Genomic DNA, 57,671 nt, shown 5'->3' with positions numbered 1-57,671 from the left:
GTCCGGGGCCGGGCAGCGAGTCCGGCTCGACTCCCCACACCTCGGCCACATGCCGCCGCGCCGCCGGGTCGTCCAGCTTGCGGTAGCCGGGCAACTGGTCGGCCTTCTGGCCGTGTTCGCGCCCGCCCTGTCCGTTGCCCTGCCCGGTCAGACAGCCGTACCCGGAGAACGGCTTCCCCGCCCGGCCCGTCGCCAGGCACAGGTTGATCCAGGCGCCCACGGTGTCCGTGCCCTTGGACTGCTGCTCGGGTCCGCGCGCGGTCAGCACCATCGCAGCCTCGGGCTCACAGAACATCCGTACGGTCTCGCGGAGTTGGGGCACGGGAACGCCGGTGATCCGCTCCACGTACTCCGGCCAGTGGGCCATCGCCGCGGCGCGGGCCTCCTCCCAGCCGGCCGTGCGCTCGTCGACGTAGGCCTCGTCGACCTGCCCCTCGGCGACGACCAGGTGCAGCAGGCCCAGCGCCAGCGCGAGGTCGGTGCCCGGGCGGGGCATCAGATGCAGGTCCGCCTGCTCGGCGGTCTTGGTGCGGCGCGGGTCGATGACGATGAGCGTGCCGCCGTTCTCGCGCAGCTCGTTGAAGAAGCGCATCGACGGCGGCATGGTCTCGGCGGGATTGGAGCCGACGAGGATCACACAGCCCGTCTTCGGGATGTCCTCCAGCGGGAACGGCAGCCCCCGGTCCAGGCCGAACGCCTTGATTCCGCCGGCCGCCGCGGAGGACATGCAGAAGCGGCCGTTGTAGTCGATCTGCGAGGTGCCGAGGACGACCCGGGCGAACTTGCCCAGCGTGTACGCCTTCTCGTTCGTCAGGCCGCCCCCGCCGAACACCCCGCACGCGTCCGGACCATGCTCCGTACGCGTACGCCGCAGTTCCCCGGCGATCCGGTCCAGCGCCTCGTCCCAGGTGGCGGGCACCAGCTTGCCCTCGGAGCGCACCAACGGGGAGGTCAGGCGCACCCGGGACGAGAGCACCTGGTGCGCTGTACGGCCCTTGCCGCACAGCGCACCCCGGTTCACCGGAAAGTCCGCGCGCTCGGTGACCTCCACGCCCCCGTCCGGGACGGGCGTGAGATTCATCCCGCACTGCAGGGCGCAGTAGGGGCAGTGGGTGGGCGTCGCGGAGTTCTGCATGCTCCTCAGCGTGCTTCCGCCGTGTTACGTGCGCGACGGCTCCCTGTTACGCGAGCGGGACGGCGACCTCCCCGCCGGACGCCGGGCGCGGTGAGGCTGCCCGGCCGGGCGCACAGGTGCCCACCCCGAGTCGCCGCCGACTGTGGCGAAAGTTGCCTCTGCTGTGAAAGACGTCACATGTGGCTCGTTCCGCCTCGCGGTTGGCCGATGACGCGTCGTTGAGAGTTGAAAAACCGGAGCTACAGTCGAGCGCGGATCCAGCTTGGCGCCAGGCAATCTCTCACGCGAAAAGCCAGCCAGGAGGTTTCCCCAGCATGCCCCTGCGCCATTTAACCCCCCGCGACCAGCACCTCTTCCACCGGTACGGCTTCGGCCCGGCCGTCCCCGTCCCGGATCCGCTGATCCACCACGCCGTCGAGCGACAGGCGGCCGCCGCCCCGCATGCCGTCGCCGCCGAACACCTCGGCGCCCGGATCACCTACGGCGAGCTCGACCGCTGCGCCGACGCCCTCGCCGCCCGTCTGATCCGCCAGGGTGTGCGCCCCGGCGATAACGTCGGTCTCTTCGTCCGCCGCTCCGTGCCGATGCTCGTCGGCCTCCTCGGCATCCTGAAGGCGGGCGCCGCCTACGTCCCCCAGGACGTCGGCCTCGCCCCCGCCTCCCAGCTCGCCCACGTGATCCGCGCCGCCCGCACCCGCGTCGTGCTCACCGTCGCCGAGCACGCCCACCGCGTCCCGCTGCCGCCGGGCCACCATCTGATCGCCCTCGACGAGCCGCTGCCGTACGTCCCGGGCCCCCGCACCGCCGCCCCCGGACCGAGACCGGACGTCCGGGTACACCCCGACGACGGCTGCTACGTGCTGTTCACCTCCGGCACCACCGGCCGCCCCAACGGAGTGAAGGTCACCCACCGCAACGTCGCCAACATCCTCCTCACCGCCTCCGGCGACCTCGGCATCCGCCCCGGCGACCGGGTCGCCCAACTCCTCAACATCGCCTTCGACATGGCCGCCTGGGAGATCCTCGGCTGCCTCGCCCACGGCGCCACCCTCGTCATCCGCGGCAAGGACATCACGGCGGCGGCCCGCGGCGCGGACGTCGTCATCGCCACCCCGACGGTCCTGTCCGGCATCGACCCGGCGAGGTGCCCGCGCGTGCGCACGGTGGCGGTGGCGGGGGAGCCCTGCCCGCGCCCGCTCGCCGATAGCTGGGCCCGCCAGGCGACGTTCTACAACTGCTGCGGTCCGACGGAGACGACCATCGTCAACACGATGCGCCGCCACGAGGTGTCCTCCCAGCTCCTCACCATCGGCCGCCCCACCCCCAACAACACGGTCTACGTCCTCGACGCCGACCTGCGCCCGCTCCCCATCGGTGAGGTCGGCGAGATGTGGGCGGGCGGCGACTGTGTCTCGGTGGGCTACCTGGAGAACGACCGGCTCAACGCGGAGCGCTACGCCCCCGACCCCTTCCTCGGCGCCGGCCACCGCATGTTCCGCACCCGGGACCTCGGCCGCTGGACGCCCGAGGGCGAACTGGAACACCTCGGCCGCACCGACGACCAGGTCAAGGTGCGCGGCTTCCGCGTCGAACTCGACTCCGTCTCCTCGGTGCTGGAGTCGGTCGAGGGCTGCCGGCGTGCGGTGACCCTGAAGCAGGACGCCCGCACCCTGGTCTCCTTCGTCACCCCGGCCGACGTCGACCCCGACACGGCAAGGCGCGCGGTGGCGGACGCGCTGCCGTACTACTGCGTGCCCGAGAGTGTCATGGCCCTGAGGCATCTGCCCGAGACGGACCGCGGCAAGATCGACAAAGCGGCGCTGCTACGGCTGGCCGAGGAGCGCACGGTGGTGTCCCGATGACGACCTCACTCGAGCGCCGGTCGGTGGAACTGCCCCCGCGGACCCCGGCCCCGCGCCGACTGCTGAAGCACCCGCGGCTGATGCACCACAACCGCCTGGCGGCACTGGTACTGACGGCCAACCTGGTCTTCCTGTACGCGAGTTGGACCCCCTCGACCCGCACCATGGGCCACGCGGCCCTCGCGAACCTCGCGCTCGCGATCCTGGTCCGCCAGCAGTACGTCATCAACCTCCTCTTCAAGCTGGCCACCTGGGCGCCGACCAGCTGGCCGCTGAAGGTCCGCTGGACGCTGGGGAAGGTGTACCACTTCGGCGGAGTGCACGTGGGCGGGGCGCTGGCGGGGGCGAGCTGGTTCCTGGCGCTCACGATCAGCACCACCGACGGCCCGCTCATGGCGGTGGGCTGGACCCTGACGGCCCTCCTCGCGCTGATCATCGCCACCGCCCTGCCTCCCTTCCGCTCCCGCCACCACGACCACTTCGAGAAGATCCACCGCTTCGGCGGCTGGACGGCCCTCGCCCTCTTCTGGACGCACACGCTCCTGGCGGCCCCGGGTCCGGTGGAGGTGGCGGTCCTGTCGGTCGTCACCTTCAGCGTCGCCCTGCCGTGGCTGCGCCTGCGCAAGGTCGACGTACGCGTCGAACGCCCCTCCCCGCACGTGGTGCTGGCCCGCTTCGACCACGGCGAGACCCCCTTCGCGGGCTCCTCCACGGCCATCAGCCGCAGCCCGCTGAAGGAATGGCACTCCTTCGCCAACGTCCCGGCCCCCGGCGAGCCCGGCTTCCGGCTGACGATCTCCCGGGCCGGTGACTGGACGGGCGACTTCATCGACGACATGCCGAACCGGATCTGGGTGAAAGGCATCACCACGGCCGGAGTCGCCAACATCGAGACCCTCTTCACGAAGGTGGTCTACGTGGCGACCGGCAGCGGTATCGGCCCCTGCCTCCCGCACCTCCTGGCCGCCGAGGTCCCCTCCCGCCTGGTCTGGGCGACCCGCGACCCGCGCACCACCTACGGCGACGCCCTCGTCGACGAGATCCTCGCCGTCCAGCCCCACGCCCTGATCTGGGACACCTCCCGCGACGGCAAGCCCGACATGGTGCGCCTCGCGTACGCCGCCTACCGCGACTTCGGCGCCGAGGCGGTGATCTGCATCAGCAACAAGAAGCTGACCTGGCAGGTGGTGCACGGCCTGGAACAGCGGGGGATTCCGGCGTACGGCGCGATCTGGGACTCGTGATTCCACGGAGGAGAAATGAACACGCTAAAGATCGAGCGCTACGGCCGTGTCGTGGCCGTACGCCTGCACCGCCCCCACGTCCGCAACGCGCTGAGCGGCGAGCTCCTGACCGAACTCCTTGACGCCCTGCGCCCGTTGGACGCGGACCCCGAGATCGGCTGCTTCGTCGTCACCGGCTCGGAGAAGGTCTTCGCGGCGGGCGCCGACATCAAGGAGATGGCCGCGAGGACGGCCGTGGACATGGCCGCGGAGGACTACTTCCGCGCATGGGAGGAGTTCGCGGACCTGCGCACCCCGAAGATCGCCGCCGTCAACGGCCATGCCCTGGGCGGAGGTTGCGAACTGGCGATGATGTGCGACCTCGTGATCGCGGGGGAGTCGGCGGTGTTCGGCCAGCCCGAGATCAAGCTCGGCGTGATCCCCGGCATCGGCGGCACCCAACGCCTGACCCGTCTCGTCGGCCGGGCCAAGGCCATGGACCTGGTCCTCACCGGCCGCACGATGGACGCGAGGGAGGCGGAGAGCGCCGGCCTGGTCTCCCGGGTCGTCCCCGACGAACGGGTCCTCGCGGAGGCCCTGGAGGCGGCCGAGACGATCGCCTCGTACGGCCGCACGGCGGTCAGGGCCGCCCGCGACTGCGTCGACCGGTCCCTGGAGACGGGCCTGCGCGACGGCATCCGCTACGAACGCCGCGTGTTCCACGCCCTGTTCGCGACCCACGACCAGAAGGAGGGCATGGCCGCCTTCCTGGAGAAACGCGCCCCGCGCTTCACCGGGCGCTAGCGAGCGCCTGTCCGACCCCCGGTTCCTCGGGGCCCAGGAACCGGGGATCCGGCTCGAAGACCGCGTCCAGGGCCGCCTTGCCGGCCGCGATGACCTCCCGCACCCCGCCGTAGTACCAGGTGGCGTCGTGCTTGGCCTCGACCCCGATGCCGTACGACGTCACACCGGCCTGCTGGCACAGCGCGACGGCCCGCCGGATGTGGAAGCCCTGACTGATCAGGACGGCCCGGTCGACGCCGAAGATCTTCTTGGCGCGGACGCAGGAGTCCCAGGTGTCGAACCCGGCGTAGTCGCTGACGATGCGCCGGTCGGGAACGCCGTGCTCGGTCAGATAGGCGCGCATGGCGTCGGGCTCGTCGTAGTCCTCGCGGCTGTTGTCGCCGGTCACGAGGACGACCTCGATCCGGCCCTCGCGGTACAGCTTCGCCGCCGCGTCCAGCCGGTGGGCGAGGTACGGCGACGGCTCGTCGTTCCACAGCCCCGCGCCGAAGACGACGGCGACCTCGGTGTGCGGCACGTCCGCGGTCGTGCGCAGCCGGTCGCCCGTCACGACGTACATCCAGGTCGCCGGCAGCAGCGCCAGTACGCACCCGAGCATCACGGCCTGCACCAGCCGCCGCTGCCCGGTACGGGTGCGGGGGATACGTGGCCTCCGCGGCCTGCGCAGTCTCACGGGCGGTCCCTCCCTGGTCGTCCTTCGACAGTCAGGGACGTGATGTAAGCCTCCGCGGTTCGCCGAAGGGCACGTGACCAGCCTCACCAGCGCCAGCGAAACCGCAGGTCAGGCCGCCTCACAAAGCCCTACCACCCCACCGTGAACCCACGGAAAATCCCCGTTATCTTCGCGCAACGGGGCGGCAACCTCCCGCCGCCACCATCGGTCCATGACGGCGTCGAGTAATTCGGTAGCTCCTCGCGACGAGTCCAAGGCAGTCCACTTCGACAGTACGGCGCACCTCATGAACCGGATCAGCAGCCAGCTCGCCAGCCAGCTCAGCCTCGTGTCGCTCGACGGCAGGCGGCGCCCCGAACCGCCCGCGCTCGTCGTCGTCGCCCACGGCAGCCGCGACCCGCGTGCCCTGAGCACCGTACGCACACTCCTCGACAAGGTCCGTGCCCTGCGCCCCGGTCTGTCCGTCCAGCTCGGCCACATCGAGCTGAACGAGCCCCTGCTGCCCGACACCCTCGCCGCCCTCGGCGACCGCGAGGCCATCCTCGTCCCGCTCCTGCTCAGCCGCGGCTACCACGTCAAGCGCGACATCCCCGAGATGGCCGCCGCGACCCGGGTACGCGCACGCGTGGCCGCCCCGCTGGGCCCGCACCCCCTCCTGGTGGAGACCCTGTACTCCCGCCTGGTCGAGGCCGGCTGGGAGGACACCCCGCGCGCGGGCAGTGCGGTCGTCCTGGCGGCGGCGGGCTCCCGGGACCCGGAGTCGAAGGTCGACACGGCTCGTACCGCCTCTCTGCTGTCGACCCGCCTGGGCGTCCCGGTGGTCCCGGCCTTCGCCACGACGGCGGCGCCCAGAGTCCCGGATGCCATAGCCGCCCTGAAGGCCCGAGGCTTCGACCGCGTAGCGATCGCCTCCTACTTCACAGCCCCCGGCCGCTTCGCGACGGAGTGCGCGCAGGCGGCGCCATGGATCGCATCGGCCCCGCTGGGCACGCATCCCGCGATGGCGCGGTTGCTCTTGCACAGGTACGACCAGATGACCCACGCAAGGGGCGCGGGGAACGGCGCGATCAGCCACGAACTACCCGCGCTCGCGGGATAACAGAGCCCGGCAGACGCGAAGGCGCACTCCGTTTGTCAGTCCCTGCCCGTACTGTCGAGACATGTCGTACGACCTGGAGTCAACCGAACGCTGGGCCCCGGAACCGGACAAACGCCCCGGCCGCACCGCCTTCCAACGCGACCGCGCCCGCATCCTGCACTCATCGGCCCTCCGACGCCTAGCCGGCAAAACCCAGGTCGTCACCCCCGGAACCCGCAGCCAGGCCTGGGACGCCAGTCCTCGCACCCGTCTCACGCACTCCCTGGAATGCGCCCAAGTAGGCCGCGAGCTGGGCGCGGCCCTCGGCTGTGACCCGGACCTGGTGGAAGCCGCCTGCCTCGCCCACGACCTCGGCCACCCCCCCTTCGGTCACAACGGCGAACAGGCACTGAACGAATTCGCCGAGGACTGCGGCGGCTTCGAGGGCAATGCCCAGTCCCTCAGACTCCTCACCCGCATCGAACCCAAACGCTTCACCCCCGAAGGCTCCGTCGGCCTCAACCTCACCCGGGCCGCCCTCGACGCGGCCACCAAGTACCCCTGGCCCAGAGGCGCCCACCCCACGGACCCCAAGAGCCCCAAGTTCGGTGTGTACGACGACGACCGCCCCGTCTTCGACTGGGTCCGCAAAGCCGCCCCCGGCACCCGCACCACCTTCGAGGCCCAGGTCATGGACTGGTCCGACGACGTGGCGTACTCGGTCCACGACGTCGAGGACGGACTGCACGCCGGCCACATCGACCCCAACTACCTGCACGCGGAACCCGAACGCGAGGCGGTCTTCGCGGTGGCCCTCGGCCGGTACGTCCCGCAGGACACCGACCCGGCGGAACTCGCGGCGGCCCTCGACCGGCTCCAGGACCAGCCCTGGTGGCCGCACGGCTACGACGGCTCGGCCGTGGCCCAGGCCCGCCTGAAGGACGCCACCAGCCAGCTCATCGGCCACTTCTGCCTCGCCGCGGAGGCCGCCACACGCGCGCGGTACGGCACCGGGCGCCTGACCCGCTACACCGCCGAACTCGTCGTACCGCACGAGACCCGGCTGGAGTGCGCGGTCCTCAAGGCGGTCGCCGACCGTTACGTCATGCAGCGCGCCGAGCAGGAGCGGCTGCGCGCGGACCAGCGGATCGTGGTCGCCGAACTCGCCGAGGCGCTCACCCGCCGTGCCCCGGACGGCCTGGAGCCGCAGTTCCGCGCGATCTTCGACCAGGCCCCCGACGACCGCGCCCGCAAGCGCGTGATCGTCGACCAGATCGCCTCCCTCACCGACGCCTCGGCCCGCTCGCTGCACGCACGGCTGACGGGCCAGGCATGACAGCGCTGTCGTGTGCGCGTGCTCCTGGCCGGGTACTCGTGCGACATATGTGCCATGGGTGACGCCAAACGCGCCCGATCGTGACCCTCCGTGGCCTGATCGGGCCACTCCCTCTTCCCCCATCACGCTCCGTGCGGGACGCTCCCATGTGGCGGCACCCTTACGAGGAGGCATCAAGTGGTCGACGCGGATCAGACATTCGTCATCGTCGGAGGCGGTCTCGCCGGCGCCAAGGCGGCCGGGACGCTCCGCGCGGAGGGCTTCACGGGCCGCGTGATACTGATCTGCGACGAACGCGATCACCCCTACGAGCGCCCGCCCCTGTCCAAGGGCTATCTGCTCGGCAAGGAGGAGCGCGACAGCGTCTTCGTGCACGAGCCGGCCTGGTACGCGCGCAATGACATCGAGCTGCACCTCGGCCAGACCGTCGACGCGATCGACCGCACGGCGAAGACGGTCCGCTTCGGCGACGACGGCACGCTCGTGCACTACGACAAGCTCCTCATCGCCACCGGTGCCGAGCCCCGCCGCCTCGACATCCCGGGCACGGACCTCGCGGGCGTCCACCATCTGCGCCGCCTCGCCCACGCGGAACGGCTCAAGGGAGTGCTGGCCGCGCTCGGCCGGGACAACGGCCACATCGTGATCGCCGGCGCCGGCTGGATCGGCCTGGAGGTCGCGGCGGCGGCCCGCGAGTACGGCGCCGAGGTCACCGTCGTGGAGCCCGAGCCGACCCCCCTGCACTCCGTGCTGGGCCCCGAGCTCGGCGGGCTCTTCGCCGACCTGCACCGGGAGCGCGGCGTCCGCTTCCACTTCGGCGCGAAACTGACCGAGATCGTCGGCCAGGACGGCATGGTGCTGGCCGCCCGCACCGACGACGGCGAGGAACACCCGGCGCACGACGTCCTCGCCGCGATCGGCGCCGCCCCGCGCATCGCCCTCGCCGAGGCCGCGGGACTGGAGATCGCCGAGCGCGCCGGCGGCGGCGGGATCGCGGTCGACGAGCGGCTGCGCACCTCCGACCCCGACATCTACGCCGCCGGCGACGTGGCCTCCTTCCACCACGCCCTCTTCGACACCCGGCTGCGCGTCGAGCACTGGGCCAACGCCCTCAACGGCGGCCCCTCGGCGGCCCGCGCGATGCTCGGCCGTGACCTCGCCTACGACCGCGTGCCCTATTTCTTCTCCGATCAGTACGACTTGGGGATGGAGTACAGCGGCTGGGCGCCCCCGGGGTCGTACGACGAAGTGGTGATTCGGGGGGACGCAGGAAAGCGTGAGTTCATCGCGTTCTGGGTGAAGGAGCGTCGCGTGCTCGCCGGGATGAACGTGAACGTGTGGGACGTCACAGAGCCCGTCCAACAGCTGATTCGCTCGAAGACACAGGTGGACACCGAGGCACTGGCGGACCCACACGTTCCGCTCGAAAACCTCGTCCCTTAGTTGTCAGTTCTGCCCCGTAGACTCACCTCGTGGCAGGACGGATCAATGACGAGGACGTGAAGGCGGTACGGGACGCGGTCCCGATCGACGCCGTGGTGTCCGAGTACCTCCAGCTGCGGAACGCGGGTGGAGGCAACCTCAAGGGCCTGTGCCCCTTCCATGACGAGAAGTCGCCGTCCTTCCAGGTCAGCCCCAGCAAGGGTCTCTTCCACTGCTTCGGCTGCCAGGAGGGCGGCGACACCATCACGTTCGTGATGAAGGTCGACCACCTCTCCTTCTCGGAGGCGGTCGAGCGCCTCGCGGGGCAGGCCGGCATCACGCTGCGCTACGAGGAGGGCGGCTACAACCCCTCCCACCAGCGCGGTGAACGGATCCGCCTGGTCGAGGCCCACAAGATCGCCGCCGACTGGTACGTGGAACAGCTCGCCACCAGCCCGGAGGCCGACACCGGCCGCAAGTTCCTCGCCGAGCGCGGCTTCGACCAGTCCGCCGCCGAGCACTTCTCCGTCGGCTACAGCCCCCAGGGCTGGGACCACCTCACCCGCTTCCTGCGCGGCAAGGGCTTCACCGACAAGGAGCTCTTCCTCTCCGGCCTCTCCCAGGAAGGCCGCCGCGGCCCCATCGACCGCTTCCGCGGCCGTCTGATGTGGCCCATCCGCGACATCGGCGGCGAGGTCGTCGGCTTCGGCGCCCGCAAGCTGTACGAGGCGGACACCGGCCCCAAGTACCTCAACACGCCCGACACGCCGATCTACAAGAAGTCCCAGGTCCTCTACGGCATCGACCTCGCCAAAAAGGACATCGCCAAGGTGTCCCGCGCGGTCGTCGTCGAGGGCTACACCGACGTCATGGCCTGCCACCTCGCCGGTGTGACCACCGCCATCGCGACCTGCGGCACCGCCTTCGGCGGCGACCACATCAAGATCCTGCGCCGACTGCTGATGGACAACGGCTCGGCCCGCGTGATCTTCACCTTCGACGGCGACGCGGCCGGCCAGAAGGCGGCCCTGCGCGCCTTCGAGGACGATCAGAAGTTCGCCGCCGAGACATACATCGCGATCGCCCCCGACGGCATGGACCCCTGCGAGCTGCGCCTCGCGAAGGGCGACGAGGCGGTGGCCGAACTGGCCGAACCCCGCACCCCGCTCTTCGAGTTCGCGCTGCGCCAGATCGTCGTCCGCTACGACCTGGACACCCCGGCAGGCCGGGCGTCCGCCCTGGACGAGGCCGCCCCGATCGTCGCCCGCATCAAGAACAGCGGCGCCCAGCACGAGGTCGCCGTCCAGCTCGCCGGCATGCTCGGCATCCTCGACACCCAGTTCGTGGTCAAGCGGGTGGCCCAGCTGGCCCGCTGGGCCCGCGACCGCGGCGGCAAGGGCCCGGCGCCGGCCGCCCGCGGCCCGCAGCAGTACGACTCCGCACCCCGGCCCCAGGCCTCAGGACCGGCCCTCAACCTCCGCAACCCCGTCTACGCCACCGAACGCGAGCTCCTCAAACTAGCCCTCCAGCGCCCCGAGTTGGTCTCCCCGGCCTTCGACGCGTACGGCATCGACGAGTTCACCGCCGCGCCCTACGCCGCCGTACGCCAGGCGATCACGGAGGCCGGCGGCGCCGAGTACGGCGTGCAGGACTCCCAGGACTACCTCGTGAGAGTCCGCGAGGCCGCGCCCGACGACACGGTCCGCGCGATGGTCACGGAGCTGGCCGTCGAGGCGATCATGCGCAAGACCGTCGACGAGATCTACGCGGGTGTACAGCTCGTGGCGGTCCGCCGCCGCGCCGTCGAGCGCCGCATCATCGACATCCAGTCCACGCTCACCCGTCTGGGAACCCACGGAGATCCGGCGCAATTGGCCGCGGTCCAGAACGAATTGTGGGTGCTCCAACAGTACGACCAGGCGCTGCGCGGGCACGGAGCCGCAGCTCTCTGAGGGGTTTGCGTCCGACAGGGTAACCACCCGGTCACGGACCGGACTCAAAAAGTCACCGCACGCCCCTCGTGGCGGCGATGTGTCGTACTCCACACTGGGTTCCGGTGCCTGAGTCCTCGGAGCGCGGCCGATCCGTCCCCAGCGGGTCCCACACCCCGCGGTTCCGCTCATCGCGTACGGGACGGACAGCGGCGAGGCCGTCGACTCCGCCCCCGAAACAGCGCTGCCGCTCACTTCTGCAGCGATCATCCTGGAGGTCGCCCCCGTGCAGACCCAGACCCTCAACAAGACCGACGCCAGTACAGACGGCGCGGAGCAGGATACGGAGACCGACGTTCTCACCGCGGTCCCTCCGCAGAGCCGTGTCGTGCACCACCCCGAGGCGGAGCCGGACGAGCCGCCGGCCGACGCCCTGGAGACCGTGGAACCCGCTGAGCCGGTCGAGGCTCCGCAGCCCAAGAGCCGCAGCCGCGTCGCCGACACCAGTGGTCCCTCCTCCGATCTCTTCCGTCAGTACCTCCGCGAGATCGGCCGTATCCCCCTGCTCACGGCAGCCGAGGAGGTCGAGCTGGCCCGCCGCGTCGAGGCCGGCCTGTTCGCCGAGGAAAAACTTCTCAACACCCCTGATCTGCAAAGCCAGTTGGCGATCGACCTGGACCGCCTTGTCGTCATGGGCCGGATGGCCAAACGCCGGCTCATCGAGGCGAATCTGCGGCTCGTGGTGTCGGTGGCCAAGAGGTACGTCGGCCGCGGCCTGACCATGCTCGACCTGGTCCAGGAAGGAAACCTGGGCCTGATCAGGGCCGTCGAGAAGTTCGACTACGCCCGCGGCTACAAGTTCTCGACCTACGCGACCTGGTGGATCCGCCAGGCCATGTCCCGGGCTCTCGCCGACCAGGCCCGCACCATCCGGGTCCCGGTCCACGTCGTGGAGTTGATCAACCGGGTCGTCCGTGTGCAGCGCCGCATGCTGCAGGAACGCGGCTACGAACCGACCCCGGAAGAGGTGGCCGCCCACCTCGACCTCGCCCCGGAACGCGTCAGCGAGGTCCTGCGCCTGGCCCAGGAGCCGGTCTCCCTGCACGCCCCGGTGGGCGAGGAGGACGACGTGGCCCTCGGCGACCTCATCGAGGACGGCGACGCGACGTCGCCGGTCGAGTCGGCGGCGTTCCTGCTGCTCAGGGAGCACCTGGAGGCGGTGCTGTCCACTCTGGGCGAGCGGGAGCGGAAGGTCGTACAGCTTCGTTACGGCCTGGCTGACGGCCGCCCGCGCACGCTGGAGGAGATCGGGCGGATCTTCGGCGTGACGCGGGAGCGGATACGGCAGATCGAGTCCAAGACCCTGAACAAGCTGCGGGACCACGCATTTGCGGATCAGCTACGGGGCTATCTGGACTGACGACCGGTGCGGGCGGTCCGTGGCTGGTCGCGCAGTTCCCCGCGCCCCCGAAGGGGCGCGGGGAACTGCGCGACCAGCCCCCACACACCCGCAGCCGACCGACGACCCGCCCCTCAGTCGACCTCGGCCACCGCCTGCGCGAACTGTGCCTTGTACAGCCGCGCATACGCCCCGTCCGCCGCCAGCAGGTCCCCGTGCGCACCCTGTTCCACGATCGAACCGTTCTCCATCACCAGAATCGTGTCCGCGTCCCGGATCGTCGACAGCCGGTGGGCGATCACGAACGACGTCCGGCCGTGCGCCAGCTTCGCCATCGCCTTCTGGATCAGCACCTCGGTCCGGGTGTCGACGGACGACGTCGCCTCGTCGAGGACCAGGATCACCGGGTCGGACAGGAACGCCCGCGCGATGGTGATGAGCTGCTTCTCACCGGCGCTGACCCCCGAACCCTCGTCGTCGATCACGGTGTCGTACCCCTCGGGCAGCGTCCGGACGAACCGGTCCGCGTGCGCGGCCCGCGCGGCCTCCTCGATCTCGCCCCGGGTGACCTCCCGTGAGGCCCCGTACGCGATGTTCTCCGCGATCGTGCCGCCGAACAGCCAGGTGTCCTGGAGCACCATGCCGATCCCGGCCCGCAGTTCGTCACGGGACATCCGCGCGATGTCGACCCCGTCGAGAGTGATGCGCCCGCCGGAGACGTCGTAGAACCGCATCAGCAGGTTGACCAGCGTGGTCTTGCCCGCGCCCGTCGGACCCACGATCGCGACCGTGTGCCCCGGCTCCACCTTGAGCGACAGATCCTCGATGAGCGGCTTCTCGGGGTCGTACCGGAAGGACACGCCTTCCAGCGCCACCCGCCCCCGCAGCTCGGCCGGCCGCTCGCCCGGCATGGGGTCGGCCTCCTGCTCCTCGGCGTCGAGCAGCTCGAAGATCCGCTCGGCCGAGGCGACCCCGGACTGCACCAGGTTCGCCATCGACGCGACCTGCGTCAGCGGCATCGAGAACTGGCGCGAGTACTGGATGAAGGCCTGCACATCACCGATGGACAGCGTGCCGGAGGCGACCCGCAGGCCACCCACCACCGCGACCAGCACATAGTTCAGGTTCGACACGAACATCATCAGCGGCTGCATGACCCCGCTGTTGAACTGCGCCTTGAACCCGGCCTCGTACAGCGCCTCGTTCTGCTCGGCGAACTGCTGCGCCGACTCCTCCTGGCGCCCGAACACCTTCACCAGCGTGTGCCCGGTGTACATCTCCTCGACGTGCGCGTTGAGCTTGCCGGTCGAGCGCCACTGCTGCACGAAGTGCGGCTGCGACCGCTTGCCGACGCGCGTGGCGATCACGAACGACAGCGGCACGGTGACGAGCGCCACCAGCGCCAGCAGCCACGACACCCAGAACATCATCGCGAGCACCCCGACGATGGTGAGTATCGAGTTGATGAGCTGGCCCATCGACTGGTTGAGGGTCTGCCCGATGTTGTCGATGTCGTTCGTCGCCCGGGACAGCACCTCACCGCGCTGCCTCTTGTCGAAGTACGACAGCGGCAGCCGCGACAGCTTCGTCTGCACGTCCTCCCGCATCCGGAACATGGTCCGGTTGACGACCCGGTTCACCAGCCGCGTCGCCACCAGCATCAGCAGCCCGGCGACGACGAACACGACGAGCGCGATCAGCAGGATGTTGCCGACGGCACCGAAGTCGATGCCCTCGCCCGGGGTGAAGTCGGTGCTGCGGAGCATGTCGGCGACCTGGCCGTCCCCGCGCTCCCGCATCGCCTGAAGCACCTGCTCCTTCGAGGCGCCGGGCTCCATCTGCCGTCCGACGATGCCCGCGAAGACCAGGTCGGTGGCCTCGCCGAGGATCTTCGGCCCGACGACCGACAGACCCACGCTCACGAACACACAGAACACCAGCGCGTAGACCGTGAACCGCTCCGGCCGGAAATGGGCGACGAGCCGCCGCCCCGACACCTTGAAGTCCATCGACCGGTGATCGGGGCCGGTCCCGGCCATCATGCGCCCCATGGGCCCGGCCATCAGGCAGCCTCCGCTTCCGTGAGCTGGGAGAGCACGATCTCCCGGTAGGTCTCGTTGTCCGCCATCAGCTCGTGATGCCGGCCGGTGCCGACGACCCGTCCTTCGTCGAGTACGACGATCCGGTCGGCGTCCCGGATGGTCGCCACCCGCTGGGCGACGATCACGACGGTCGCCTCGGCGGTCTCCCGGGACAGGGCCGCGCGCAGGGCCGCGTCGGTGGCGTAGTCGAGGGCGGAGAAGGAGTCGTCGAAGAGGTAGATCTCCGGGCGCTGCACGAGCGTACGGGCGATGGCGAGCCGCTGCCGCTGACCACCCGAGACATTGGTGCCGCCCTGGGCGATGGGGGAGTCGAGCCCGTTCTCCAGCCCCTCCACGAAGTCCTTGGCCTGCGCCACCTCCAGCGCGTGCCACAGCTCCTCGTCCGTGGCGTCCGGATTGCCGTAGCGCAGATTGCTCGCCACGGTCCCCGCGAAGAGATACGGCCGCTGCGGCACCATTCCGACGGTCCGCGCCAGCAGCTCGGGCTCGATGCCCGCCACGCTCTCCCCGTCGACCAGCACCTCACCGTCGGTGGCGTCGAACAGCCGGGGCACGAGCCCCAGCAGCGTGGACTTGCCGCTGCCGGTCGACCCGATGACGGCGGTCACCTCACCGGGCCGGGCGACGAGATCGACGGCCTTGAGCACCGGCTCCTCGGCACCCGGGTAGCGGAAGCCCGCCCCGCGGATCTCCAGATGGCCATGGCGCCGCAGCTCCAGCACCGGAGCCTTGGGCGGAACCACGCTCGACGAGGTGTCCAGCACCTCCTGGATCCGCTCGGCGCACACCTCCGCGCGCGGCACCATCATGAACATGAAGGTGGCCATCATCACGGACATGACGATCTGCATCAGATAGGCGAGGAACGCCGTCAGATCACCGATCTGCATCTGCCCGCCGTCGATCCGGTGGGCGCCGAACCACACCACCGCGATCGACGACACGTTCACCACCGTCATGACCATCGGGAACATCAGCGCGAGGTACTTACCAGTACCCAGCGACATCTCGGTGAGCTCGGCGTTCGCGTGCCGGAAGCGGTCCTTCTCGTACTCGTCGCGCACGAAGGCGCGGATCACCCGGTTGCCGGTGATCTGCTCGCGCAGCACCTGGTTCACGGTGTCGAGGCGCACCTGCATGGCCCGGAACAGCGGGCGCAGCCGCCGCACGATCAAGGTCACGCAGACACCCAGCACGGGGACGACCGCGACGAGGACCGCGGACAGCGGCACGTCCAGGCCGAGCGCCAGCACGATGCCGCCCACGCACATGATCGGCGCGGACACCATCAGCGTGAACGTCATCAGGGCCAGCATCTGGACCTGCTGCACGTCGTTCGTCGTCCGGGTGATCAGCGAGGGCGCCCCGAAGTGGCCCACCTCGCGGGAGGAGAAGGACTGCACCCGGTCGAACACGGCGGCCCGCACGTCCCGGCCCAGGGCCGCGGCCGTGCGTGCGCCGTAGTACACGGCACCGATGTTGCACACGACCTGGATCAGCGAGATACCGATCATCAGGGCGCCGAAGGACAGGATGTACCCGGTGTCGCCCTTCACGACGCCACTGTCGATGATGTCCGCGTTCAGCGTGGGCAGATAGAGGGTGGCGCAGGTCTGCAGGAACTGCAGCACCACCAGGAGGGCGATGGGTTTCCGGTAGGGCCTGAGATAGGTCCGCAGAAGTCGTATGAGCACGCTTGGTCTCTCGGAGTCGGCGGTAGGAGCAGGGTGGTTGCCCCTGGCCCCTATCGTCGGACACTCCCCCCGCGTTACCTCAACCGATTAAGCCGACAGCAGTGGTTCGTACGGCCTTCCGGGTACAGAAGCGCCGGTTTCCTACCGGTCTCTTACCTTCCGCTACGACCGGAACGCCCCCGGATGCGTCTGATCCCGCACCGACACGAACTGCTGCCGCACCGCCTGTCCCACCGCCAGGTCCTCACCGGGCTCCAGGATCTGCGCGGCCGCCCCCTGCCAGGCCGGCGGGTTCCGCGGGTCGAGCGTGCCCTGCGACACACCGAGTGCCCAGGCGGCCTGCCGGGCGGCACCGCGCGCCGCGTAGTCCGCGGGCTGCGGTACGACGACCTGGGCCCCGAAGATCGACGGCGCCGCCGTCTGCACGGCCGCCAGCTCGGCCGCCGCCCCCAGCAAAAAGACCCGCCGTACCTCCACACCGCGTCCACGCAGCACGTCGAGCGCGTCGGCGAGCCCGCACAGCATGCCCTCGAAGGCGGCCCGCGCGAGATGCTCCGCCTTCATCGACTCCCGCCGCAGCCCGGCGAGCGTCCCGGCGGTGTGCGGCAGGTTCGGCGTCCGCTCGCCTTCCAGATACGGCAGCAGTACGAGGCCGTGGGAGCCCGGCGTCGACTTCATCGCCAGCTCGGACAGGCTCTCCAGGTCGGGCAGCCCGAGCAGCTCGGAGGTGCCGCGCAGGGTGCGTACGGCGTTCAGCGTGGTGACGACCGGCAGGTGCATGCCGGTGGCGTCGGCCAGCGACGTGATCATCCCGGTGTTGTCGACGAGCGCCTCGGGATGCACGGCCATGACCGAGCCGGAGGCGCCGAGCGAGACGACGGCGTCGCCGAGCCCGATCCCCAGCCCGAAGGCGGCGGCCATGGTCTCGCCGGTGCCGGCGGAGATCAGCAGCCCCTCCGGCGTCGTACCGGCCGCGTCGGAGGGGCCGATCACCTCGGGCAGCATGGCCTGGTGACCGAGCGCCAGCTCGACGAGGTCGGTGCGGTAGCCGCCGGTGGCGGCGGACCAGTAGCCGGTGCCGGAGGCGCCGCCACGGTCGGTGGTCCGGCGGACCGGCCTGCCCAGGAGCTGCCACACCAGCCAGTCGTGGGCCTGGAGGAGGACGGCGGTGCGGGCGGCCGCGTCGGGCTCGTTCTTGACCAGCCAGCGGAGCTTGGTGACGGGCTGGGCGGCCTGGGGTACGCACCCCACCGCCTGTGCCCATGCCTCGCGCCCGCCGAGCGCGTCGACCAGATCGGCCGCCGCGACCTGGGCGCGCTTGTCGCCGCCGACGAGTGCGGGACGCACGGTGTTGCCCTGGGAGTCCAGCGGCACGACGGCGTTCTGCTGGGACGACACGCCGATGGCCTGCACGCCCTCGAGGAGACCGCCGCCGGCCGCCTCGCCGAGGGAGAGGAGCCAGGCCTGGGGGTCGACGTCGGAGGGGCGGCCTTCCACCGGATGCGGGGCATACCCCTGTTTGAGCACGGCACCGGTGTCCGCGTCGCAGACGACGATGCGAGTGAAATCGGGCGAACTGTCCAGCCCGGCGACTATCCCCATGGCGGAAATTCTATGGGCCACGCGCCGCGGGGGTGCGCGGGCGCTGTCGGGCGCGGGTGCGGCGCGGCATCTCGCGCCGTTTCCCGCGCCCCCAGGTCTGCTTCCGGCATCGCCTGCCTATGTGTTGCTGGTGCCCCAGTCGTCCTGTGCTGCACCATTCGTGTTCCTGTCCCGCAGGGAGCGCACCTTCTGGGTCACCGACTCGGGAACCCGCTCGCCCACCTTCTCGCTCACCACGTGGTACGCCTTGCCCGCGAACTGGCGGCCCTGCTGGGCTGCCGACTCGGCGGTGTTGCGGACCGCGGGGTTCTGGGACACCTGACGTGCCGACTTCTTCAGCTGTTCGTAGCGTTCCCGTCCGGCCCGGGTGCCCAGCACGTAACCCAGTGCCAGCCCGGCGACGAACGTGAGCTTGTAGCGCATGGCGGAGCCACCCTTCCGTCGTGGAGGAGTACCGATTGGCGGAGCACCCCCCTGCTTGCGCTAATGTATGTGTCGCAGCGAACGCCCGCCCCCTGGCGAATACCCAGGGAGGTACGTTCGATGCAACGAGGCATTCCTCCGTAGCTCAATTGGCAGAGCAGCCGGCTGTTAACCGGCAGGTTACTGGTTCGAGTCCAGTCGGGGGAGCTTCGATCTTCCGTAGCTCAATTGGCAGAGCAGCCGGCTGTTAACCGGCAGGTTACTGGTTCGAGTCCAGTCGGGAGAGCGCGTTGAACAAGGACCCCCGAAGGGGTCCTTTTTCATGTGATCACCCTTGCCCCGGGAACCGTGCAGGTCACAGCGGAGTCCTTGAGGGCATGCGAAGTCGACCATACGAAGCAGGAGATCGTATGAGCGGCTATGCTGCGGCAGACGGCGCGCACACATGTACGCGACACGCCGCTATGGGGCGGTAGCTCAGCCGGTTAGAGCAGCGGACTCATAATCCGTCGGCCGTGGGTTCGAGTCCCACCCGCCCCACCTGCGCAGGCTTCTGACCTGCGGAAACGTTCATTTTTGGGTGTCGGGGCGTCAACTTTGCCTGAACGGACTGGATCCGCTGCTCGTGAGTTCGGAGTCCGGCGGCACTCGGGGGAGCTCTAACTCATCTGACCTGCGGCGGAGTAGGTGATCGAGGTTGGCTCCGGGTGTCCGAGAGGTTGTCTGGAGGCTCGGTACCAAGATCCAGGGGCCGTACAGGGGCCGGGAGGGCGCGGCCGTGTCCAGGTTGACGGTGTCTCCGGGCCGATTCGTTGTCCTATTTGCTGGTCGCGCGGCGCGGGCAGGACGACGTCGGCCCGGTCGAATTGGCCGCTCGTAGCGTTTCGCGGAACACCGGGTTGGATGACTCATGAGGTTCCTGTTTCTCGTGACGCTCGCCGTGCCCGGCGCGAGCTTCGCCGTCGTCGTCACGGGTATCGCGACCGCTTCGTCCGTCCCTGACCGCCGCCGCACCCATGGCCTGCTCCACCTCGCCGGCACCCTGCACTTCGACGGCACGAACGCCACGCTCCTCGCCGCCTGCCCGGCGTTCGGCTTCGCGGGCCTGACAGCGGCGAGTGCGGCGAACCACCCGCTGCCGCGCACGGTCGCGCGGGAGACGGGACCGAGGCCGGCCGTACCGCACGCGGCTGGAGCAGGGGTGGCCGGCAGACGTTTCCGGAACAGGGCAACCTCCAACGGTACCCAGGTTGTTGACGGCATGGAGGCGGTGGCCCCGCGATCGTGCGGAGTCGTCTGCCCTGTGTCCGAATGCCGAGCGACCGAAGGCTGCGTCCATGCGTTCCCACCGATCTGATGCGTCACCTCGCCGACGCGGGCCGCGCGCGCCGCTGACCGTGGCGGTGATCGCAGCCACGGTGGCCGCCGTGCTGCTGGCCGGCGTCCATTTCCTGGGAGGTCCGTCGACGGCGGAGACGGGCGGGTCGGCCTCTCCGGCGGTGAGCGGGCCAGACGGGTCCGGGACGGGCGAGCCGGGCCTGTCCGGGGAGAGCAAAGCGGTGTACTCGTACCAGAAGGCCGTGCGGGAGAGCGTCTGGGTCGGCACCGGACTCGACTCGGACGGCGACGGGAAGGAGGACCGGGTCGCCGTCGACATCGTGCGTCCGGGCGAACCCGCGGCTAAGGGCCGCAAGATCCCGGTCGTCATGGAGGCCAGCCCCTACTACTCGTGCTGCGGCCGCGGAAACGAGAGCCAGAAGAAGACGTACGACGCCAAGGGCCGTCTGATCCGGATGCCGCTGTTCTACGACAACTACTTCGTGCCCCGCGGCTATGCCTTCGTCGCCGTCGACCTCCCCGGCACCGGCCGCTCCGACGGCTGTACCGACGCTGGTGGACGTATCGACGTGCAGTCCGCCAAGGTCGTCATCGACTGGCTGAACGGACGTGCCCACGCCTACACCACCCGTACCGGATCCCAGCGTGCCGCCGCGTCCTGGACCAATGGCGCCACCGGCATGATCGGCAAGAGCTGGGACGGCTCCGTCGCCAACGGCGTCGCCGCCACCGGTGTACGCGGGCTGAAGACGATCGTCCCGATCAGCTCCATCTCCTCCTGGTACGACGCCTACTTCTCCCAGGGGGTCCAACTGGTCGGCAGCGCCCCGACCCCTGGCACGCTGATCCGCACCGTCGAGACCGACGCCACAGGCGCCCGCTGCGCCGCCGTGAACAAGCCGCTGGGCGACCAGGCGGCCCGGTCCGGTGACTGGTCGCCGATCTGGAGCGAACGGGACTACGTGGCCGCCGCGGGCAAGGTCAGGGCGAGTGTCTTCGTCGTGCACGGTCTGCAGGACCTCGCCGTTCGTCCCAAGGAGTTCGGCCGGTGGTGGGACGCCCTCGCCAAGGCCGGGGTGCACCGGAAGATCTGGCTCAGCCAGACCGGGCACGTCGACCCCTTCGACTACCGTCGCGCGCAGTGGGTGGACACGCTGCACCGCTGGTTCGACCACGAACTCCTCGGCTACGACAACGGAATCGACCGCGCGCCGATGGCTGACGTGGAGCGCACCCCCGACCACTGGACCACGGACACCGTCTGGCCACCCAGGGCAGCCGCGTCCGTGACGCTGAGCCCCGGCAGGGGCGCGAAAGAAGGCGTGGGCACCCTCGGCACGTCACCCGGCACGGCGACCGCGACCTTCACCGACGACCAGGACCACAGCGAACTCGACTGGGCCGAGCAGGCCGCCACCTCGACCCCGGACAAGGCCGGCTTCCTCACCCAGCCGCTCGGCAAGGCCCTGCACCTGACGGGTTCACCCGAGCTGACCGTCACCGCCACCCCGACGACGCCCACCGCCAGCCTGTCGGCCGTCCTCGTCGACATCGGACCGGCGACCATCCGGCAGTACGGCTCCGGTGGCCTGGGCATCACCACGGTCGTCGGCCGGACCTGCTGGGGCGCGAGCACCACCGCGGACAGCGCCTGCTACAAGCAGACCGAGGCCGACACCACGCACGTCACCTCCACCGTCTTCAGCCGGGGCTGGGCCGCCCTGGGAACCTGTGCCGACGCCCACAAGGTCGCGGCGCTGGCGCCCGGCAAGCCATGCACTCTGACTCTCGACCTCGCGGCCACCGACCACGTCGTCCCGGCAGGACACCGACTCGCCCTGATCATCGCGGGGACCGACCGCGGCTTCGCCCAGCGGGCCGCCGACCGGCCGACGATCACCCTCGACCTGGCCCGCACCTCCCTGCGGGCAGCGGCTGTCGGCGGATCCAAGGCCCTCACGGCGGCGCTAGGTTGATGGCGACCGGACAGTTCACTGCGCCCGAGCAGGCAACCGTTCGGCCACGCCGTGTGGTTGACGGGGTACGGGAGGGACGACGAGGGCAGGGGCGCGACGGAGTGAACCAATCGGCGGCGGACGGCGAGCCGGGATTCGAGGACTTCGTCGCCACCCGCGGGGACCGCTTGTACCGGGCCGCATGGCTCCTGACGGGCGACGCGCACGCGGCGGAGGATCTTTTGCAGACGGTTCTGGCCCGGGTGTGGCCCAAGTGGTCGCGCATTGCGGGGGACAACCCGGAGGCGTACACGCGCCGGGCGCTGGTCAACACCTATGCGACCTGGTGGCGACGGCGCTGGCGCGGCGAGACACCCACGCGGGACCTTCCGGAGGTCTCCCCGGCCCGGGACGTCTTCGCCGACATCGATCTGGAGCAGTCGCTGGCCTCTGTGATCCGTCAACTGCCGCCACGGCAGCGGGCGGTGGTGGTACTGCGCTACTTCGAGGACCTGAGTGTGGAGGAGACCGCCCAGGTGCTGGGCTGCCGTCCCGGTACGGTCAAGAGCCAGGCCGTCAAAGCACTTCGGCTCCTGCGCCACCAGCTCACGCCGTCACATCTCCTGGAAGTCGGTGAACAGCCGTGACGCGTCCGGAAGAAGAGACGGCACAGGGGCCGGAAGAGGAACTGCTGCGTCTGATGCTGGCCCGGGCCACTCCGGCGGGCTCGAATCCCCGGCGGGTCCAGCAGATCCGGCAGCGGGTGACGGCGTACCGGCGCCGTCGTCGTATCTGGCTGGCGGGCGCCACCGCCGCAGTCGTCGTTGCGGCGGTCGGCGTGGTGGTGCAGACCTGGCCCTCCTCCCCGCCTCCGGAGCAAACTGCGGCAGCACCGCCGGCATCCTGGGCGCCGCCCGGGTTCACCGACATCCCGCGGGCCGGTCTGTCCCGGGAGCCGAGTCGGGGGTGGCAGGTCGCCCTGCCGGCGGGCGCCCGTTCAGGGGCCCGTGCCATCGTTTCGTTCAGTCCGGTTTCCCGGTCCCCGTTGACCCCTCTCAGCGCGGGCGCGGTGCTGGTGTTCTACGTCCGGAGCGATGACACCGACGCGCGCGTGACGGTGCGTCAGGTGTATCCGGTCGACGACTGGTGCGAACGGGCGGGAGGGAACCGGCAACTGGTCGCCGTCCGGCCGCGGGCCGACGACGGGGGAGAGACACGGGGCGGCTACGCCTGCCTCAACGACGCCTCGCGGGCAGTGATCGACCAAGCGAGCGAGATCCTCACCCGGACGTCCGCCACCGCGGTGGGCGCGAGCAGGAACTGAGTGCGGCCACACCGCCCTCCCGATCGCCGCCCAGGAACTGCGGCACCGCCAGCGCGCCCGCGCCGAGGACCGCGTCCGCGCCGCTCGGGACACCGGCCTGCGCAACCTCCCGCTGCACGAGATGACGCAGAACCGGATCTGGCTGGAGAACGTCCAGCCCGCGCTCGAATTGCTGGCCTGGATGCCGATGCTCGCGCTGACCGGCGACGCCCGCCGCCGGGAACCCAAGTGCCTGCGGTGGGTTGTTCTCCGCCGCCGCGCAACGGGTCACCACCGGCCGCCGCCGCTACCTCCGCCTGGGCCCTCACTGGCCCTGGACCGGCGTGATCACCAGTGCCTTCGACCGGCTGCATCGCGAACGCGCTCGCGGCCCGTGGCGCGTCGGTGGTGCTCGCGGTACGAGACGTGGGCAAAGGCAGAGAAGCCGTCGCACGGCTCACCGGCATCACGCCCGGCGCGGACATCACGGTCCAGCAGCTCGACCTGTCCTCGCTCGACTCGGTCCGCGCCCACGCCGACGAACTGCGGGCCGCCCACCCGGGAATCGACCTGTAGGAAAGGAGGTAAGCCTGCGTCGGCGGTTCGTCATCGAGCAGGGCACGCGTGGTGAACCCGCCGATGACGAGGGGCAGCAGAAACTCCGGTGCGGGGCGGTCCGCACGACCTCGACGTCGTGCGGGCCCGGCACCGGCACCCCCACTGTTTCGGCCGGAGGGACGTCATGACGTGCGGGGAGACCACCTTCCCGGTGCGCGGCGCCGCCGCCACGCTGCCGGCGGCGCACCCGGTCACTGTGACCGCCGGGTCGATCGACATCACCAAGGTCACGAGCCGGGAAAAGCCGACGTGTAGTGGAAGCGCACCCTGCTGCCGAGCCACACGGTCCGTGTCGTCTCCAGCAGGCGGCCGTCCTCCAGGCGGGCCACCGACCACACCACGAACAGCGGCGCGTCGAGGGTCGTGTGGAGCAGGCGGGCCTCCTGGGAGTTGGCCGCGCCGACTTCGAGGTAGTGGTTGGTGTCGGAGGGGACGCGCTCGAAGGTCTCCCGAAGGGTCCTGGAGAGGGAGCCGTCGACGAGGAGTTGATCGGGCAACCCGGGCGCCATGGGCTCGGGGACCCAGGAGTCCGTGAGCCCGATGGCGCGGTCGTTGACCACGTGGAGCCGCTTGAGGTGGAACCGCTTGGCGGAGGCTTCCTCCGGTGTGATGAGCCTGGTCAGCTCATGGGGCTCGGGCTCGGTGGGGGCGTCGTGCAGGTGGATGGACTTCGCGGTCTGGCCCGCGGCGTGAAAGCGGTCCCGCCATGGCGTGGTGAGCGCGAAGTCGTGCTGGACCGGTTCCGGAATGTCGGCGACGAAGGTGCCGGCGCCCTGCCGGCGCTCCACGTAGCCATCCGCGGCCAGGGCACTGAGCGCCTGGCGGATGGTGATGCGGCTGACGCCGTAAAGCTCGGAGAGCTCACGCTCGGTCGGCAGCCGGTAGCCCGTCTGGAGTTCCTGGTCGATCTGCCGACGCAGATCGCGCTGTACCTGGGCCCAGGCTGGCATGGGCGACTTTCGATCCACCGGGTGCACGGACATGCGACCCCGGTCGGTCGTCGCGCCATCGACGACGGACACGGTCAGACTCCCCTCACCCTTCGCGCGCCGACAACCACGTCGCGCCACACAATTGGTCTCGAAGTTATCACCTATCGCTGGACTCGCGGCAACGGCAGGTCGCGCGAAGGGAGCGTCGCTCGCGTCAGGAATCGAGTTTGATGTGCCGCGCGTCCATGTTCACCGCTCCACCGCGGAAGGGCGGACGGCCCCACCGCAGCGCCGCACCGTGGGCGAACCAGGCCCCTGCCACCGCCGTGGCGATGTCACGCAGGATGGCGGCGTCCGGTGCGCTGGGGTTCGTGAGATCGCGGGTGTCGACCTGGCGGACGGTCTGGCCGGTGGTACGCAGGGCATCGGCCAGGCGGTCGAATCGCGATCGGCCGCGCGGACCCATGAGTTGGAGGGTGAGGTGCGCCTCGGGGCCGATGAAGTAGTCGACGTGCCCGCTCTCTTCCAGGGGCACATTGCGCACCGCCAGTCCGCAGGCCTCGATCAGCTTCAGGACCCAGAAGTCGGCTCCGCTGCACAGCTCCGGAAGAGACAGGACGGAGATGGCGGCCGGCGCGGACTCGGGCAGAGCCTTCAGCTGTGCGTCGACACTCTCGCGTACGCCGTCCAGGCTTTTCGCGAGGCCCCGGTTGAAGTGTGAGGTGTCGACTCCGCACACGGCGGCCACCCCTTGGGCGAGCATGACGTGCCCGGCGCAGGGAACCACCTCCTCCACCCGCAGCGTGGGCACCAGCTGGACCTCGTCGGCCGCGTCCGCCAGTGGCGAGGACGCCTGTGAGGTGATGGCTACGGTCTTCAGTCCGGCGGTCCGCGCCATGCGCAGGGCCCTGACGGTGGCGCCGGAGGTCCCGGAGTGCGAGATGCCCACAAGGGTGTCGCAGGCGGCGGGCAGGGTCTCGCTCCAGGTGACATCGCCCGCGGACAGGGCACGGTGGCCGAATCCGGTGGCGATCAGTCCGGAGGCCAGGGAGTCCCCCGAGCCTACGAAGACCGCGCGTCCCAGGTCCGGGACGCTGCCGACGGCTACCGGGGACGCATCGAGCAGCGCGGCATGCAGCGCGGCGCTTGCCGATGCGGAGGCGGACACAGGAGCGGATTCGGGTGCGGCGGGCATGGTTCTAGATCTCCTTGCGGGTGGTGATGCCTGGGAAGGGACGCGAGATGGGGGCCGCCGCGGCGAGTGCCTCGTGGCCCCAGCCGGCCAGGGCGGTACGGGCGATGCTGGTGCCGAACACGGCGGCCTCGACCGGGTCGGCGCCGGCGGCGAGGGCGGCCACGACAGCCGCCGCGCAGGCGTCTCCGGCGCCGGTGGTCTCGACGACGGTGACCGCGCGGTCGCGTATGGACCAGAGGCCGTCGGCCGTGACGACGTAGCTGCCCTCGGCGTCGAGGCGGGCAATCACCGGCAGACCCAGCCCGGCCGCCAGTGACCTGGCGGCGCGGCGCGGATCGGAGTCCAGCAGGGTCAGCTGGACCCGGCTCGGCAGCAGTACGGTCGTTGCCGAGACCACCCGGCGCAGGTACGCCAGGCCCTGTTCGGCGACCAGGAGTTGGTGCGGGTCGAGGCCGACCAGGGTGTTCGGGTCCGCCGCGGGCCGCTCGGCCGGGGACGAGGCCACCAGCCCGTCGAGGCCGTCCTCGAAACCGGCCGTCGGCGCGGGAAGCGGGTCCTCCGACCCGGGCCGGTGCCCTGGGGTTTCGAGTTCGGTACCCGCTGCCGTGTCCTGCGTGACGATGCGCCGTCCGCGGGCGGAGTTCAGGATCCACAACCTCGGCACGGTGGGCACCTGGCGGCAGTGCCGCCGGTCGACGCCGAAGTCGTCGAAGATCCGCGCGAAACCCGGATCGTCCTCAGGCAGCGGGCAGCTCACGCGGACGTGCGTGCCGGCGACGAGCCGTGCGCCGAGTGCGGCGAACAGCGCCGGCCCGCCGGGGCACGAGAAGCGTGCCCCGGCGGGTTCGGTGACCAGATGGTCGACCGACAGGCCCGCGTGGATGCCGACCAGCGTCACTGAGAGAACCGGGAGAAGGCGTACTGGACGGTGCGGTCGCGCGGCCCGTCCAGCTCCAGGAGGTAGACGCCCTGGCTGTGGCCGATCCCCAGTTCCCCGTCGATGACCGGCAGGGTCAGCGACTGGGCACCGAACACGCACCGGACGTGCGCGGCCGCGTCCTGCGGCCCGTCGTGGAGATGGACGAAGGGGCGGTTCACGGGTATCTGCCCCTCGATGAACAGCCGGATGTCGTGCAGCGTGGTGCCGTCGACGCCCGAGTTCAGGATCAGCGTGCACGTGGTGTGCGGGATGTAGACCGTGAGCGTTCCGTCGCCCAGCTGCGGCGGGACGGCGTCCCTGAGCCGCGGAGTGAGATCGGTGAAGCCCACAGGAGCGGCGAAGCCGTCGGCGGGCTTGGTGTTCAGGCTGAAGCTCAGCCACTTGCCGATCGTGGGGGGAGTGCTCATCGATGTGCCTTTCTTGTCTGTTCATGGTGGTTCCATGGGTGGTTGCCCACGCCGTCCCGCCCGCCCAGGGCGCGGCGAGTCGTGAGACGCGTACGCCGTCGGCCGCGACGGCGCCGCGCTCGACGACGAAGCCCGTGCCACCGCCGAGGGTGTCGGCGGTGGTGCCGGTGAGCCGGGTCCTGCCGTCGACGGACAGCGCGAGATCCCTGCCACGACAGCGCAGTTCCACCGCGTACGGGTGGTCGCGCTCGTACGAGAACGGAGTCTCGGCAAGGACGTGGTGTTCGCCGTCGCGCTGGCGCAGCAGGCGCAGGCGGTCTCCGCCGGTGAAGGCTCCCGCGTAGAAGCGGCGGTGGCCTCTGCTGCGGACGACCAGGCCGGCGGTCTCGTGCAGGGAGAGGGTGAGCCGGCTGGCCACGGCGTAGTCGGTCCACTCCCGGGTGCCGGTGGTGACTACGCCGAGGGCGTCCGGGTGGGAGACGGAGTAGGTGACGGCGAAGTCGGCCTCGAAGTTCTTCGCCGAACTCACCCAGGGCGCGAGTGCCGGGGGTTTGGTGTCCCAGATGGAGGCGAGCAGGACGCCGCTCTGCTCGAACCGCTCCGGTGCGCCGCGCCAGTCCAGTTCATGCAGGAACGCTTCCGCATGGTTGTCGAGGACGACGCGGGCGAAGGCGAGGGTGCCGGAGATGTCGTCGTCGGCGACGACCAGCGGGACGCCGAGGTCGTCGTTGACGTACCGGCCGACCTCTCCGAACCGGTCGGTGATGTCCTGGTAGGGCCAGCCCTCGACGGGGCGTCCGAGACAGACGCCGATGATCTTGCCGAGAACTCCGGCGTACACCTGCTCGGCGTACCGGTCCGCGGGATGCGTCGCTACGGGATGCGTCGTCATGTCACCCCTTGACCGCGCCGCCGGCCATGCCGTCCACGACGTACCGCTGCAGGGCGATGAAGACGCCGAGGACCGGGAGGATGAGGACGAGGGCGCCCGCCATCATGACGCCCAGCTGGGTGGAGAAGGTGCCGTTCATCGACAGGAAGCCCAGGGTGACGGTCTGGTCGGACGGGTCGTGCAGGAAGGTCGAGGAGATGAGGAAGTCGTTCCAGGCGCTGAGGCCGACGATGACGCCCACGGTGATCAGACCGGGTCGTACGACGGGGAGCAGCACCCGGTGGATCAGCTGGAGGACGTTGGCGCCGTCGACCAGGGCCGCCTCTTCGAGTTCCTTGGGGACGTTGAGGAAGAAGGTGCGCATCAGGAAGGTCGCGAACGGCATGTTGATGGCGGCGAGGATCACACCGACCGCGAAGACGTTGTCGAGGAGCCCCAGGGCGGCGACCCCGGCGTACAGGGGAAAGATGAACAGCTGGATCGGCACCGTCATGGCCATGGTCAGGTAGACCATGACGGCGGGCCACATGCGGATCTTCTGTCCGGCCAGCACGTACCCGGCCAGGGACGAGCAGACCAGCACGACGACGACCGTGGTGCCGGTGAGCAGGACGCTGTTGAGGAATCCGGTGCCGAACGCGCCGTACTGCCAGGCGGTCGTGAAGTTCGACAGGCTGAACGACTCCGGCAGTGAGAACGGGCTGCCGGTGACGCCCGCGTTGGACTTGAAGCTGTTGAGAAGGACGAGGAAGAGGGGGAAGAGCGCGGTGGCGGCGAAGACCAGGAGCACGGTGTGGGCCATGACGCCCTTGCACCGGGTTTTCACGCTGTGGTTCCTGCTGTGGTTCCTCATGACGACAGTTGCCTCCGGCTCATCCAGGTGTAGACACACGAGGCGATCAGTCCGAAGAAACTCATGATCAGCCCGACGGCGGACGCCTTGCCGAACTCGAACGCCGAGAACGCGAAGGCGTAGGCGTAGGTGCCCATCACCTCGCTGGAGTGCGCGGGACCGCCCTGCGTGAGCAGGTAGACGTAGTCGAAGGCGAGGAAGGAGAAGATCACCGTCATCACGCCCATGAGCAGCAGCGTGGGGCGGATGCTCGGGAGGTAGACGTGCCGGAAGACCTGCCAGGAGCCGGCGCCGTCGACGATCGCCGCTTCCACCTGTTCCACCGGTGTCTGTCGCAGGGCGCCGAAGTAGACGACGGTGAGGAAGCCCCAGAAGTGCCACATGTCGACGGCGGCGGCCGCGTAGATCGCGCCGTGCAGGCTGGACAGCGGTGAGTCGATGTGCAGGGCCCCGGTGACCCCGCCGTTGGGGTTGTAGATGATGTTCAGCCACACCATCGCGTTGACCACCGGCGCCAGGACGTACGGCATGAGGTAGACGACCTGGTAGAAGGTGCGCGTGCGGCGTCTGCGGAGCAGGAGCCAGGCGGTGAGCAGGCTGATGACGGCGGGGAGGCTCAGGAAGAGGGCGAGCCACTTGATGTTGTTGCCCAGGGCGGTGGTGAAGACGGGGTCGGCGAGGATGTCGGTGAAGTTGCGCAGGCCGACGTAGTCGGCGTGGAAGCCGATGCCGGTCCAGTCGGTGAAGGCGGCCATCGCGGTCAGGACGCCGGGTACGACGACCACCAGGACGGACAGGAGCAGGGCCGGTGCGACCAGCAGGTGGTTGACCAGGGACCGGCGCCGCTGGTAGGCGCGGCGGGCCCGGTGATCCGGCGCGGGGGGCCGGCCGGCTTGGTGGGGCGCCGGAGTTGCCGTAGCTGTCATGCTCGCGTTCCTCCGAGCGCCGGATGCCGCGCTGTGCGCTCGCGGCATCCGACGGCTCTGGGTCGGTGGGGCGGGACCGTTACCCGGCGGGCTCGGGCACCGGGGGCACCAGACCCTTGGCCTTCTCGGCGGCGAAGGTCGACTGCACCTTGTTCAGGAAGTCGGTCGTGCTCTCGGTGCCGAGCCAGACCCCGTCCACGTCGGTGAAGGCGGTGGCGGTGGCCGGCGGGAAGAAGGTGCCGGCGAAGAAGCCGTAGTTGCCCTTGCTGACGGTGGCGATGGTGTCCTTGACCGACTGGACGTACGCCTTGGACAGACCGGTGTAGGAGGCGGGGTCGAGGTCGAACTTCTTGAGCGGGACGCCCCAGTAGCCGGGCCAGGACTTGTTCATCTGCTGGGCGAACTTCTCGCTCATCATGTAGTCGATCACCTCGGCCGCGCCGTCCTTGTGCGCGGAGTGCGCGTTGATCGACAGCGAGGCGGTGGTGCCGAGGGTGCCGCTGGGCGAGGGCAGACCCGCGGTGACGTTGGGGAAGGGGGCGAAGCCGAGGTCCGAGGTGTTCCCGGCGGCGTCGTTGAAGGAGTCACTGGCGAACTGGAAGGCCAGGGTGGGGCCGAAGAAGAAGGGCGACTTGCCCTGGGCCAGCAGCTGCATGGACTCGGCGAAGTTCAGGTCCGCGTAGTCCTTTCCGCCGAGGTAGCCCTTCTTGTAGAAGGCGGCGGAGTCGTCGACGGCCTTGGCGATCTTCGGGTCGGTCCACTTGATCTTGCCCTGGAGCGCGTCGTAGACGGCCTTGCCGCCCGCCACGTGCGTCAGGAACATCGAGATGTAGTTCTGGTTGACCGGCTTCCAGCCCTTGTTGCCGGTGACCGAGGGGTACAGGCCCGCCTTGGCGGCCTTGTCCATGTCGGCGGTCAGCTCGGTGAAGGTGGTCGGCACCCCGACGCCCAGCTTGGCGAGGACCTTCTTGTTGTAGAAGACCCCAAGGTTGTTGAGGGAGTTGGGCAGCGAGTAGAGCTTGCCGTGTGCGGTCCCCGACTCGTACATCGGCGCCAGGATCCGGTCCTTCCACCCGTACTTCTCCGCGTACGGGGTCATGTCCGCCAGCTTGCCCTGGACGGCGTAGGCCGCCGAGAAGGCCGGCCCCGACCCGTAGACGATGTCAGGGCCCTTGTTGGCCGAGAGCGCCACCTGGACGTTCTTGTCGACGGCGTTGTTGAAGGTGACCTTGAGGTCGTACTTGCTCTGCGACGCGTCGAACCCGTCGACGAGCACCGATTGCATGGTCTTCTGCTGCTGCGGCGACGCGCCCCAGAACCACAGCTGGAGGGTCTGACGACCACCGGCGGACGAGGAGCCGCCGCCGGAGCACGCCGAGAGTACGGCCGCCATTGCCACCAGGCCCGCGCCGAGCGCCCGGATCCCTGATCTGCTCATGTACCAGCTCCTTTTGCTTCCGCGCACCCGACCCCGTGCGGGGGCCGCCAGGAGCACCGTGAACCTCGTCGTTATCGGCACTGTTGGTATTGGTACTGACTTCAGTACCATAGGACCATTGCTATGCCGTGTCAACGAGTTCCGGCCATGTCTTCGAAGGGTGTCGGCGCCCAGTGGCCGCTGCCCGAGGCGGCCGTGGCGGCGTCGAGGCGGGCGAGCTGGACCACTCCGCGCAACGCGACGTCGATGGCGGCCACGTGACCGGCCCCAGCGGTGAAGGGCCTGTCGGCTATGGCGTTGTCGGCGACGGAGCAGACCGAGCCGCCCCGCCTGCCGAACAACCCGGCGAGCGTCACCACGGCGGCCGACTCCCGTTCTTGAGCACGCCGGTCCGGGCCCAGCTTTCGAGGATGTCCAGATGGCGCGGCTGAAAGTGGCCGCCCACCCTGGGTGGCCTACCTCGCAGAAGTCGGAGTCACTTCGTCCCGGACGACGCAGATGGTGACCACCGCGTCCCCGGGGCCGGCGGCCTCGGGGGAGCCGCTACCGCCCGAGGCCACGGTCACCGGAACCCCGCTGCAGCCGCCCGAATATGTCGTGTACATGCTATAAGGGTCGATCCGCTCGGGTTCGTCGAGCCGTCGCGCGATCTGCTCGGCCGGATCCTCGTCGTAGGCGCAGAGTGGATCGCGGAGGTGACCAGGACGTAGCGGGCCACGCGCTGCGGGTTCGACCTGAACGGTGCGGGCCCGCCGTTCCGCATCAGCCCCCGGCGGGGCAGGTGGCCGGCGCACCGGTTAGGCGTCGTAGATCTGCGCGGGGTTCCAGCCGGGGTCGGCCATGGGGCTCCTCCGTCACGTGGTCGCGGACATCTCCACTGCTACTGCTCGGGCGTGCCGCTGGATGCCGTCCCGGTCGAGCGGGCCGACGGCCGGCGCGCCGTACTGGGCGATGACGTGGGACGCGGCAGCTGCGGCCGCCCGCGCCGAGGCCGGGATGTCGCCGGTCGCGGCGTAGGCGGCCAGGAAGGCGCCCGAGTACGCGTTGCCGCCTCCGGTGGGGTCGACCACCGGCCCGGGGGCCACCCCCACGTGCCAGCGCCGGTTTCCGTGCCGGACCAGCGAACCGGCCGCGCCGCACCGCAGCACGACGACGAGCCCGTGTCCCGACAGCCGGGACAGCGCCTCCAGCGGGTCCGTCCGGCCGGTCAGGGCTGCCGCCTCCGTGACGTTGAGGGACAGTACGTCGACGAGCCCGGCCAGCTCCATCACACGGGAGCGGGCGTCCGGCGTACAGGCGTTGGCGGCGATCTCCCACAGGACCGGGCCATGCCATCGCGGGCGCGCGGCGGCGACCTCCTGCCAGTACCGCTCGTCGGAGTCGTGGAAGAGATACACCCCCTCCAGCCGGTCCGGCCCGAGTGGCGACCGGCTGGGGAAAGGAGTGTGCGCGGCGAAGTGGGCGTCCCCGAACACGGACTCCTCGACGCGCTCCCCGTCGTCGAGATAACGGACACGAGTGACCGGGCTGTGCTCGCCGACCTCGAACAGACCGACGGGGTCCACTTCGCGCCGGCGGAACCAGTCGCTCAGCCGCCGCCGGTCCCTGGCGCCCACGCCGGACACGATGGCCGTACCCCAGGGCGCCGAAACCAGGCTCGCCCCGACCGCGGCGTACGCTCCGGCCCCGCCCACCTCGCGGGCCGCAAGCCTTCCGTCCGCCGTGTACACCTCGTCGGTCACCGCGTGGGAGAACACCGCCACAAGCCGCTCGGACAACTTCGCTCCTCCCGTGCGCCGCCATCAGCCATTGAATCTTCTTGTTGTTATATCTACCATACCTTTAAGTCCCGGGGCTCGGCCAGAGCACTTGGATGCCGGACGCAGGAAAGGCGTACATGAAGAACGTTCTGATCGATACCGACCCCGGGATGGACGACGCCCTCGCGATCATCATCGCGCTGAAGTCGCGCGAGCTGCGGACCCGCGCCGTCACCGCTGTCACGGGCAACCTGCCCTCGGACCGGACCGCCGCCAACGCGCTACGCGTCCTCGACCTGCTAGGCCGCGACGACATCCCCGTCGGCCAGGGCCCGCTGCTCCCACTGGACGGTGACTATCCGGTCGACCCCTTCTCGCACGGCACCGACGGCCTCGCCGAGTCCCACTTCCCCGTCTCGAAGCGCACCGTCGACCCGCGCCGGGCCCCGCAACTGATCGTGGACACCGTGAACGCCCACGCCGGCGACATCAGCATCGCCGGACTCGGCCCGCTGACCAACATCGCCCTCGCCCTGGAGATCGACCCGCACCTGCCCGAGAAGGTGACCGAACTGGTCATCATCGGTGGCTCCTACGGACTCACCCCCTACGCGTGGTCCCAGGCCACCGGCGACAACGCGGTCAGCGAATGGAACATATTCGTCGACCCGGAAGCGGCTCACCGGGTCTTCCGAGCCGGATTCAATCTCGTGGCCGTCGGACTCGACATCGCCACCCACCCCCGCATCAACTTCCGCGACGGCGACCTCGACCGGCTGCGCCACGCGCACACCCCCGAGGCCGCTCTCGCCGCCCGGGTCGTGGACTACGTCAACGGCCGCGGCTACCAGTCCTATTGCTCCCTCATAGACAGCGTCGCCGTCGCGGCCCTGATCGACCCCACGCTCATCGAGTGTGTCGAAGTCCGCTGCGACGTCGAACGGCGCGGCGAACTCACCCGAGGAATGACGGTCGTGGAACGGCGAGCCCACCACGGGCGAGAGGACCTGCCCATCGTCCGGACCGTGTCCGGCCTGGACTTCGACCGCTTTCTCGACCTGGTGACCACCCTGCTCGGCGAGCCACGCACCTGACAGGACGGGCGGCCCGGGGGCCTGCAAGCCGATGGGGCGGAGAAGGTGAGCGCCGGTGATCCGGCTGTCACACCATGACGACTCCTGGACTGACTGGCAGCGGAAACGTCGCCGGCACACTCGCCCGGCTCGCCGTCGAGTCCGACCTCGACACGGTGCCCAGTAACTCCCGCAGCCGGAAACTCTCACCGCGCTTGTCGAGGAACTGGATCCGCGTGCCCGGGCCGCGCCCGCCTGACGAAGCGGCTGCCGCCGGGACTGGAGCGGGGTGACCATCCCTCTGAGGAACCACCGGCAGGTGTCGACGACCGAGCAGCCCGGCGAGTTGCCCAGCAAGGTCGTCCTCGCCAGCGGCACCTACTGCCCCGAACGGGACGGGCTGACCCAGGTCAGTGACGGGCGCCCCTGCGCGGCTGGGCCCTGGCGCTGGCCTCCCCGGCGGGGGCTCCCGGGCACCGGGGACCGGGCGTCTACCTGCGGGAAGGGTAATCCGCTGTGTGAAGGTTCTATCCCCTTGGGCGGACTGGGCGGACTGGGCGGACGAGGACTACTGCGGTTGCAAGCGCCCCCTCAAAGACGCTCAGGGGCCGTTGAGGGGCCACAAGGACAGGAACACATCGACAAGCACCGCACAGGACTGACACCGATCAACGCGTCTGACCTGCGAAAAGGTCACGGATCGGCGTGGATCGGCAAGGGCCGCCAAGATCCCCAACGGACTCATCATCCGTCGGCCGTGGGTTCGAGTCCCACCCGCCCCACCTGTGCAGGCCTCTGACCTGCTGAAACGTTCATTTTCGGGTGCCGGGTCGTCAACTTTGCCTGGACGGACTGAATCCGCTGCTCTTGGGCTTGGGATCCGGTGGTACTCGGGGGAGTTTCCACCCCTCTGACCTGCGGCGGAGTAGGTGTTCGAGGTTGTCGCTCGCGGTTCGGGTGGCTGCTCTGCGGGCCGATGCCAAGATCCAGGTGCCGTACAGGGGCCGGGCGGCGCAGAGGTGTCCAGGTCGACGTTGTTTCGGGGTGGATTCGTTGTCCTATTTGATGGCTGCGTGGCTGGGGCAGCCATCCACAGGGCGGACAGTTGAGTTGAGTCCCGGGCCGGCGGCGGAGGAGGCAGTGCTGATACCGGCGGATGAGGAAACGTCCCGGTGATGGCAGACGGGCAGGGAAACGGCCCGAAGGGGAAACGGTCCTGATGGGTCACTCGACCCACTCGGCCGGCCTCGCGCCACGTCGTTCCCCTGGAGAACTCCTGGCTGTCAGGAACCGCTGCCACCGCAGCAGGTGCCGTGGTTTTGCCAGTTCAGGTGAAGCCCGGTTGGAGTCGGCCCGGCAGGTCGCATTCCGGGTGCGGCAGGATGTACGGCGATCTGTCAGAGGGCTCCTCCCACTCGCCGGTTGGGCCCCGCCCGGGCGGCCGGGCCGGCATGCGGGCTGGTCACCGGTGCTGCGCCGTGCCCAGCTCGTCGGTGTACCGGGCGAGGGCGTCCTCGGCCGTGGGGACGGGACCGAACAGCTGCTCCTGGCGGCGGGGGTCGGCGACGTAGCGGCCGCTGTCGAACCAGCCGAACATCGCGGCCATGTCCTTGACCAGGGGCATGAAGCGGCCGACGGTGGCTCCCGCGGCGCGGGCGACGGCGGAGGGGACGGCCCGTACCTTGATCTTCTTTCCGGCTCGGTCGCCCATCAGGTCGGCCATCTCGCGCATGCTGACCGGACGGTCCCAGCCGATGTCGATGCGCTCACCGTTGTCTGCCTCGGCGTCGACGGCGGCTGCCAGGTACGCCGCGAGATCGGAGGTGTGGACGAAGGTCAGCGGGACGGTGGTCTTGCCGATCCACGTCAGACGGCCCTTGTCGATCGGGTTGCCCGCCATGGTCGCGATCTGGTCGAGGAAGGCTCCCGGGCGCAGGGCGACGAACGGGACGCCGAGCTGTTCGAGCTTGTCCTCGGCGATCTTCTTGTGCCAGAAGTGCGGGACGTGGGGCGTCTGGTCGCTGGTGAGGATGCTGGTCAGGACGAACCGCCGGATGCCGGTGCGGTGGGCGGCCTCGGCGAGGTTGGCGTTGCCGACGGTGTCGATGTCGTGCGCGTTCTTGCCGCCGCGGGTGTAGCCGGCGGCGGTGGTGATGACGGCATCGGCGCCGTTCATGGCGGCGACGAGCGAGTCGAGGTCGAGCATGTCGCCGCGGGCGATCTCGACACCCCGCCTTTCGAGCCTGCTCGCGTCGGTGGTCGGCCGGACCAGAGCGCGGACGTTCTTACCGCGCTTGAGCAGTTCGTCGACGACCTTGCCTCCGAGGGAACCGGTCGCGCCGACGACGAGGACGGGGAGTGTGGTGGTCATGGGAGTCTCACTTTCCATCAGGTCAGTAGTGGGGGATTAGGTGAGCGAGGCAGCGGTGGCCGCGGGCGCCGTCGGCCCTGGCCGCTCAGGGGCTGGCCTGTGGTGGGCGGATCCGCGGCGCGGGTCACCGCCGGCCTGCACGGGCTTGCCGAGGTCCAAGGCGACCCGGACGCGGGTGATGCGCCCGTCCTCGAAGTGCGGCCGGCCGGCGACAAGGAAGGGCTCCCCGTCCCTGCGGGGGTGTTGCCCTGCCCCGGATGAGTTCCGTCCTTCCTCCACCGGGACAGCTCGCGCTTGCCCCGGACGTTGAGGTCCCGCTCAGCCCCGTTCTCCCTGACATACGGGGGTGAGCGGGGGTACCGCCACATCCGCCGGCTCGGCTCACCGGGCTTCTTCCGACAGTTGGGGAGGCTGGCTCCGTTCAGCACGGGTCTTCATGAGCCGAGTGCGCTGCAGCACTGTCCGCTTCGCAGGGACGCCGGAAACGAAGCGCACTCCAGGCCGGAACCGGGGTGCAGGCCGAGGGGAGTTACTCGGATTCTTCCTGCGGAACAGCGCGACTGTTGATCGCGTCGGCGATGACGTAGGCGGTGCGGACGAAGGACTCCGCCTGCTGCGCCGACAGGTTCACCGCGGAGGTCTCCTCCAGGGCCTGCCACATGGCCGCGATGGGCTCGCGCATGGCACGGCCCTTGTCGGTGAGGTGGACGACCATGACGCGCCGGTCGTGTGGGGCGGGCTCGCGCACGAGCAGGCCGGCGTCCTGCATGCGGCGCAGGGACTTGGAGACGGTGGAGTGGTCCAGGCCGACGGATTCGAGCAGTTCGGACTGGGTCTGGCCGTCCCGGTCGAGGAGTTGCATGAGCAGCAGTTCCTGCCCGGGATGCAGGTCCATCTCGCGGAGCATGGCGGCGGCACGGGCGCGGTGGGCGCGGGCGAGCTGGAAGATCGCGTAACTCATCGGCCCCTCGCTGGCCGTGGAGGGGGTGCGGTGGGTGGAGGCGGGCATGATGCGGTTCCTCAGACGGTGTGGGTGGGGTAGTCCGTGTAGCCGGCCACTCCGCCGCCGTAGAAGGTCGCCGGGTCGGGGGTGTTCAGCGGCGCGTCAGAGCGTAGCCGCTCGACCAGGTCCGGGTTGGCGAGCGCGAGGGCGCCGACGGAGACAAGGTCGGCCGTGCCGTTGTCGACGTCCTTGGCGCGGGTGGGCAGGTCGGTGCCGGCCCGGTTGAGGATCAGCGTGGTCGGCCACAGCGCGCGCAGGGTGCCCAGCAACTCCTCGTCGCCCGCGTGCATCACGTGGAGATAGGCGAGGCCGAGCGGACTCAGGGCGCGCAGGAGCGCCGGATACAGCTCGGCGGTGTCGGACTCGGCGATGTCGTTGTAGGGGTTGCCGGGGGAGATGCGCAGGCCGGTGCGGTCGGCGCCGATCTCGCCGGCCACGGCAGCGGCGGCCTCGACGGCGAAGCGGATGCGGTTGTCGATGGAGCCGCCGTAGCGGTCGGTGCGCTGGTTGGTGTTGTCGGAAAGGAACTGGTGCATCAGGTAGCCGTTGGCGCCGTGGATTTCCACGCCGTCGGCGCCTGCCGCGACGGCGGCCGCCGCGGCGCGGCGGAAGTCGTCGACGGTCGTAGCGACCTCCTGCGTCGACAGAGCACGGGGTGCCGGCATCTCCTGGGGCCCGGACGCGGTGAACATCGCGCCCTGCGGCTGGATCGCCGAAGGGGCGACCGGCTGACGGCCGTGCGGGGTGTTGTCGGGGTGGGCGATACGTCCGGTGTGCATCAGCTGGATGACGATCCGGCCGTCGGCCTCGTGCACGGCGTCGGTGACCTTGCGCCACCCGGCGATCTGCTCGTCATTGTGGATACCGGGGGTGAGGAGGTAGCCCTGGCCGTCGGCGGAGGGCTGGGTGCCCTCGGTGATGATGAGTGCGTGCGAGGCCCGCTGGGCGTAGTACTCGGCGTTCAGCTCGGTCGGTACGCCTTCGGGTGTGGAGCGGTCGCGGGTCATGGGGGCCATGACCAGGCGGTGCGGGAGGGAGATGTCACCGACGGTGGTCGGTGTCCACAGGGCGTTCAGCATGAGGGGTCCTTCGGTGCGGTGATGATCGAAACAGGGGGAAGGGGGGCGTGATCAGTCGACGGTGAGGACGAGCTTGCCCCGGACATGCCCGGCGTCGCTGACCTGCTGGGCCGTGGCGGCCTCGGCGAGCGGGTAGGCGGTGAGGGTGGTGACGACCTTGCCGGTCGCGGCGTCCTGGGCCAGCGCGGCCAGGGCGGCGGCGGAGCGTTCCCGGGGACTGCTGGAGAAGGTGATGCCGAGCTGGTGTGCGCGGAGGTCGGCGATGGTGACGATGCGCTCGGTGCCGCCCCGCAGGGTGATGGAGTCCTCCAGGGCTCCCTTCCCGGCCAGGTCGAACACCGCGTCCACGCCGTCGGGGGCTAGTGCCCGGACCCGCTCGACCAGGCCCTTGCCGTAGAGGGTCGCGGTGGCACCGAGCGCGGTGAGGTAGTCCTGGTTGGCGGGGCCGGCGGTGCCGATGACGTGTGCTCCGCGGGCCGTGGCGAGCTGGACCGCCAGGGTGCCGACCGCTCCGGCCGCACCGTGCATCAGTACGGTCTCCCCGGCGGCGACGCCGAGCAGGTCCAGGACCCGCTCGGCCGTCGCGCCCGCCACCGGCAGCGCGGCCGCGTGCGGCCAGTCGAGGCCGGCGGGCTTGGGGGCCACCGTGGTGGCCAGCGCGTACTCGGCGTAGGAGCCGGTGTCCGACCAGCCCAGTACCTCGTCGCCGACCTGCACGTCCTGCACGCCCTCGCCCAGGGCGTCCACCACGCCGGCGAGCTCGCCACCGGGGACGGCGGGGAGCGGCGTGGGGAACGCGGCCTCCATGGCCCCGGAGCGGATCTTGCCGTCCAGCGCGTTCAGCCCGGCCGCCTTGACGCGGACGCGGATCTGTCCGGGGCCGGGCTGCGGGACCTCGATGTCCGCCTCGCGCAGTACTTCCGTGCCGCCGAAACGGTCGAACAGGATGGCTCTCATGACGACTCCTCTCGTGCCCCCACCCATTTAGGTGGCTGGACACATAATTAACGTAGCAGCAAACATGTGGCTAGCCAAGTATTTGCTGTCGCTGTCGAAAAGGATCAGATCCAGAAGGGGGTGCAGACGGGTGTGGCCCCGTGCGTGCCTGGCGCGTCGAGAACGGTCAACCGGAGCGCAGCGAGGTCGCAGCCCTCGTTGCCTACGTCGAGCCGCTCTGCGGCAATTCGAAGATCGTCGCTGACTCGGCGATGGAGACCTACGTCCTCGGCTGATCCGATCGACACGCTATGACCCAGGTCCATGCGCGGTCCGGCGGACTGGGGTCGCCCTTTGTGTCCCGTCGGCAAGGGACTCCGCTGGGCGAAGGTTCCATGCGCTGGAAGTGGGCGGAGGCGGCGGTTGCTGTAGATCCGTCGCTTCTCCCTCGCGTGGTCTGTTTGTGATCGATGGCTGCGCCCAATGTTGGTGATGTATCTTGGGTACATACATCGTGGATGTTGGAGGTGTCCGATGTCCGTCACGCAGATTGATCTCGACGACGAGGCGCTGGCCGAGGCCATGCGGCTCATGGGCGTCACGACGAAGAAGGAGACCGTCAACGCGGCCCTTCGGGACTACGTGGCGCGGATCAAGCGGCTTGAGGCTGCGGAGAAGTTGGCCGCGCGGGGCGCACGTGGTGAGTTCGAGGAGGCCGCGGCGGCGCAGGACGCGGAGAAGCGTGCGCGACGCGAGGCCTTCGAGTGATCACGTATCTGGTGGACACCTCGGCTCTGTGGCACCTGTTTCGCACCCCAGGTGCGTTGCGTCCATGGGAGGGACACATTGCCGCCGGGGTGTTCCACCTCTGCGAGCCGACACGTACCGAATTTCTCTACTCGGCAACCAGCCCGTCCCATCGGGATGAGCTCGCAGAGGAACTGGACGCGCTCTGCCTGCTCTCTCCGGTTCCGAAGAACGCCTGGCGTTGGGTCGACACCGCACAGTACAAACTGACCCAGCGGGGCCAGCATCGGGCGGCTGGAGTGATCGATCTGGTGGTGTGTGCGACAGCTGTACACCATGGGCACACCGTTCTCCACGTGGACAATGACTTCGCTACGGTGGCCGGAGTCCTCAAAGAAGTTCAGCAGCGAGACGCGCGAGCCTGACCTCCTGGGAAACATTCACGTGTGTCAGCCTCGCCGGCCTCTCGTTGATCGACGGCCACATCATTGTCCTAGGACGATGAACCTGGTCGGTTCGCAGAGCGCGACTGTCGCACCGCCCAGATCCGCGAGCCGCGCGGCAAGGGTGGCCTCTGCGAGCCGGGTTGGCAGTGCTGCGCTGAACTTGAGGCCGTTCAGCGCCCGTGCGTCCACTGCGGGAAGGCACAGTTGATCTGTTGCTTCCGCGATGGCCTTCGTCCATTTCGCGGGTGCCACGTCCTCGCGAAGTCGATACAGGTGTGTCTGTTGGCCGCTGGAGCGGATCGGCGATCGTGGTCAGTACGGCGGCCAGGGTGGCGTTGGCCCGGTATCCATCCCAGGTCCACCAGCGCGCACGGGTGTCGCGCCCGCCCCTTACGGCCACCGTCCTGTCGGGCTGGACCAGTTCCGAGCTGCTCTCGCGTGCCTGGGTGAGCGCGATCTCGCCACCTGTGCATTTCGCTGACCTGCGGAAACGCTCATTTTTTCGGGTGTCGAGGGGCGTCACGCAGGTTCCGGGACGAAGGAATGCAGGTCGTCCGCCCCGTCCTCTATGACGCTGTAGCTGCTTTCGGGTACCTCGTTCCAGGCGCCAGGCAGGTCGCCGAGAGGTTCGGAAACGATGAGGCGGGTGTCGTCGGACACTTCGTGCAGGAACGCCGCGTCGGGGTGCAGTTTGCGCAGGGCATCCACGCGGGTGCTGTAGAACAAGGACCGGGAAGCGCCCTCGCTCGAGTAGCGGAAGGCCCAGACGCGTTCGCCGTCGGTCACGCCGATCGTCATCTGCAGCGGGAACTCCACGCCGTGGTCGCGGCCGCTGCGCTCCACCGCACCCACCATCCGGGACACGGCGCCCGGCGGGTCCTGGTCCAGGCCGAAGGTGAGTGCCAGGTAGAACATCAGCTCCGAGTCCGTCGTCCCTTCGATGTCGGGGTACAGCCCAGGGGCGACGAGCAGGGACAGGTCGCGGCGCATGAGGTGGAAATCCGCGATGGCACCGTTGTGCATCCACATCCAGCGGCCGTGCCGGAAGGGGTGGCAGTTCGTCTGCTGCACCGCGGTGCCGGTCGTCGCCCGGATATGGGCGAAGAACAACGGGGAGCGGACATGATCCGCGAGCTCCCTCAGGTTGCGGTTGTTCCAGGCGGGTCCGACGTCCGTGAACAGGGCCGGGGTGCCGATGCGCTCCTGTGCGTACCATCCGACGCCGAAGCCGTCGCCGTTCGTCGTCTCGACACCCAGTCGCGAGTGGAGGCTCTGGTCGATCAGCGAGTGGGCCGGTCTGTAGAGGATGGTGTCGAGAAGCAGGGGTGTTCCCGAATAAGCGAGCCATCGGCACATGAACGATCACCTGTGTTCCTGCACACCCGCGGGAGCGCTCTGATCTCCCGCTCGCGGCGTCCGGAGTCTTCGACGAGTCCGCCGGTCACCTGACCCGACCGCAGTGCCCCGCTGCCCTGCCGGCTTGGCGCGAGCGCGTTCAGCATGGTCGGCGCCCCCGCGCCGAGGGCGACGCTGTGTCCGATGACCGGGTGGCTCCTGTCCCGATCCCATTTTCGCCCCCCTCTCGGCGCATCGCCATGGGGGCGCGGGCCGGCGGCCAGAGCTCCGGGCTCGGGGCCGCTCACCGCTCAGCGGCGACACACGGGAACGCAGGCCGGCCCCGGCGGACGGCTCCCGTCGGCGTGACAGGAGACAGAGCCTTTCGGCCCCTCACATATGTGCGTTGACGCCCGTTGTCGGTGAACCCACTCAGGGTCCCGCGCGGGTCTGGCGTGTTTCGGAAGTGTCACGGGTCTTGTCACCGGAGCGCGCGTCGTGCGAATGTCCGGGCGATGGTTACGTAACCATGGCCGGTTTACGCAGGTCTGGGACACCGGACCCTGGCTCATCCCTGGCTCGGCTCAGGTGACGAACCCGCACTCCGCCCTCCACGATTTCCCGTCACTGGAGACGACATGACCAAGACCCCGACGAGGTCGCGAAGACTGGCCAGTGCGCTCATGGCCGGCTTCGGCGCGACGCTTCTGTTGCTGACCGCCCCCGGCCCCGCCCTCGCCCAGCAGGACTCCGCGAAGCCGGCCGCCTCGTACGCTCCGGTGAAGACCGCGACGAAGGGGGGCACCAGTGACTTCCGCGGGGTGAACTGGGCCGACCCGCGCGACAACTACGCCAGTGACGCCGTGGTGCCGAGCGGGCTGTCGGTGACCGACAACTACCGCACCGTGTACCGCACCACGCAGAAGATGGTGAGCGGGTTCAGGAAGAACCTGGGCGCCAACACGCTGCGACTGCCGATCAACCCGGCAAGCGTGGGCACCACCTGGTGGAAGTCGTACCGGGCGACGATCGACGCGGCCACCGCTTCCGGTGACAAGGTCATCGTCAGTTACTGGGAGGCCGACTCCAGCAAGGACGGCCTGGTCGACGACACGGCCGCCTGGAAGACGATGTGGAACACCGTGGTGCGGGAGTACAAGCACAACCCGCGGGTCTACTTCGAGCCCATGAACGAGCCGCACGGCTACACCCTGGACCAGTGGGTGTCCGTCACCAGCGGCTGGCTCGCCCAGCACAAGGACGTCCCGCGCGGCCGTGTCGTGATCAGCGGTACCGGCTACAACGACAACGTCACCGGCGTCGGCGCGGCACCCGAACTGCGGGGAACCCTGCTGTCGTTGCACTTCTACGGGTTCTGGAACAGCTACACCCAGCAGTCGGACTGGACCGCCGACCTCGAGAAGCGGATCGGCAAGTACGCCGGCCGGACCGTCATCGACGAGGCCGGCTCCCCGATGACCACCGGTCTGAACTACGGCGCATGGAACGGCAACATCTACACCTCGTATCTCGCGGCCGTGGCCAACACCGCCCGCAGCAAGGGGATGGGACTGGTGTACTGGCCGGGGCTGCGCTTCGGCGACGCCTACTCCATCGAGTCGCTGGACGCCGAGGGCAACCTGGTGGACAACAACGCCGGCGGAGTCGCGCTGCTGCGCTGGGGCTACGGCTTCGGCAAGACCCCGCCGGTCAACGACCTGCCGCCCGCGCCTCCCGGTGAGGTCCTGCGCGGCGTGGCCTCGGGCCGCTGCGTCGACGTGCCCGGCTTCAGCACGACCAACGGCACCCAGCTCGACCTCTGGGACTGCAACGACGGCGGCAACCAGTCCTGGAACTGGAACGCGGACAAGCAGCTCACCGTCTACGGCAACAAGTGCATGACCGTGGGAGGCACCGGAGCCACGGCGGGAGACCCCGTGATCATCACCGACTGCACCGGCGCGGCGGCACAGCAGTGGAACGTGAACGCTGACCTCTCCGTGTCCAGCGTCGCCGACCCGGAGCTCTGCCTGGACGCGGCCGGAGCGGGCACCGGCAACGGCACATCGGTCGACGTCTGGTACTGCAACGGCGGCACCAACCAGCAGTGGGCCAGGAGCTGACACCGAACTGTGGGCGCCGTCGCGCTTCGCCTCACGGCGAGGCCGGCGGCGCTCAGGTGTACGGCCGATCCTGCCCAGCAGGAGGGTATCGACGGGATCATCCGCGGATCGCGAAGGCGATGAACTGGGTCACCTGGCGTGCCGCGAAGTTGTCGTCGGAGACCAGGACGACGGTGCGGCGGCCGTCGGGGAGGCGGGGGCCGAGGGTGATGCCCTCGACGTTGTCGACCCGGGACAGTCCGGGTACGTCGGACAGGTCGGTCACCAGCGTCTTGCGGACCGGCCGGACGGGTCGCGCGGACGGGTCGGACGGGTCGGTGAGGGAGTCGCGGCCGAGGACGTCGGTGGCGCCGTGCAGGTCGACCAGGTAGATCCGGGCCTTCCAGTTGTTGTCGGCGTAGATCGAGGCGCGCTCCAGGACCAGGAAGCGGTCGTGGCCGAGCGCGACGAGGTCACTGACCCCGTTGGTGTCGGTGCTGCCCGCGGGGGTCGCGGCGAACAGGGGCTCCAGGGGATAGGCGTACTGGGACAGCGGCTGTCCGGTGCGGGCGTCGTGGACGGTGATGCGGGTGAGCGCGCCGTGCTCGGGGGTGGGGTCGTCGCCGTCCTGGTAGAGGGGGTCCTCCATGGCGGTGACGATCCGTCGGCCGTCCGGGGTGAAGGTGACTCCTTCCAGGGTCTGGTTCTTGCGGGGGCCGAACTCCTGGGAGTTCATGTGCAGTTGAGGGGGCAGCGGGAGCTGTCCGGTGTAGGCGCCGGTCGTGGTGGCGCGGCGGATCCAGGGGTCGCCGAGGAGGGCCGGGCCGTCGGACGGGACGATGCGTTCGCCCTCGCTCGTCCAGACCAGGCCGCCGTCGCGCGGGTCGACGGCGATGCCCTCCGGGTCGGGTGCGACGGTGGACGTGGCGGTCGAGGTGGGCGGGAAGGTGGTGCCGTCCGGGCGGAGCCAGGGGTGGGTGCCGGTGAGCTCGACACCCTTCAGGGTGCCGCCGGTGAGGTCGACGTGAGCGGTGTAGAAGCGGGCCGCGCCGGTCTGCGACCGGTCGTCGCTGATCACGTAGTACGTGCCGGACTTCGCGTCGTAGCCGATGGCGGACAGCCCGCCGACGGTGGTGCCCTGGAAGGGCATGGCGTTCGGAAGCTCTCGCTCGCCGAGGAAGTCCAGCCGTATGCCGCTGTCGTGAGCGGCGGCGGCCGGGGTGCCGATGAGGGCGGGAAGCGCGGCCAGGACGACGGCGGTGGCGATGATCCGAGCGCGGGCGGCACGGATGCTCATGGGGTCTCCGTAAGTTGTGGGGTGGGCAGGCCGGGCGGGGCGGCGGGCGCGGTGCGGGACGCGCGACGGCGGCGCCAGGCGAAGAACGCGAGGGCGAGCAGGGTGAAGGCGTACGGGATCGCGGAGACCAGCTGCGACGGGATGGCGAGGTTGCCGAGCTGGACGGCGAGGGCCTCGGCGGTGCCGAAGCCGAGGGCGGCGAGGAAGACGCCCCAGGGGCGCAGGGCGCCGAGGAACACGGCGGCCAGGGCGATGTAGCCGCGGCCCGCGGTCATACCGGTGACGAAGAAGGACACCGCGCCCATGCTCAGGAACACTCCGGCAGCCCCGGCCAGCGCGCCGCTGAGCGCGAGGGCGCGGAACTGGACCCGGTGCACGTGGATGCCCACCGAGCGGGCCGCCTCGGGATGCTCGCCGACGGCACGCAGATGGAAGCCGAACCGGGCCCGGTACAGCAGCCAGGCCACCGCCGGGGCGGCGGCGAGCGCGGCCCAGGTCAGCACGTTCTGCCCGCTGAGCACCGCACCGAGACCGGGAACGTCCTCGATCAGCGGCAGCCGGACCGAGGGCAGCGCCCCGCTGTGCAGCCTGCTGGTCCCGCCCTTGTCACCGAGGAGCGCGTACACGGTGTACGCCGTCGCGCCCGCAGCGAGCAGGTTGAGGCCGATGCCCGCGATGATGGCGTCCGCGCCGAGGTACAGGTGCAGCACGCCGAGCAGCAGGGCGAGAAGCGCGCCCCCGGCGATCCCGCAGACGGCGCCCGCCCACACCGAGCCGCTGTACCCGGCGACCAGCGCACCCGTGCAGGCGGCGGTCAGCATCGAGCCCTCCAGCGCGATGTTGGGCACACCGGCCCGCTCGGCCAGCAGACCGCCGAGGGCGGCGAGGACGTACGGCGTGGACACCCCGAGGATCGCCGCGAGGAATCCGGTGCTGAGCACGACGTCGAGCACGGGGCCCATCAGCGGGCCTCCCTTCGGGCGAGGTACCGCTTGACGAGTTCGGGCAGCGCCCGGGCGGTCACGAGCAGCACGATGACCGCCTGGATGATGGTCACGGCCTCGGAGCCGACGTCGGTCTGCTGCTCCATCACATCGCCGCCGACGCGCAGATACGAGTAGAGGAGCGCGGCGGCGACCACGCCGATGGGGTTGTTGCGGCCCAGCAGGGCGACGACGATGCCCTCGAAGGCCAGGCCGCCCGCCATGTCGGGCTGGAGCCCGCCGTAGACACCGAGGGCCAGGTGAGCCCCGGCGAGACCGGCGAGCGCGCCGCCGATGACGAAGCTCCACTCGATGGTGCGCGGCACGTCGAGGCCGCCGTACCGGGCGAAGTCCGGGTTGGAGCCGGTGATCCGGATGCGGTAGCCGAGGGGTGTCCTCGCCAGCAGGAACCAGACGGCCGCGGCCACCGCGAGCATCCCGAAGAGGCCGATGTTCGCCTGGTCCAGGGGGACGCCGAAGAAGTCAGAGAGGAGGGGCAGCGCCGAGTCCGGCTGCACCGGGGCGGACTGCACGGCGCTGCTTTCCGGCGCCTTGATGTGGTCGGTGAGGAGATAGTCGAAGACCCGTACGACGACGGCGTTCAGCATCAGGGTGGCCACGATCTCGTTGGCTCCGAGGCGGGCCTTCATCACCCCCGGGACCGCGCCCAGCGCGCCCCCGGCGAGGGCGGCGACGGCGAGCGGCACCAGGACGGCGGCGACGGGCGGCAGGTGCAGGTTGATCGCCACCAGGGCGCTCGCGAGCGCGCCGGCGTACACCTGGCCCTCCGCGCCGAGGCTGATCTGCCGGGCCCGGAAGGGGATCGACACGGACAGGCCGAGCAGCGCCAGGGTGGTGGCGTCGGCGAGCCAGCGGCCGATGCGGGGGGTGCGTTCCAGCGGGCCGGTGAGCAGGGCGTTGAGGGCGCCGGTGGCGTCCTTGCCGGTGGCCAGGACGACCAGGAAGGCGATGAGGACGGCGACGGCGACGGTCAGCACGGTCATCGTCAGCTCGACGACGGCCGTACGGCGCCGGGTGGCGAGGAAATCCCGGCGTCCCTGCGTCTCAGGCCGGCCTTGCCGTTCCGCGTCCGCTCCGGGTTTCAGGATCGAGGTCATCGGACACCTGCCGTGATCCGCTCGTCGGAATGCCGCTCCACACCGAGCATGTACAGGCCGGTGGCCTCCTCGGTGAGACCGGTCGGGTCGTCGAAGCGGGCGACGAGGCGGCCGTCCTTGATGACCAGCAACCGGTCGGAGAGCGCGAGCAGTTCACCGAGGTCGGCGGAGACCAGCAGCACCGCCGCGCCCGCGTCCCGGGCCTCGATCAGCCGCTCGTACATGAAGTGCATGGCGCCGATGTCGACGCCCCGGGTCAGCTGTGCGGCGAGCAACAGGCGTGGCCGGGCGGACAGTTCGCGGGCGACGACGACCTTCTGCAGGTTGCCGCCGGACAGTGAACCGGCCGTCGCGTCGGGATGCGGGGCGCGGATCGCGTACCGGCCGATCAGGTCCTCGGCCAGTTCACGGATGCGGCGGGTGCGCAGGATGCCCCGGCGGGCGACGGGGGGCCGGTCGTGGCGGTCGACGATCAGGTTGTCGGCGACGGAGCGGTCCAGGGCCGCCCCGTTGGACTGCCGGTCCTCGGGCACGTGGGCGACACCGGCCCGGCGGTGGCCCGCCGCGTCGAGGTGGGTGACGTCGGCGTCGTCCACGGTGACCGTTCCGGCGGTGGGGCGGCGCAGTCCGGCGAGGAGTTCGACGAGTTCGGTCTGGCCGTTGCCCTCGACGCCCGCGAGGCCGACGATCTCACCGGCCGCGATGTCGAGGGCCACGTCGTGCACCGAGGGGCCGGAGAGCCCTCGTACCCGTAGTACTCCCGCTCCGGGGCGGGCCGGAGGCCTGCTCACGTCGAGGGACATCTCCCGGCCGACCATCATGGACGCGAGCTGCGCCGGGGACGCCTCCTCGGTACGTACGGTCGCGATCATCGACCCGGCGCGCATGACGGTGACGCGGTCGCTGATCTCCCGTACCTCCTTGAGCTTGTGCGAGATGAACAGCACGGTCATGCCCGAGTCGCGCAGTCCGCGGACCGCGGTGAACAGGTCGGTGGTCTCCTGAGGGGTGAGCACGGCGGTGGGCTCGTCGAGGATCAGGATGCGGGCGCCGCGGTGCAGGGCCTTGAGGATCTCGGCGCGCTGGCGCATCCCCACCGACACCGCGTCGACCCTGGCCTCCGGGTCGACGGCGAGCCCCGCCTCCTCGGCCAGCGCGGCGGTACGTTCGGCGGCGGCGACGCGGTCGACGCGGCCCGGCCGCCCCGGTTCGACGCCGAGGACGACGTTCTCGGCGATGGTGAACGACGGCACCAGCATGAGGTTCTGGTGGACCATCCCCACCCCGAGGGCGATGGCGTCCTGCGGCCGGGAGAACCTGACCGGCCTGCCGTGCACGCTGAGTTGGCCGGCCGACGGCTGTTCCAGCCCGTACAGCAGTTTCATCAGAGTGGACTTGCCGGCGCCGTTCTGCCCGACGATCGCCCTGATCTCGCCGACCGGCACCGACAGGTCGACGTCGATCACGGCGCGGGTGCCGTTGGGGTAGGTCTTGCCCAGGCCCGTGGCCGCAAGGGCGGCAGGGGCCTTCTCCGCGGCGCCGTGCACGGCCGCGTCGGTTTCCTCGATGGGTTCCACCAGTGTTCCTCGGAGGTCAGAAGGCCGAAGGGACCTTGACGGCACCGGACTTGACCTTCGCGGCCTGCGCCTGAAGTTCGGCGCGTACGGCGGCGGGGACGAGCTTTTCGAAGTTCGCGTTGTCCACGTAACCCACGCCGTCCTCGGCCAGGCCCACGGCGGCGGGCTTGCCGTAGGCGAGCGTGCCGGCCTTGTTCGCCTTGGCCGCCAGGTAGAGGGCGTTGCCGGCGTTCTTGAGGATGGAGGTGACGACGGTCTCCCGCTGGGCGGGGTCGGTGAGCGTCTTGTACTGGTCGGAGTCGACGCCGAAGGCGTACCGCTTGGCGGTGACGGCCGACTCGAACACGCCGAGCCCGGAGGATCCGGCGACGGGCCACACCAGTTCGGCGCCCTGCCCGTACATCGCCGAGGCGATCTGCTTGCCCTTCGCCGGGTCGCCGAACGGGTTGTCGCCGCCGACGTACTGCACGAGGACACCGGAGGACGGATTTCCGCCCGCCGCCTTGAAACCTGCCTTGAAGCCGACGACGAAGTCCTCGATGACGGGAATCTTCACTCCGCCGATCACGCCCACTTTCCCGTTTCCGGCGCTGCCCGGAAGGGACTTGTCGGCGACGAGTTTTTCGGCGAGGAATCCGGCGAGATAGGCGGCCTCGTTCTGCTTGAAGGTGACCGAGTAGACGTTCGCGCACTTGTTGGAACAGCCGCTCTTGCCCGTGTAGTCGACGGAGCCGTCGAAGAGCCAGAACTTCTTGTCCGGGTATTCCGGGGCCAGCTTGGAGACGAGGTCGACGGTGTCCACGGTGCCCGCCGCGAGCACGTCGTAGTCGTCGCCGGCGGCGGCGTCCTCGAAGCCGGAGGCCCACTTGGTGCGGTCGCTGCCCAGCTCGACGACCTTCAGGCTGTAACCGAGGTCCTTCTCCGTCTTCTGCAGGCCCGCGTACGCGGAGTCGAAGAAGGAACGGTCGCCGAGGTTGCCGTTGATGACGAACTTGATTCTCGGCTTGCCGGAATCCCCGGCCTGGGAAGAGTCGGCGTCCGTCGAGGCGCCGCATGCGGCGAGGGTGAGGGAGAGCGCCGCGACGCCTCCCAGAATTCTGATCTTGTTCATTGCCTGGATTCACTTTCTCTGCGGGGGCATTCTTGGTCATTGGCCGAAAGCTATGCAATGCAAAACGTTTTGGCTATGGGTCTTTGTGTTCTCTCGCGTTAGGAGTTTGTTTCCGGGAGCAGCGCGGTGGCCGCGATGGTGACGGCCCTGTCGAAGTCGGTCTCCCGTTCGTCCGGGGTGAGCGCCTGCGCGTGGCGCACGTGGTCGCTGACGGTCAGGACGGCGAGCGCCTGGCCGCCCTCGGCGGCGGCGGTCGCGTACAGGCCCGCGGCCTCCATCTCGACGGCGAGGGTCCCGTGCGTCTCCAGCCGTTCGAACAGCGCCGGTCGCTCCAGATAGAAGTGGTCGGTGGTGAACACCGGCCCGATGTGCGTGCGCGGTCCGGCTCCGTCACCGCTCCCGCCACCGGCTTCGGCGGCTCGTGCGGCGGCCGCGGCCAGGCCGAAGGAGGCCGCGTGACTGAGGTGCACACCGTCGATACGGCGGCTGCCCATCGCCGAGTCGGTGTGGGCGGCGGTGGCCACGACGACGTCCCGCAGCCCCACCGAGGCGGGGATGCCGCCCGCGGTGCCCACGCGGACGATGCGGCGCACGCCGTAGAAGCGGAAGAGCTCGGTCGCGTAGATCGTGACGGACGGCATGCCCATACCGGAGGCCAGCACGGACAGGGGCGCCCCTCGGTACGTTCCGGTGTAGCCCTCGATGCCGCGTACGTCGGTGACCAGCCGGGCATTCTGAAGGATCGTTTCCGCGATACGGCGTGCGCGGCGCGGGTCGCCGGGCATCAGCACGTCCGGCGCGAAGTCGCCGGGGGCGGCCGAGATGTGGGCGGTGACCATCAGGCCTCCTCCGCCTTCGCCTTTGCCTCTGCCGGGGTGCCGGCCAGCCAGCGGACCAGCCGGTCCCACAGTTCGGGGTAGCCCTCCCACTGCAGAAAGGCGGGCGGGGCCCAGTGCGGCGCCAGGTCGGACGTGAACGCCGCCGACCTGCCCGCGCCGTATCCGCCCACCGCCAGCAGCGGATGGCCCGCGCACTCGACGAGCAGCTCCGCGCCGTCCCCTACCGCCACCTCGTTGAGGCCGAGCAGGTCCGGCCAGGTCGCGTCCAGCCCGTCGACCACCGGGTGCCGGGCGAGAACCCGGGGTGCGGCCCCGGCGGGCAGCTCCACCCGGTCGTCCCGGTCGTGCAGGGCGACCGGCAGCGCGGCGGCCAGCGGAGTGCGGCCCCAGCGGGCCTTGGCGTCGATGCCGGTGAAGGTGAGGTAGCCGCCGACCATCAGCAGGCCGCCGCCGCGCTCGACGTACTCCCGGAGCAGTTCCGTACGGTCCGGCGTGGGCACCGAGTGGGCGAAGGTCTGCGGGGTGAGCTGGAAGCTGTTGGCGCCGACATCGCTGATCACGACGACGTCGTAGGCGTCCAGTTCCTCGGCGGTGGCGGGCACTCTGGTCGCTATCTCGTGCGCCGGGACGTACGTCACCGTGTGGCCGCGTTCGCGCAGCGCGTCGAGGAAGACCTGGGCGCCCTCGACGTACTCGGAGGTGAAGAAGGAGTCGAACCCCTTCTGGTGAACGGAGTGGGTGAACCAGGACTCACCCACGACGAGGACATGGGGCATCGCTGCACGGCCTTTCAATGAGGTGTGAGGTGTGAGGTGCGGGGTGTTGGGTGTTGAGGTGGTGGTGGGGCGGGGTGCGCCGGTCAGCGGGCCGGGCGCACGGGCGCCGTACTGGCGCGGACCTTCAGCCGGACCGGCAGGATGTGCCGGGAGGCGGGGGGCACCTCGTCACGGTGGACGTAGCTCAGGAGCTGGGCCCCGGCGGTGCGGCCGATGTCGTAGGCGGGCTGGTGGACGGTGGTGAGGCGGGGGTGGACCCGGGAGGCGAGCATGATGTCGTCGAAGCCCGCCACCGAGACGTCGTCGGGGACGCTCAGGCCCGCGTCCTCCAGGGCGGCGACCGCGCCCAGCGCCATCAGGTCGTTGGCGGCGAACACCGCGGTGAAGCGGCGCGGGCCGCCGCCCTCCAGGGCCGTGGCGACCAGGTCGTAGCCGGACCGCTCGACGAACGCGCCCTCGACCTCGGTGACGCCCGTGTCGCCGAACGCCTCCCGGAAACCGGCGATCCGCTCCAGGCTGCTGACCAGGTCCACCGGCCCGCTGATCGCCAGCACCCGGCGGTGGCCCAGCTCCCGCAGATGCTGCCCGATCAGCCGGCCGCCCGCGCGGTGGTCGGCGGTGACCAGGATGGTCTGCTCCAGCAGCCCGGGGACGACCTCGTCGGCCAGGGCGATGGGGAACCGCCCGAGCAGCGACGCCAGCCGGCTGCGGGAGGGCGGTGAGCCGGAGGCGTACACCATGCCGTCGATGAACCGGCCCCGGAGCATCTCCAGATAGCGGTCCTCGCGGTCGGGGTCGAACTCGGTGTTGCACAGGATGACCCCGTAGCCGAGGTCGTGGGCGGCGTCGTCGACGCCCTTGGCGAGTTCGGCGAAGAACTGGTTGGTGATGTCGGGCACCAGCAGCCCTATGACGTTGGTCGAACCGGCCTGAAGGTTGCGGGCCGTGGACGCCGGGACGTAGCCCAGCCTGCTGACGACCGAGCGGACCCGCTCGGCGGTCTCCTCCGCGACCGGCCGGTTGCCGCTCAGCACATGCGACACCGTGGTCGGACTGACCCGGGCGGCGGCCGCCACGTCCTTGATCGACGCGGGCCGCCGCAACCGGCGGCGCCCCGGATCCTCGTCCCGTTCAGGGGTCATAGTGCTGCACCGCCCTGCCGTGCGAGGTGTCGAGCAGCGCGGGCACGCGTGCCTCGATCTCGGCCAGCAGCGCGGGCAGGTCCACCGTCAGCAGTCGGCCGTCCCGCACCACGACCCGTCCGTCGACGACGACCGTGCGCACATCGCTCGCCCGGGCGCTGTAGACCAGGGCCGCCACCGGGTCGTGCACCGGGCGGCAGTGCGCGCCGCCCAGGTCGACCAGCACGATGTCTCCGGCCCGGCCCGGCTCCAGGGCGCCGATCCGGCCGCCGAGGCCCAGCGCCCGGGCTCCGCCGCGCGTGGCCAGCCGGACGGTGTCGGACACCGTCATCCAGGTGGCGTCCCGTTCGGCCTGCTTCTGGGTGAGCGCGATCAGCCGCATCGCCTCCCACACGTCCAGCGTGTTGTGCCCGGCGGCCCCGTCCGTCCCGGCGCCGACGGCGACACCGGCGTCCAGCAGGTTCCGTACCGGGGTGAGCGGATGCAGGGCGTGCTTCAGATACACCTTCGGACAGCAGGCCACGCCGGTACGGTCCCCGTGCGCCGCCAGCGTCGGCAGGTCCTCGGCGACGATGCCGCAGCCGTGCGCGATCAGCGCGCCCGCGTCCAGCACCCCGGTCCGCTCCAGCACCGTGATGGGGGTGATGCCACGCCGGGCGAGACTCGACTCGGTCTGCTCCAGGTGCTCGGCGGCGTGGATGTGGATACGCAGGCCCGCCTCCCGGGCCAGTTCCGCGAGTCGGACCAGGTCCGCGTCCTCGACGGTGTACGGCGCGTGCGGGCCCAGCGACGCCGTGACCCGTCCGTCACCCGTGCCGTGCAGGGCTACGGCGGTCTCGGCGCTCTCCTCCAGGGCCGCGCGACCCCGGCTGCTGAAGTAGGTCGGCGCGATGTCGGCCCGGATCCCGGTCCGTACGACGGCGTCGGCGATCCGCTCGGCGTGGAAGTAGTGGTCGGCGAACGTGGTCACGCCGCTGAGCAGCATCTCCGCACAGGCCAGCTGCGCGCCGAGGCCGATGTCGGCGGGGGTGAGGTTGACCTCCATGGGCCACACCCGCTCGTTGAACCAGGCCTCCACGCTCACGTCCTCGGCGGCGCCGCGCATCAGCGTCATCGGGCCGTGCGTGTGGGCGTTCACCAGCCCGGGTACGGCGAGCAGTCCCGTGCCGTCCACGGTCTCCGCCCCGGCCGCCTCCGGTCCGCAGCCGGCCGGGCCCAGCCAGGCGATCACCCCGTCCTCGACCAGGATGTCCTGGTCCCTCTCCACTCGGCAGGGGCCCTGCTCGGGCGTCACGAGCACCGAGCAGGACGTCACGATCAGTCGGCGCGTCATGAGGATCCTTCCGTTCGAAACGGACGTTAAGGATCCAAAACGTTTTGCACAAGCCCCGCATATCCGACGCGTCCTCGGCGAGGGCGACGCGATCGAGGTCCATGGACGTCCGCAGACTGCGGGACCGCGGCGGACGCCCGACGGTGTGGGCTGTGGCAGCCGAACCGCCGCCTCAGGACGGGAAGGGGAGACGAGCCGTCAGATGTCCTCCCACCGGCGGTCGTTCACCTCGCGACGCACGTCCACCGCTTCAGTCCGCGTCGGCGACCACAGAACCGACGCGGTCGGCCAGGGTCGGGTCGCGGCGGACCAGGAGGGCCGCGTAGCCGACGGCGGCGAGCAGGGCGGTCAGTGCCGCGTAGGGGAACCAGTTGTACGGGGCGGGCTGGCCCGGCTTGGCCAAGTAGTACAGCGGGACCAGGATGGCCAGGGTGCCGAGCGTGGGCAGTACCAGGTGCCGGACCACCCGGAACTCCTGCGGCCGGTACCTGCGGTAGTACAGCGGCAGGGCGATGTTGGAGGCGAGGTAGACCAGCAGGATCAGGATGGTGCCGAGGGTCGAGGACTCGGTGAAGAAGACCACCGGGTTCATCGGGCCGCGGCCGGATCCCACCAGATGGCCCAGGCCCCAGCCGCCGATGATCAGCAGGGCGGTGGCGGCGAAGGTGATGATCGCGTTGTTCGGCGTACGGCGGGTGGGGTGCACGTAGCCGAAGAAGGACGGGAGCAGACCCTCGCGCCCGGCGTTGAACACCAGGCGGGCCTGGGAGTTGATGCCGGCGATCAGCACGCCGAGCGTGGAGGTCAGACCGCCCAGATAGGTGAGGAACGCCAGCGCGCCGAGGGTGTGCTGGGCCACCTCGACGAAGGGGATCGGGGAGGCCCCGAGTCTGTTCACGTCGTAGCCGAAGCCCGTCACCGTGGCGTAGGCGAAGAGAACGTAGCTCACCGTCATGATCGCGATGGAGGAGAACACCGCGCGGCCGACGTTGCGCCGCGGATTCTCCGTCTCCTCGGCGAGCGCGGCCGAGTTCTCCCAGCCGACGAACAGGTACACCGCCAGGGGGAAACCCGCCGCCAGACCCCTGAAGCCGTGGCTGATATGGCTGGGCAGGAACGGATCGAGGGAAAGCGAGCCGCGGTGTTCCACGAGCGCCGCGATCGAGACCACGGCCAGTACCAGCATTTCGACGCCGAAGAAGTAGCCGGCCCATTTGGTGGAGACCACGATCCCGCGCAGCATCAACCCCACGGCCAGTCCGGTGAGCAGCAGGGTCCAGATGATCCACGGCAGGTCCACGCCGGTGTAGTGGTACAGGGTGATCTGCACGAACCCGCCGGAGATCGCGATGACGGAGGCCATCGCGATGATGTAGCCGAGCCCCGCCAGCAGCGCCGTGGTCACCGCGCTGACCGGTCCGAAGGTCTTGCCCACGAAGGTGGTGAAGCTGCCGGCCGAGGGGTGCGCCCGGGAGAACTCCGCCAGCGTGTTGCCGAGCAGCGCGACCGCGATGCCCGCGGCGACGATGGTCAGGGGTGAGGCCACGCCCGCGGTGGTGGCCAGGAAGGCGAAACCGAAGAAGAAGCTCATGGCCGGGCCGACGTTGGCCATCGTGGCGGCGGCGATGTCCGCCATGCCGAGGACGCCGCCACGCAGCCGCTGCGGCGCGTCGCCGACGGGGCCCGGCGGGGACAGCGGGCCTGCTCCGGGGTCGGGCATGGCGGCAACTCCTTGTGCGGTGGTGGCCTGATGGGTGCCGCTTCGACTACCGGCGCGGGTTCCCGGCGGTCGGACCGGCACGACCGGGCGTCAGCGGTGCCGGGAACGCTGGTGTGCCTTCACCGCCCGCACGGCCGGATCGGTCGCACCCCGGCCCAGTTCGGCGAGCAGTTCGGCGTGACAGTGGTTCTGGGCCCGGATCACCGTGGGGTGCGGCGCGGGCAGCAGCAGGCAGAGCCGGCCGAGCAGGTCGGCGGCGAACTCGCGCATTCCGGCACCGCCGAGCGTCTGTGCGAGGTCCAGGTGGAAGCGGGCCTCCAACTCGGCCAGGCGTGCCGGGTCGTCGGTCAGTTCCGTCTCCTCGACCAGCGCCCGCAGCCCCTCCAGCCGCTCGGCCGGGACCTCTCCCGAACTGTGCGCCACGAGGCCGCATTCGAGCAGCAGATGGAAGGCGTCCAGGGAGGCCGCCTCCGCGGCGTCGTGCATCACGGCGACGACGGTGTCCCAGTCCCGCGCGACGAAGGTGCCGCCCGCCCGTCCGCGCCGACGGTCGAGCAGGCCGTCCTGGCACATGCCCTCCAGCGCGCGACGCACGGTGATCTCGCTGATCCCCAGTTCCTCGGCGAGGACCCCGGCATCCGGGAGCCGGTCCCCCGGCCGCACGGAGCGCAGGCGTACCCGCAGCGCGATCCTCGACCGGACGAGATCGGATCCGCTCTGGCCCGTGCCGGGCAGGGCGCGGGCGTGTCCCACGTCGGTGACCGATGTCGTCCGAGCCGGGCCCGGCTGGTTGTAAGGCCCGAACTTGCCCGCTGCATTCACGACGCCACCCTAACGGCCTGCTGAACGCGGTCGCGGCCCGCGACTTCTCGGCGTTCGCCCCACCGGGAGGCGGGCTCGCGCGGGTGTGGTGCACAGGGACTCCCAGGGTGCGGGGAGCGCCGGAGAGGCTGCTCCGAAGCGGTCCGGGACGGCCCCGAACAGCCGGCCACGGCGTGGCGCGGGTGTCGCGACGGTAGGGGGAGCGCCGCGATGGAGGAAAAATTAGAGCAAGGTGAACAGTTAAACAAGACCTTGCTGCGACCGGCCCGGAGGTGGGGGAGAAGGCCGAGTCGGCCGCTGTGTCGGCACGCCTCTGAGCAGGGGTTTCGCGTCTCGGTGAGCGGTCCGCGGGGCGGGTCGACGGCGGCGCCTGCGGGACGCGGGTGCGCCGGAAGGCGGCGCGCGGACGCCGTGGGTCGGACGAACGGACCCCTTGTTTTATTTGATCGCCGTGAACTATTTTCCTGAGCGTCACCGGGCGACCGATGCAGCAGACCTCGGCCGGCGGCCGTGATCCACCATGCCCTCCCCGCGACCGTGATCGCCACCCCCGCCCCGGCCCCGCCCCCTGACCCGGCACCCCCGCACGACCCGCCCGGCGGAATCCATACGGCCACCGC

At 70.2% G+C, this 57,671-nt stretch carries 47 protein-coding genes, 4 tRNA genes and 4 pseudogenes (1 of these 55 running past the window's edge); 23 read left to right on the top strand and 32 right to left on the bottom strand.

Translation table 11 applies throughout. The features are described 5' to 3' along the window. A protein-coding gene (locus TN53_RS21605; protein WP_046260223.1) for a molybdopterin oxidoreductase family protein crosses the window boundary here: on the bottom strand, window positions 1-1,135 show its 5' portion. It extends 950 nt beyond the left edge of the window; only the first 1,135 of its 2,085 coding nucleotides appear in the window; its start codon is at window positions 1,133-1,135; the stop codon falls past the left edge of the window. 314 nt (window positions 1,136-1,449) lie between these two features. Here TN53_RS21605 and TN53_RS21600 point away from each other — a divergent pair, with 314 nt between their 5' ends. Genes TN53_RS21600 through TN53_RS21590 form a run of 3 tightly spaced genes read left to right on the top strand, consistent with a single transcriptional unit; the run spans window position 1,450 to window position 5,024 of the window. Beyond that, window positions 1,450-2,997 carry an amino acid adenylation domain-containing protein gene (locus TN53_RS21600; protein WP_046260222.1) on the top strand — a complete coding sequence of 516 codons (1,548 nt, stop codon included), beginning with the start codon at window positions 1,450-1,452 and terminating at the stop codon, window positions 2,995-2,997. Further along, the gene (locus TN53_RS21595) at window positions 2,994-4,241 is read left to right on the top strand and encodes a membrane protein (RefSeq protein WP_046260221.1); all 1,248 of its coding nucleotides are present in this window, start codon (window positions 2,994-2,996) and stop codon (window positions 4,239-4,241) included. The genes TN53_RS21600 and TN53_RS21595 overlap by 4 nt, the downstream gene beginning before the upstream one ends. A 15-nt stretch (window positions 4,242-4,256) precedes the next feature. Then, window positions 4,257-5,024, top strand: coding sequence for an enoyl-CoA hydratase-related protein (locus TN53_RS21590; RefSeq protein WP_046260220.1), 768 nt, complete (start codon window positions 4,257-4,259; stop codon window positions 5,022-5,024). Here TN53_RS21590 and TN53_RS21585 read toward each other — a convergent pair. Further along, window positions 5,011-5,691, bottom strand: a complete 681-nt coding sequence (locus TN53_RS21585; RefSeq protein ID WP_046260255.1) for a SanA/YdcF family protein — start codon at window positions 5,689-5,691, stop codon at window positions 5,011-5,013. The genes TN53_RS21590 and TN53_RS21585 overlap by 14 nt on opposite strands. A gap of 292 nt (window positions 5,692-5,983) precedes the next feature. On the opposite strand from TN53_RS21585, the gene TN53_RS21580 reads away from it, so the two are divergent. The 5 genes and pseudogenes from TN53_RS21580 (at window position 5,984) to TN53_RS21560 (ending at window position 12,884) form a co-directional block, all read left to right on the top strand. Then, complete coding sequence (locus TN53_RS21580) at window positions 5,984-6,796, top strand: sirohydrochlorin chelatase (protein WP_046260219.1); 813 nt, start codon at window positions 5,984-5,986, stop codon at window positions 6,794-6,796. Between the two features lie 61 nt (window positions 6,797-6,857). Next, window positions 6,858-8,111: a deoxyguanosinetriphosphate triphosphohydrolase gene (locus TN53_RS21575; protein ID WP_046260218.1), complete on the top strand. Its 1,254-nt coding sequence runs from the start codon at window positions 6,858-6,860 to the stop codon at window positions 8,109-8,111. 177 nt (window positions 8,112-8,288) lie between these two features. After that, window positions 8,289-9,554 (top strand): NAD(P)/FAD-dependent oxidoreductase, encoded by a 1,266-nt coding sequence (locus TN53_RS21570; RefSeq protein WP_046260217.1) that lies wholly within the window; start codon window positions 8,289-8,291, stop codon window positions 9,552-9,554. 29 nt (window positions 9,555-9,583) lie between these two features. Beyond that, the gene (dnaG, locus tag TN53_RS21565) at window positions 9,584-11,485 is read left to right on the top strand and encodes a DNA primase (RefSeq protein ID WP_046260216.1); all 1,902 of its coding nucleotides are present in this window, start codon (window positions 9,584-9,586) and stop codon (window positions 11,483-11,485) included. 104 nt (window positions 11,486-11,589) lie between these two features. Next, window positions 11,590-12,884 (top strand): annotated as a pseudogene (locus TN53_RS21560) (RNA polymerase sigma factor). A 113-nt stretch (window positions 12,885-12,997) separates the two neighbouring features. Here the strand turns inward: TN53_RS21560 and TN53_RS21555 are convergent. From TN53_RS21555 to TN53_RS21540, 4 genes are all read right to left on the bottom strand, one after another. After that, window positions 12,998-14,926, bottom strand: a complete 1,929-nt coding sequence (locus tag TN53_RS21555; protein ID WP_046260215.1) for an ABC transporter ATP-binding protein — start codon at window positions 14,924-14,926, stop codon at window positions 12,998-13,000. Then, complete coding sequence (locus TN53_RS21550) at window positions 14,926-16,659, bottom strand: ABC transporter ATP-binding protein (protein WP_046260214.1); 1,734 nt, start codon at window positions 16,657-16,659, stop codon at window positions 14,926-14,928. The genes TN53_RS21555 and TN53_RS21550 overlap by 1 nt, the downstream gene beginning before the upstream one ends. Before the next feature lie 162 nt (window positions 16,660-16,821). After that, on the bottom strand, window positions 16,822-18,261 hold the full coding sequence (locus tag TN53_RS21545; RefSeq protein WP_046260213.1) for a xylulokinase: 1,440 nt from the start codon (window positions 18,259-18,261) through the stop codon (window positions 16,822-16,824). Window positions 18,262-18,378: 117 nt separating this feature from the next. Continuing rightward, on the bottom strand, window positions 18,379-18,684 hold the full coding sequence (locus tag TN53_RS21540; RefSeq protein WP_046260212.1) for a hypothetical protein: 306 nt from the start codon (window positions 18,682-18,684) through the stop codon (window positions 18,379-18,381). A 134-nt stretch (window positions 18,685-18,818) separates the two neighbouring features. Between TN53_RS21540 and TN53_RS21535 the strand changes: the two genes are divergently transcribed. The 9 genes and pseudogenes from TN53_RS21535 to TN53_RS21500 all read left to right on the top strand — a co-directional run. Then, window positions 18,819-18,891 (top strand) — tRNA-Asn (locus TN53_RS21535). A 6-nt stretch (window positions 18,892-18,897) separates the two neighbouring features. After that, window positions 18,898-18,970, top strand: a tRNA-Asn gene (locus TN53_RS21530). A 180-nt stretch (window positions 18,971-19,150) separates the two neighbouring features. Beyond that, a tRNA-Ile gene (locus TN53_RS21525) sits at window positions 19,151-19,224 on the top strand. 370 nt (window positions 19,225-19,594) lie between these two features. Further along, window positions 19,595-20,041, top strand: coding sequence for a hypothetical protein (locus tag TN53_RS21520; protein WP_046260211.1), 447 nt, complete (start codon window positions 19,595-19,597; stop codon window positions 20,039-20,041). Further along, a complete protein-coding gene (locus TN53_RS21515; RefSeq protein ID WP_095046633.1) occupies window positions 20,022-21,998 on the top strand; it encodes a Xaa-Pro dipeptidyl-peptidase in 1,977 nt (658 codons plus the stop codon). The genes TN53_RS21520 and TN53_RS21515 overlap by 20 nt, the downstream gene beginning before the upstream one ends. Before the next feature lie 101 nt (window positions 21,999-22,099). Continuing rightward, window positions 22,100-22,624 (top strand): SigE family RNA polymerase sigma factor, encoded by a 525-nt coding sequence (locus TN53_RS21510; protein WP_046260254.1) that lies wholly within the window; start codon window positions 22,100-22,102, stop codon window positions 22,622-22,624. Next, complete coding sequence (locus TN53_RS21505) at window positions 22,621-23,301, top strand: hypothetical protein (protein ID WP_046260210.1); 681 nt, start codon at window positions 22,621-22,623, stop codon at window positions 23,299-23,301. Before TN53_RS21510 ends, TN53_RS21505 begins: the two co-directional genes overlap by 4 nt. A 10-nt stretch (window positions 23,302-23,311) precedes the next feature. After that, a pseudogene (locus TN53_RS49585) lies at window positions 23,312-23,651 on the top strand (transposase); the annotation flags it as partial. Between the two features lie 4 nt (window positions 23,652-23,655). Continuing rightward, a pseudogene (locus TN53_RS21500) lies at window positions 23,656-23,853 on the top strand (short-chain dehydrogenase); the annotation flags it as partial. Window positions 23,854-24,125: 272 nt separating this feature from the next. Here TN53_RS21500 and TN53_RS44170 read toward each other — a convergent pair. The 10 genes and pseudogenes from TN53_RS44170 to TN53_RS44155 all read right to left on the bottom strand — a co-directional run bounded on the left by TN53_RS44170 (window position 24,126) and on the right by TN53_RS44155 (window position 33,259). Then, window positions 24,126-24,920 carry a GntR family transcriptional regulator gene (locus TN53_RS44170; RefSeq protein ID WP_052745273.1) on the bottom strand — a complete coding sequence of 265 codons (795 nt, stop codon included), beginning with the start codon at window positions 24,918-24,920 and terminating at the stop codon, window positions 24,126-24,128. A gap of 124 nt (window positions 24,921-25,044) precedes the next feature. Then, a complete protein-coding gene (locus tag TN53_RS44165; protein ID WP_052745272.1) occupies window positions 25,045-26,025 on the bottom strand; it encodes an SIS domain-containing protein in 981 nt (326 codons plus the stop codon). Between the two features lie 4 nt (window positions 26,026-26,029). Next, a complete protein-coding gene (locus TN53_RS48390) occupies window positions 26,030-26,923 on the bottom strand; it encodes a PfkB family carbohydrate kinase (protein WP_052745271.1) in 894 nt (297 codons plus the stop codon). Continuing rightward, the gene (locus TN53_RS48385) at window positions 26,920-27,372 is read right to left on the bottom strand and encodes a secondary thiamine-phosphate synthase enzyme YjbQ (RefSeq protein WP_052745270.1); all 453 of its coding nucleotides are present in this window, start codon (window positions 27,370-27,372) and stop codon (window positions 26,920-26,922) included. The genes TN53_RS48390 and TN53_RS48385 overlap by 4 nt, the downstream gene beginning before the upstream one ends. Window positions 27,373-28,039: 667 nt before the next feature. After that, window positions 28,040-28,264: pseudogene (locus TN53_RS49580) on the bottom strand (ADP-ribosylglycohydrolase family protein); the annotation flags it as partial. Between the two features lies 1 nt (window position 28,265). After that, complete coding sequence (locus TN53_RS21470) at window positions 28,266-29,090, bottom strand: carbohydrate ABC transporter permease (protein WP_234441660.1); 825 nt, start codon at window positions 29,088-29,090, stop codon at window positions 28,266-28,268. A 23-nt stretch (window positions 29,091-29,113) separates the two neighbouring features. Further along, window positions 29,114-30,043 (bottom strand): carbohydrate ABC transporter permease, encoded by a 930-nt coding sequence (locus TN53_RS21465; RefSeq protein WP_095046630.1) that lies wholly within the window; start codon window positions 30,041-30,043, stop codon window positions 29,114-29,116. A 79-nt stretch (window positions 30,044-30,122) separates the two neighbouring features. Continuing rightward, window positions 30,123-31,481, bottom strand: a complete 1,359-nt coding sequence (locus tag TN53_RS21460; protein WP_159038164.1) for an ABC transporter substrate-binding protein — start codon at window positions 31,479-31,481, stop codon at window positions 30,123-30,125. Window positions 31,482-31,612: 131 nt separating this feature from the next. Then, window positions 31,613-31,840 (bottom strand): hypothetical protein, encoded by a 228-nt coding sequence (locus TN53_RS21455; RefSeq protein ID WP_046260206.1) that lies wholly within the window; start codon window positions 31,838-31,840, stop codon window positions 31,613-31,615. 495 nt (window positions 31,841-32,335) lie between these two features. Further along, window positions 32,336-33,259, bottom strand: a complete 924-nt coding sequence (locus TN53_RS44155; protein WP_095046628.1) for a carbohydrate kinase family protein — start codon at window positions 33,257-33,259, stop codon at window positions 32,336-32,338. 119 nt (window positions 33,260-33,378) lie between these two features. Here TN53_RS44155 and TN53_RS21445 point away from each other — a divergent pair, with 119 nt between their 5' ends. After that, a complete protein-coding gene (locus tag TN53_RS21445) occupies window positions 33,379-34,335 on the top strand; it encodes a nucleoside hydrolase (RefSeq protein WP_046260205.1) in 957 nt (318 codons plus the stop codon). Window positions 34,336-35,017: 682 nt separating this feature from the next. After that, window positions 35,018-35,096 (top strand) — tRNA-Met (locus tag TN53_RS47355). Between the two features lie 680 nt (window positions 35,097-35,776). On the opposite strand, the gene TN53_RS21440 is transcribed toward TN53_RS47355, so the two are convergent. From TN53_RS21440 to TN53_RS21425, 4 genes are all read right to left on the bottom strand, one after another. Further along, the gene (locus tag TN53_RS21440) at window positions 35,777-36,685 is read right to left on the bottom strand and encodes an SDR family oxidoreductase (RefSeq protein WP_046260204.1); all 909 of its coding nucleotides are present in this window, start codon (window positions 36,683-36,685) and stop codon (window positions 35,777-35,779) included. Between the two features lie 529 nt (window positions 36,686-37,214). After that, entirely contained in the window at window positions 37,215-37,694 is a 480-nt protein-coding gene (locus TN53_RS21435) for a MarR family winged helix-turn-helix transcriptional regulator (RefSeq protein WP_046260203.1), read from the bottom strand. Between the two features lie 11 nt (window positions 37,695-37,705). Further along, window positions 37,706-38,767: an alkene reductase gene (locus TN53_RS21430; RefSeq protein WP_046260202.1), complete on the bottom strand. Its 1,062-nt coding sequence runs from the start codon at window positions 38,765-38,767 to the stop codon at window positions 37,706-37,708. Window positions 38,768-38,818: 51 nt separating this feature from the next. Further along, on the bottom strand, window positions 38,819-39,724 hold the full coding sequence (locus TN53_RS21425; protein WP_046260201.1) for an NADP-dependent oxidoreductase: 906 nt from the start codon (window positions 39,722-39,724) through the stop codon (window positions 38,819-38,821). A 140-nt stretch (window positions 39,725-39,864) separates the two neighbouring features. Here TN53_RS21425 and TN53_RS49180 point away from each other — a divergent pair, with 140 nt between their 5' ends. From TN53_RS49180 to TN53_RS45315, 3 genes are all read left to right on the top strand, one after another. Beyond that, a complete protein-coding gene (locus tag TN53_RS49180) occupies window positions 39,865-39,999 on the top strand; it encodes a hypothetical protein (RefSeq protein WP_267886550.1) in 135 nt (44 codons plus the stop codon). A gap of 238 nt (window positions 40,000-40,237) precedes the next feature. Beyond that, entirely contained in the window at window positions 40,238-40,471 is a 234-nt protein-coding gene (locus TN53_RS21420) for a type II toxin-antitoxin system VapB family antitoxin (protein ID WP_046260200.1), read from the top strand. Then, window positions 40,468-40,875, top strand: a complete 408-nt coding sequence (locus tag TN53_RS45315; protein WP_095046627.1) for a PIN domain nuclease — start codon at window positions 40,468-40,470, stop codon at window positions 40,873-40,875. Before TN53_RS21420 ends, TN53_RS45315 begins: the two co-directional genes overlap by 4 nt. 540 nt (window positions 40,876-41,415) lie before the next feature. Here TN53_RS45315 and TN53_RS21415 read toward each other — a convergent pair. Beyond that, entirely contained in the window at window positions 41,416-42,252 is an 837-nt protein-coding gene (locus TN53_RS21415; protein WP_046260199.1) for a class II glutamine amidotransferase, read from the bottom strand. 617 nt (window positions 42,253-42,869) lie between these two features. Here TN53_RS21415 and TN53_RS21410 point away from each other — a divergent pair. Next, the gene (locus TN53_RS21410) at window positions 42,870-44,354 is read left to right on the top strand and encodes a ricin-type beta-trefoil lectin domain protein (RefSeq protein WP_046260198.1); all 1,485 of its coding nucleotides are present in this window, start codon (window positions 42,870-42,872) and stop codon (window positions 44,352-44,354) included. A 97-nt stretch (window positions 44,355-44,451) separates the two neighbouring features. On the opposite strand, the gene TN53_RS21405 is transcribed toward TN53_RS21410, so the two are convergent. The 11 genes from TN53_RS21405 to TN53_RS21355 all read right to left on the bottom strand — a co-directional run bounded on the left by TN53_RS21405 (window position 44,452) and on the right by TN53_RS21355 (window position 57,051). Then, on the bottom strand, window positions 44,452-45,630 hold the full coding sequence (locus TN53_RS21405; RefSeq protein ID WP_046260197.1) for an esterase-like activity of phytase family protein: 1,179 nt from the start codon (window positions 45,628-45,630) through the stop codon (window positions 44,452-44,454). Further along, window positions 45,627-46,592 carry an ABC transporter permease gene (locus TN53_RS21400; protein ID WP_046260196.1) on the bottom strand — a complete coding sequence of 322 codons (966 nt, stop codon included), beginning with the start codon at window positions 46,590-46,592 and terminating at the stop codon, window positions 45,627-45,629. The genes TN53_RS21405 and TN53_RS21400 overlap by 4 nt, the downstream gene beginning before the upstream one ends. Further along, window positions 46,592-47,731, bottom strand: coding sequence for an ABC transporter permease (locus TN53_RS21395; protein WP_046260195.1), 1,140 nt, complete (start codon window positions 47,729-47,731; stop codon window positions 46,592-46,594). The genes TN53_RS21400 and TN53_RS21395 overlap by 1 nt, the downstream gene beginning before the upstream one ends. After that, window positions 47,728-49,308 (bottom strand): ABC transporter ATP-binding protein, encoded by a 1,581-nt coding sequence (locus tag TN53_RS21390; RefSeq protein ID WP_095046626.1) that lies wholly within the window; start codon window positions 49,306-49,308, stop codon window positions 47,728-47,730. The genes TN53_RS21395 and TN53_RS21390 overlap by 4 nt, the downstream gene beginning before the upstream one ends. Window positions 49,309-49,324: 16 nt before the next feature. Next, window positions 49,325-50,419 (bottom strand): BMP family lipoprotein, encoded by a 1,095-nt coding sequence (locus TN53_RS21385; protein ID WP_046260194.1) that lies wholly within the window; start codon window positions 50,417-50,419, stop codon window positions 49,325-49,327. 98 nt (window positions 50,420-50,517) lie between these two features. Further along, a complete protein-coding gene (deoD, locus tag TN53_RS21380; protein WP_046260193.1) occupies window positions 50,518-51,258 on the bottom strand; it encodes a purine-nucleoside phosphorylase in 741 nt (246 codons plus the stop codon). Then, entirely contained in the window at window positions 51,258-52,034 is a 777-nt protein-coding gene (locus TN53_RS21375) for a glutamine amidotransferase (RefSeq protein WP_046260192.1), read from the bottom strand. Before TN53_RS21375 ends, deoD begins: the two co-directional genes overlap by 1 nt. An 83-nt stretch (window positions 52,035-52,117) precedes the next feature. After that, a complete protein-coding gene (locus tag TN53_RS21370; RefSeq protein WP_046260191.1) occupies window positions 52,118-53,176 on the bottom strand; it encodes a LacI family DNA-binding transcriptional regulator in 1,059 nt (352 codons plus the stop codon). Beyond that, a complete protein-coding gene (locus tag TN53_RS21365) occupies window positions 53,166-54,509 on the bottom strand; it encodes an amidohydrolase (RefSeq protein WP_046260190.1) in 1,344 nt (447 codons plus the stop codon). Before TN53_RS21365 ends, TN53_RS21370 begins: the two co-directional genes overlap by 11 nt. Before the next feature lie 250 nt (window positions 54,510-54,759). Beyond that, window positions 54,760-56,229 (bottom strand): APC family permease, encoded by a 1,470-nt coding sequence (locus tag TN53_RS21360; RefSeq protein WP_046260189.1) that lies wholly within the window; start codon window positions 56,227-56,229, stop codon window positions 54,760-54,762. A gap of 90 nt (window positions 56,230-56,319) precedes the next feature. Further along, window positions 56,320-57,051, bottom strand: coding sequence for a FadR/GntR family transcriptional regulator (locus TN53_RS21355; protein WP_046260188.1), 732 nt, complete (start codon window positions 57,049-57,051; stop codon window positions 56,320-56,322). Between the last annotated feature and the right edge of the window lie 620 nt (window positions 57,052-57,671).

It is taken from the genome of Streptomyces sp. WM6386 (assembly GCF_000972385.1).
In the GTDB taxonomy this organism is placed as follows: domain Bacteria; phylum Actinomycetota; class Actinomycetes; order Streptomycetales; family Streptomycetaceae; genus Streptomyces.
This window is presented reverse-complemented; position numbering and strand designations above follow the sequence as displayed.

What these genes read in the sequence shown, in the direction of transcription:
- TN53_RS21600 (WP_046260222.1), top strand. Translation starts at nt 1,450, where the DNA reads ATGCCCCTGCGCCATTTAACCCCCCGCGACCAGCACCTCTTCCACCGG.
- TN53_RS21595 (WP_046260221.1), top strand. Translation starts at nt 2,994, where the DNA reads ATGACGACCTCACTCGAGCGCCGGTCGGTGGAACTGCCCCCGCGGACC.
- TN53_RS21590 (WP_046260220.1), top strand. Translation starts at nt 4,257, where the DNA reads ATGAACACGCTAAAGATCGAGCGCTACGGCCGTGTCGTGGCCGTACGC.
- TN53_RS21580 (WP_046260219.1), top strand. Translation starts at nt 5,984, where the DNA reads ATGAACCGGATCAGCAGCCAGCTCGCCAGCCAGCTCAGCCTCGTGTCG.
- TN53_RS21575 (WP_046260218.1), top strand. Translation starts at nt 6,858, where the DNA reads ATGTCGTACGACCTGGAGTCAACCGAACGCTGGGCCCCGGAACCGGAC.
- TN53_RS21555 (WP_046260215.1), bottom strand. Translation starts at nt 14,926, where the DNA reads ATGGCCGGGCCCATGGGGCGCATGATGGCCGGGACCGGCCCCGATCAC.
- TN53_RS21545 (WP_046260213.1), bottom strand. Translation starts at nt 18,261, where the DNA reads ATGGGGATAGTCGCCGGGCTGGACAGTTCGCCCGATTTCACTCGCATC.
- TN53_RS21540 (WP_046260212.1), bottom strand. Translation starts at nt 18,684, where the DNA reads ATGCGCTACAAGCTCACGTTCGTCGCCGGGCTGGCACTGGGTTACGTG.
- TN53_RS21520 (WP_046260211.1), top strand. Translation starts at nt 19,595, where the DNA reads ATGAGGTTCCTGTTTCTCGTGACGCTCGCCGTGCCCGGCGCGAGCTTC.
- TN53_RS21515 (WP_095046633.1), top strand. Translation starts at nt 20,022, where the DNA reads ATGCGTTCCCACCGATCTGATGCGTCACCTCGCCGACGCGGGCCGCGC.
- TN53_RS44165 (WP_052745272.1), bottom strand. Translation starts at nt 26,025, where the DNA reads ATGCCCGCCGCACCCGAATCCGCTCCTGTGTCCGCCTCCGCATCGGCA.
- TN53_RS48385 (WP_052745270.1), bottom strand. Translation starts at nt 27,372, where the DNA reads ATGAGCACTCCCCCCACGATCGGCAAGTGGCTGAGCTTCAGCCTGAAC.
- TN53_RS21465 (WP_095046630.1), bottom strand. Translation starts at nt 30,043, where the DNA reads ATGACAGCTACGGCAACTCCGGCGCCCCACCAAGCCGGCCGGCCCCCC.
- TN53_RS21460 (WP_159038164.1), bottom strand. Translation starts at nt 31,481, where the DNA reads ATGAGCAGATCAGGGATCCGGGCGCTCGGCGCGGGCCTGGTGGCAATG.
- TN53_RS21445 (WP_046260205.1), top strand. Translation starts at nt 33,379, where the DNA reads ATGAAGAACGTTCTGATCGATACCGACCCCGGGATGGACGACGCCCTC.
- TN53_RS21440 (WP_046260204.1), bottom strand. Translation starts at nt 36,685, where the DNA reads ATGACCACCACACTCCCCGTCCTCGTCGTCGGCGCGACCGGTTCCCTC.
- TN53_RS21435 (WP_046260203.1), bottom strand. Translation starts at nt 37,694, where the DNA reads ATGCCCGCCTCCACCCACCGCACCCCCTCCACGGCCAGCGAGGGGCCG.
- TN53_RS21430 (WP_046260202.1), bottom strand. Translation starts at nt 38,767, where the DNA reads ATGCTGAACGCCCTGTGGACACCGACCACCGTCGGTGACATCTCCCTC.
- TN53_RS21425 (WP_046260201.1), bottom strand. Translation starts at nt 39,724, where the DNA reads ATGAGAGCCATCCTGTTCGACCGTTTCGGCGGCACGGAAGTACTGCGC.
- TN53_RS21420 (WP_046260200.1), top strand. Translation starts at nt 40,238, where the DNA reads ATGTCCGTCACGCAGATTGATCTCGACGACGAGGCGCTGGCCGAGGCC.
- TN53_RS21415 (WP_046260199.1), bottom strand. Translation starts at nt 42,252, where the DNA reads ATGTGCCGATGGCTCGCTTATTCGGGAACACCCCTGCTTCTCGACACC.
- TN53_RS21410 (WP_046260198.1), top strand. Translation starts at nt 42,870, where the DNA reads ATGACCAAGACCCCGACGAGGTCGCGAAGACTGGCCAGTGCGCTCATG.
- TN53_RS21405 (WP_046260197.1), bottom strand. Translation starts at nt 45,630, where the DNA reads ATGAGCATCCGTGCCGCCCGCGCTCGGATCATCGCCACCGCCGTCGTC.
- TN53_RS21400 (WP_046260196.1), bottom strand. Translation starts at nt 46,592, where the DNA reads ATGGGCCCCGTGCTCGACGTCGTGCTCAGCACCGGATTCCTCGCGGCG.
- TN53_RS21395 (WP_046260195.1), bottom strand. Translation starts at nt 47,731, where the DNA reads ATGACCTCGATCCTGAAACCCGGAGCGGACGCGGAACGGCAAGGCCGG.
- TN53_RS21385 (WP_046260194.1), bottom strand. Translation starts at nt 50,419, where the DNA reads ATGAACAAGATCAGAATTCTGGGAGGCGTCGCGGCGCTCTCCCTCACC.
- deoD (WP_046260193.1), bottom strand. Translation starts at nt 51,258, where the DNA reads ATGGTCACCGCCCACATCTCGGCCGCCCCCGGCGACTTCGCGCCGGAC.
- TN53_RS21375 (WP_046260192.1), bottom strand. Translation starts at nt 52,034, where the DNA reads ATGCCCCATGTCCTCGTCGTGGGTGAGTCCTGGTTCACCCACTCCGTT.
- TN53_RS21370 (WP_046260191.1), bottom strand. Translation starts at nt 53,176, where the DNA reads ATGACCCCTGAACGGGACGAGGATCCGGGGCGCCGCCGGTTGCGGCGG.
- TN53_RS21365 (WP_046260190.1), bottom strand. Translation starts at nt 54,509, where the DNA reads ATGACGCGCCGACTGATCGTGACGTCCTGCTCGGTGCTCGTGACGCCC.
- TN53_RS21360 (WP_046260189.1), bottom strand. Translation starts at nt 56,229, where the DNA reads ATGCCCGACCCCGGAGCAGGCCCGCTGTCCCCGCCGGGCCCCGTCGGC.